Source organism: Haloactinomyces albus, assembly GCF_031458135.1.
Classification (GTDB): domain Bacteria; phylum Actinomycetota; class Actinomycetes; order Mycobacteriales; family Pseudonocardiaceae; genus Haloactinomyces; species Haloactinomyces albus.
Genome location: NZ_JAVDXW010000001.1, coordinates 3,890,551 through 3,948,221 on the forward strand (window position 1 = coordinate 3,890,551; position 57,671 = coordinate 3,948,221).

The 57,671-nt window shown below is 65.6% G+C and carries 46 protein-coding genes and 6 pseudogenes (2 of these 52 only partly in view); 37 read left to right on the top strand and 15 right to left on the bottom strand.

All coding sequences use genetic code 11. From position 1 onward, the window contains the following. The 6 genes in view from JOF55_RS18570 to JOF55_RS18595 are tightly spaced (at most 2 nt apart) and all read left to right on the top strand, a layout consistent with a single transcriptional unit that may run on beyond the window. A protein-coding gene (locus JOF55_RS18570; protein ID WP_310275933.1) for an extracellular solute-binding protein crosses the window boundary here: on the top strand, positions 1-625 show its end. 635 nt of this gene lie to the left of the window's left edge; 625 of the gene's 1,260 nt are visible here — the last part of the coding sequence; its start codon lies beyond the left edge, outside the window; it ends in the stop codon at positions 623-625. Next, positions 622-1,611: a carbohydrate ABC transporter permease gene (locus JOF55_RS18575; protein ID WP_310275934.1), complete on the top strand. Its 990-nt coding sequence runs from the start codon at positions 622-624 to the stop codon at positions 1,609-1,611. The genes JOF55_RS18570 and JOF55_RS18575 overlap by 4 nt, the downstream gene beginning before the upstream one ends. Before the next feature lies 1 nt (position 1,612). Continuing rightward, a complete protein-coding gene (locus JOF55_RS18580; protein ID WP_310275936.1) occupies positions 1,613-2,455 on the top strand; it encodes a carbohydrate ABC transporter permease in 843 nt (280 codons plus the stop codon). A gap of 2 nt (positions 2,456-2,457) precedes the next feature. Beyond that, entirely contained in the window at positions 2,458-3,387 is a 930-nt protein-coding gene (locus JOF55_RS18585) for a dihydrodipicolinate synthase family protein (RefSeq protein WP_310275938.1), read from the top strand. Next, the gene (locus JOF55_RS18590) at positions 3,384-4,286 is read left to right on the top strand and encodes an ROK family protein (RefSeq protein ID WP_310275940.1); all 903 of its coding nucleotides are present in this window, start codon (positions 3,384-3,386) and stop codon (positions 4,284-4,286) included. The genes JOF55_RS18585 and JOF55_RS18590 overlap by 4 nt, the downstream gene beginning before the upstream one ends. Then, positions 4,283-4,972 carry an N-acetylmannosamine-6-phosphate 2-epimerase gene (locus JOF55_RS18595; RefSeq protein WP_310275942.1) on the top strand — a complete coding sequence of 230 codons (690 nt, stop codon included), beginning with the start codon at positions 4,283-4,285 and terminating at the stop codon, positions 4,970-4,972. The genes JOF55_RS18590 and JOF55_RS18595 overlap by 4 nt, the downstream gene beginning before the upstream one ends. A gap of 52 nt (positions 4,973-5,024) precedes the next feature. On the opposite strand, the pseudogene JOF55_RS18600 reads toward JOF55_RS18595, so the two are convergent. Next, a pseudogene (locus JOF55_RS18600) lies at positions 5,025-5,156 on the bottom strand (transposase); the annotation flags it as partial. Positions 5,157-5,570: 414 nt separating this feature from the next. Between JOF55_RS18600 and JOF55_RS24520 the strand changes: the two are divergent. Then, positions 5,571-5,702 (top strand): zinc-binding dehydrogenase, encoded by a 132-nt coding sequence (locus JOF55_RS24520; protein ID WP_374727315.1) that lies wholly within the window; start codon positions 5,571-5,573, stop codon positions 5,700-5,702. Between the two features lie 468 nt (positions 5,703-6,170). Here JOF55_RS24520 and JOF55_RS18605 read toward each other — a convergent pair whose 3' ends face one another. Next, positions 6,171-7,673 carry a PucR family transcriptional regulator gene (locus tag JOF55_RS18605; protein ID WP_310275944.1) on the bottom strand — a complete coding sequence of 501 codons (1,503 nt, stop codon included), beginning with the start codon at positions 7,671-7,673 and terminating at the stop codon, positions 6,171-6,173. A gap of 181 nt (positions 7,674-7,854) precedes the next feature. On the opposite strand from JOF55_RS18605, the gene JOF55_RS18610 reads away from it, so the two are divergent. From JOF55_RS18610 to JOF55_RS18640, 8 genes and pseudogenes are all read left to right on the top strand, one after another. Then, the gene (locus JOF55_RS18610) at positions 7,855-9,237 is read left to right on the top strand and encodes an MFS transporter (protein ID WP_310275946.1); all 1,383 of its coding nucleotides are present in this window, start codon (positions 7,855-7,857) and stop codon (positions 9,235-9,237) included. A gap of 32 nt (positions 9,238-9,269) precedes the next feature. Further along, positions 9,270-10,271: an agmatinase gene (gene speB, locus JOF55_RS18615; RefSeq protein ID WP_310275949.1), complete on the top strand. Its 1,002-nt coding sequence runs from the start codon at positions 9,270-9,272 to the stop codon at positions 10,269-10,271. A gap of 546 nt (positions 10,272-10,817) precedes the next feature. After that, positions 10,818-10,952, top strand: a pseudogene (locus JOF55_RS24525) (Txe/YoeB family addiction module toxin); the annotation flags it as partial. Positions 10,953-11,179: 227 nt separating this feature from the next. Next, positions 11,180-11,470 carry an acetyl-coenzyme A synthetase N-terminal domain-containing protein gene (locus JOF55_RS18620; RefSeq protein ID WP_310275951.1) on the top strand — a complete coding sequence of 97 codons (291 nt, stop codon included), beginning with the start codon at positions 11,180-11,182 and terminating at the stop codon, positions 11,468-11,470. A gap of 155 nt (positions 11,471-11,625) precedes the next feature. Beyond that, positions 11,626-12,762 carry an acyl-CoA dehydrogenase family protein gene (locus JOF55_RS18625; RefSeq protein ID WP_310275953.1) on the top strand — a complete coding sequence of 379 codons (1,137 nt, stop codon included), beginning with the start codon at positions 11,626-11,628 and terminating at the stop codon, positions 12,760-12,762. 18 nt (positions 12,763-12,780) lie between these two features. Further along, a complete protein-coding gene (locus JOF55_RS18630; RefSeq protein WP_310275954.1) occupies positions 12,781-13,614 on the top strand; it encodes an enoyl-CoA hydratase family protein in 834 nt (277 codons plus the stop codon). After that, positions 13,611-14,387 carry an SDR family NAD(P)-dependent oxidoreductase gene (locus JOF55_RS18635; RefSeq protein ID WP_310275956.1) on the top strand — a complete coding sequence of 259 codons (777 nt, stop codon included), beginning with the start codon at positions 13,611-13,613 and terminating at the stop codon, positions 14,385-14,387. The genes JOF55_RS18630 and JOF55_RS18635 overlap by 4 nt, the downstream gene beginning before the upstream one ends. Then, complete coding sequence (locus tag JOF55_RS18640) at positions 14,384-14,815, top strand: RidA family protein (RefSeq protein WP_310275958.1); 432 nt, start codon at positions 14,384-14,386, stop codon at positions 14,813-14,815. The genes JOF55_RS18635 and JOF55_RS18640 overlap by 4 nt, the downstream gene beginning before the upstream one ends. A 3-nt stretch (positions 14,816-14,818) precedes the next feature. On the opposite strand, the gene JOF55_RS18645 is transcribed toward JOF55_RS18640, so the two are convergent. Then, the gene (locus JOF55_RS18645; RefSeq protein ID WP_310275960.1) at positions 14,819-15,664 is read right to left on the bottom strand and encodes a PaaX family transcriptional regulator; all 846 of its coding nucleotides are present in this window, start codon (positions 15,662-15,664) and stop codon (positions 14,819-14,821) included. Between the two features lie 150 nt (positions 15,665-15,814). Between JOF55_RS18645 and JOF55_RS18650 the strand changes: the two genes are divergently transcribed. From JOF55_RS18650 to JOF55_RS18665, 4 genes are all read left to right on the top strand, one after another. After that, on the top strand, positions 15,815-17,446 hold the full coding sequence (locus JOF55_RS18650) for an AMP-binding protein (protein WP_310275961.1): 1,632 nt from the start codon (positions 15,815-15,817) through the stop codon (positions 17,444-17,446). Then, entirely contained in the window at positions 17,443-17,913 is a 471-nt protein-coding gene (locus JOF55_RS18655) for an acyl-CoA thioesterase (protein ID WP_310275963.1), read from the top strand. The genes JOF55_RS18650 and JOF55_RS18655 overlap by 4 nt, the downstream gene beginning before the upstream one ends. An 89-nt stretch (positions 17,914-18,002) precedes the next feature. Next, positions 18,003-18,938 (top strand): MBL fold metallo-hydrolase, encoded by a 936-nt coding sequence (locus JOF55_RS18660; RefSeq protein ID WP_310275965.1) that lies wholly within the window; start codon positions 18,003-18,005, stop codon positions 18,936-18,938. A gap of 6 nt (positions 18,939-18,944) precedes the next feature. Then, complete coding sequence (locus JOF55_RS18665; RefSeq protein ID WP_310275967.1) at positions 18,945-20,294, top strand: MFS transporter; 1,350 nt, start codon at positions 18,945-18,947, stop codon at positions 20,292-20,294. Positions 20,295-20,350: 56 nt separating this feature from the next. Here the strand turns inward: JOF55_RS18665 and JOF55_RS18670 are convergent, their stop codons facing one another. Continuing rightward, a complete protein-coding gene (locus tag JOF55_RS18670; protein WP_374727555.1) occupies positions 20,351-20,764 on the bottom strand; it encodes a cupin domain-containing protein in 414 nt (137 codons plus the stop codon). A 290-nt stretch (positions 20,765-21,054) separates the two neighbouring features. Between JOF55_RS18670 and JOF55_RS18675 the strand changes: the two genes are divergently transcribed. After that, complete coding sequence (locus tag JOF55_RS18675) at positions 21,055-23,424, top strand: bifunctional salicylyl-CoA 5-hydroxylase/oxidoreductase (RefSeq protein WP_310275971.1); 2,370 nt, start codon at positions 21,055-21,057, stop codon at positions 23,422-23,424. After that, positions 23,421-24,224 carry an alpha/beta hydrolase family protein gene (locus tag JOF55_RS18680; protein ID WP_310275973.1) on the top strand — a complete coding sequence of 268 codons (804 nt, stop codon included), beginning with the start codon at positions 23,421-23,423 and terminating at the stop codon, positions 24,222-24,224. The genes JOF55_RS18675 and JOF55_RS18680 overlap by 4 nt, the downstream gene beginning before the upstream one ends. Positions 24,225-24,289: 65 nt before the next feature. On the opposite strand, the gene JOF55_RS18685 is transcribed toward JOF55_RS18680, so the two are convergent. Both JOF55_RS18685 and JOF55_RS18690 read right to left on the bottom strand, forming a co-directional pair. Continuing rightward, a complete protein-coding gene (locus tag JOF55_RS18685; RefSeq protein ID WP_310275975.1) occupies positions 24,290-24,640 on the bottom strand; it encodes a hypothetical protein in 351 nt (116 codons plus the stop codon). Between the two features lie 180 nt (positions 24,641-24,820). After that, the gene (locus tag JOF55_RS18690; RefSeq protein ID WP_310275976.1) at positions 24,821-26,386 is read right to left on the bottom strand and encodes a PucR family transcriptional regulator; all 1,566 of its coding nucleotides are present in this window, start codon (positions 26,384-26,386) and stop codon (positions 24,821-24,823) included. 229 nt (positions 26,387-26,615) lie between these two features. Here JOF55_RS18690 and JOF55_RS18695 point away from each other — a divergent pair, with 229 nt between their 5' ends. The 3 genes and pseudogenes from JOF55_RS18695 (at position 26,616) to JOF55_RS24705 (ending at position 32,780) form a co-directional block, all read left to right on the top strand. Next, complete coding sequence (locus JOF55_RS18695; protein WP_310275978.1) at positions 26,616-29,459, top strand: FAD-binding and (Fe-S)-binding domain-containing protein; 2,844 nt, start codon at positions 26,616-26,618, stop codon at positions 29,457-29,459. Positions 29,460-29,504: 45 nt separating this feature from the next. Continuing rightward, the gene (locus tag JOF55_RS18700; RefSeq protein ID WP_310275980.1) at positions 29,505-30,827 is read left to right on the top strand and encodes an MFS transporter; all 1,323 of its coding nucleotides are present in this window, start codon (positions 29,505-29,507) and stop codon (positions 30,825-30,827) included. Between the two features lie 596 nt (positions 30,828-31,423). Continuing rightward, positions 31,424-32,780, top strand: a pseudogene (locus JOF55_RS24705) (IS701 family transposase). A gap of 290 nt (positions 32,781-33,070) precedes the next feature. On the opposite strand, the gene JOF55_RS18715 reads toward JOF55_RS24705, so the two are convergent. After that, positions 33,071-34,192 (bottom strand): dihydrofolate reductase family protein, encoded by a 1,122-nt coding sequence (locus tag JOF55_RS18715; RefSeq protein ID WP_310275984.1) that lies wholly within the window; start codon positions 34,190-34,192, stop codon positions 33,071-33,073. Between the two features lie 63 nt (positions 34,193-34,255). Between JOF55_RS18715 and JOF55_RS18720 the strand changes: the two genes are divergently transcribed. Both JOF55_RS18720 and JOF55_RS18725 read left to right on the top strand, forming a co-directional pair. Next, positions 34,256-35,872: an MFS transporter gene (locus tag JOF55_RS18720; protein ID WP_310275985.1), complete on the top strand. Its 1,617-nt coding sequence runs from the start codon at positions 34,256-34,258 to the stop codon at positions 35,870-35,872. Next, complete coding sequence (locus JOF55_RS18725) at positions 35,793-36,899, top strand: helix-turn-helix domain-containing protein (RefSeq protein ID WP_310278454.1); 1,107 nt, start codon at positions 35,793-35,795, stop codon at positions 36,897-36,899. Before JOF55_RS18720 ends, JOF55_RS18725 begins: the two co-directional genes overlap by 80 nt. On the opposite strand, the gene mmuM is transcribed toward JOF55_RS18725, so the two are convergent. Then, positions 36,893-37,798, bottom strand: a complete 906-nt coding sequence (gene mmuM, locus JOF55_RS18730) for a homocysteine S-methyltransferase (protein ID WP_310275987.1) — start codon at positions 37,796-37,798, stop codon at positions 36,893-36,895. The two genes, JOF55_RS18725 and mmuM, sit on opposite strands and share 7 nt — an antisense overlap. A gap of 64 nt (positions 37,799-37,862) precedes the next feature. Here mmuM and JOF55_RS18735 point away from each other — a divergent pair. After that, a pseudogene (locus tag JOF55_RS18735) lies at positions 37,863-38,467 on the top strand (IS3 family transposase); the annotation flags it as partial. A 254-nt stretch (positions 38,468-38,721) separates the two neighbouring features. Here JOF55_RS18735 and JOF55_RS18740 read toward each other — a convergent pair. The 7 genes and pseudogenes from JOF55_RS18740 to JOF55_RS18770 form a co-directional block, all read right to left on the bottom strand. Next, positions 38,722-39,034, bottom strand: a pseudogene (locus JOF55_RS18740) (3-oxoacyl-[acyl-carrier-protein] synthase III C-terminal domain-containing protein); the annotation flags it as partial. Positions 39,035-39,109: 75 nt separating this feature from the next. Continuing rightward, positions 39,110-39,211 (bottom strand): annotated as a pseudogene (locus tag JOF55_RS18745) (transposase); the annotation flags it as partial. Positions 39,212-39,345: 134 nt separating this feature from the next. Continuing rightward, entirely contained in the window at positions 39,346-40,461 is a 1,116-nt protein-coding gene (ald, locus tag JOF55_RS18750; protein WP_310275991.1) for an alanine dehydrogenase, read from the bottom strand. Between the two features lie 62 nt (positions 40,462-40,523). After that, the gene (locus JOF55_RS18755; RefSeq protein WP_310275993.1) at positions 40,524-41,120 is read right to left on the bottom strand and encodes a DUF3156 family protein; all 597 of its coding nucleotides are present in this window, start codon (positions 41,118-41,120) and stop codon (positions 40,524-40,526) included. Continuing rightward, on the bottom strand, positions 41,117-42,517 hold the full coding sequence (locus JOF55_RS18760; RefSeq protein ID WP_310275995.1) for an APC family permease: 1,401 nt from the start codon (positions 42,515-42,517) through the stop codon (positions 41,117-41,119). The genes JOF55_RS18755 and JOF55_RS18760 overlap by 4 nt, the downstream gene beginning before the upstream one ends. Positions 42,518-42,625: 108 nt before the next feature. Continuing rightward, entirely contained in the window at positions 42,626-43,993 is a 1,368-nt protein-coding gene (locus tag JOF55_RS18765) for an aminotransferase family protein (RefSeq protein ID WP_310275997.1), read from the bottom strand. A 26-nt stretch (positions 43,994-44,019) separates the two neighbouring features. Continuing rightward, positions 44,020-45,504 carry an aldehyde dehydrogenase gene (locus JOF55_RS18770; protein WP_310275999.1) on the bottom strand — a complete coding sequence of 495 codons (1,485 nt, stop codon included), beginning with the start codon at positions 45,502-45,504 and terminating at the stop codon, positions 44,020-44,022. Positions 45,505-45,658: 154 nt separating this feature from the next. Here JOF55_RS18770 and JOF55_RS18775 point away from each other — a divergent pair, with 154 nt between their 5' ends. From JOF55_RS18775 to JOF55_RS18820, 10 genes are all read left to right on the top strand, one after another. Beyond that, the gene (locus JOF55_RS18775; RefSeq protein WP_310276001.1) at positions 45,659-46,264 is read left to right on the top strand and encodes a TetR/AcrR family transcriptional regulator; all 606 of its coding nucleotides are present in this window, start codon (positions 45,659-45,661) and stop codon (positions 46,262-46,264) included. A gap of 56 nt (positions 46,265-46,320) precedes the next feature. Continuing rightward, positions 46,321-47,247, top strand: a complete 927-nt coding sequence (locus tag JOF55_RS18780) for a LysR family transcriptional regulator (protein WP_310276003.1) — start codon at positions 46,321-46,323, stop codon at positions 47,245-47,247. A gap of 89 nt (positions 47,248-47,336) precedes the next feature. After that, positions 47,337-48,635, top strand: a complete 1,299-nt coding sequence (locus tag JOF55_RS18785; protein WP_310276004.1) for a flavin-containing monooxygenase — start codon at positions 47,337-47,339, stop codon at positions 48,633-48,635. Between the two features lie 42 nt (positions 48,636-48,677). Next, the gene (locus tag JOF55_RS18790) at positions 48,678-49,154 is read left to right on the top strand and encodes a RidA family protein (protein WP_310276006.1); all 477 of its coding nucleotides are present in this window, start codon (positions 48,678-48,680) and stop codon (positions 49,152-49,154) included. Next, on the top strand, positions 49,151-49,828 hold the full coding sequence (locus tag JOF55_RS18795) for a DUF1028 domain-containing protein (RefSeq protein WP_310276008.1): 678 nt from the start codon (positions 49,151-49,153) through the stop codon (positions 49,826-49,828). Before JOF55_RS18790 ends, JOF55_RS18795 begins: the two co-directional genes overlap by 4 nt. Positions 49,829-49,856: 28 nt before the next feature. Next, entirely contained in the window at positions 49,857-51,008 is a 1,152-nt protein-coding gene (locus JOF55_RS18800; protein ID WP_310276011.1) for a M20 family metallopeptidase, read from the top strand. A 227-nt stretch (positions 51,009-51,235) separates the two neighbouring features. Then, positions 51,236-52,672, top strand: a complete 1,437-nt coding sequence (locus JOF55_RS18805; RefSeq protein ID WP_310276012.1) for an aspartate ammonia-lyase — start codon at positions 51,236-51,238, stop codon at positions 52,670-52,672. A 156-nt stretch (positions 52,673-52,828) separates the two neighbouring features. Beyond that, complete coding sequence (locus tag JOF55_RS18810; protein WP_310276014.1) at positions 52,829-55,144, top strand: FdhF/YdeP family oxidoreductase; 2,316 nt, start codon at positions 52,829-52,831, stop codon at positions 55,142-55,144. Between the two features lie 274 nt (positions 55,145-55,418). Beyond that, on the top strand, positions 55,419-56,777 hold the full coding sequence (locus JOF55_RS18815; RefSeq protein WP_310276016.1) for an MFS transporter: 1,359 nt from the start codon (positions 55,419-55,421) through the stop codon (positions 56,775-56,777). Positions 56,778-57,332: 555 nt separating this feature from the next. Continuing rightward, positions 57,333-57,671, top strand: the 5' portion of a protein-coding gene (locus JOF55_RS18820) for a lipase family protein (RefSeq protein ID WP_310276018.1). It continues 501 nt past the right edge of the window; 339 of the gene's 840 nt are visible here — the first part of the coding sequence; it begins with the start codon at positions 57,333-57,335; its stop codon lies off the right edge, out of view.

Consider the following 57,671-nt stretch of genomic DNA (forward strand, 5'->3'; position numbering starts at 1 on the left):
GTTTCTGGCAGCCGGCGGCGACATCACGAAGGTCGCGTCCCCCGCGGGTGAGGCCGCGCTGCAGCAGTGGGTGGACCTGGTGAAGTCGGGGGCCACTTCGGCCAGTGTTCTCGAATGGATCGAGGAGGACACCTACAATCGGTTCAAGGCGGGCAAGGCGTCCATGATGCTGCAGTCGGCGTCCTACGTGAACGTGCTCAAGGAGGAGGCACCCAACCTCAACTGGACCGTGGCGCTGCTGCCGGAGGACACGCAGCGGGCCAGCTTCCTGAGCGCGGAGAACCTCGTCATCACCAACGGCACCCAGAACGCCGACGCCGCATGGGACCTGGTCACGTATATGCAGCAGCCGGACGTGCTGAAGAAGTACCTGCCCGAGCGCAACAAGCTCCCAGCCCGCAAGGACCTGGCCCAGGATCCGCTCTGGACCGAGGATCCCGTCTGGAGCGTGTTCGTCGAGCAGCTACCCACCGCGTGGGCGCCGGAGAACGAAGTCGCGGTGAACTCATCCGAGATCTTCACCTACGTCCAGGAGGCCATCCAGGTGGCGCTCAGCGGCTCGGCTTCCGTGCGTCAGGCACTCGGCCAGGCCCAGCGCAATATCGACGAGGTCATGGCGGCGTGACGGCATCCGAGGGCACGACCATGGCGACGACCGACGTCGATGCGGAGGCGAGCCGGACCCGGCTCACCTCGGGCCCCACGCAGCGCGGGCGTGGCAGGCGTCGGCTGAGCGAGTCCCGGCTGGGCGACTACCTGTTCGTGCTGCCCGCGGTGGCGTTCATCGCGCTGCTGATGCTCTACCCGCTGTTCTACAACGTGAAGCTGAGCCTCTACGACGTGAACCTCGGGAACTTCCTCAGCGGTGAGCGTCCGTTCGTGGGGCTGCAGAACTACGTGGAGGCCTTCGGCAGCAGTGCCTTCTGGCATTCGCTCGGGACCTCGTTGGTCTACACCGGCAGCTCGATCCTGCTGTCCTTCGTGCTCGGGTACGCGCTCGCGTTGTTCTTCAACCGCGCGTTCCCGGGCAACGGCGTGATGCGCGCGATCCTGCTCGTCACCTACGTCCTGCCGTCCGTGGTGAGCGGCACCGTGTGGCGATGGATGCTGCAGGGGGACAGCGGGATCGTCAACGCCGTCCTGCTCAATCTCGGGATCATCGACGAGCCGATCTTCTGGCTCGTCCACGGCGACACCGCGATGATCAGCGTGGTCACCTCCACGGTATGGGTGACCAGTCCGTTCGTCATGATCCTGCTGCTCGCCGGGTTGCAGTCGATCCCGGAGGGGCTCTACGAGGCCGCCAAGATCGACGGTGCGAGCGCAGTGAAGCGGTTCTGGTACGTGACCATGCCTGCGATGCGTCCCGTGGCGCTGACCGTGCTCCTGCTCAGCTTCATCTTCACGTTCAAGACCTTCGACAACATCTTCGTGATGACCAAGGGCGGGCCGGGCGACGCGACCACGATCACGCCCATCTACGCCTACGAGAAGGCGTTCGGGTTCTTCGAGTTCAGTGACGGTGCCGTCGCCTCGACCGTGCTCATCGCGATCTCGGTCCTGATGGCTCTCGTGTACTTCAAGCTGAGTCAGCGTGAGGAGGCTGCCTGAAATGGCGCGCAGCAGATCCAGAACCCGCGGGCAGTACCTCACGATGCTGTTGGGCATACTCGTCCTGCTCCTGTACCTGTTCCCGGTCTTCTGGATGCTTTCGACGTCGTTGAAGACGAGGTCGGACGTCTTCTCGATCCCGCCGCAGCTGTTTCCCTCGCCCGTGGTCCTCGGCTCCTACATCGAGTCGGTGCTGCAGAGCCCACCGGTCCTGCGGGCGCTGCTGAACAGTCTCGTCATCGCCTCCGGCACGCTGCTGCTCACCCTGCTGCTCGGTGCTCCGGCGGCCTACGGCCTCGCGCGACTCCGCCTGCGCTTCACCGTCGTGATCACGTTGGTACTGCTGCTGGCGCAGATGCTGCCCACCATCAACCTCGCCCTGCCGCTGTTCGTGATCTTCACCGAGGCGGGACTCGTCGACACCTACCTCGGGCTGATCCTCGCGAACACCGCGTTGGCGATGCCCTTTGCCGTCATCATCCTGCGACCGTTCTTCCTGTCGGTACCGGGCGAGCTGATCGACGCGGCGCGTGTCGACGGGTGCACGCCGTTCGGGGCCTTCCGACGTATCGCGCTCCCCCTGGTGATGCCCGGGCTCGTGACCGTGGGGGCGCTGGCGTTCGTCACGGCGTGGGGGGAATTCGTGTTCGGGCTGACCCTGGCCACCAGCGAGCAGATGCAACCGGTCTCGGTCGCGCTCAACCGGTTCATCGGCCAGTACGGCACCCGCTGGGCCGACCTGATGGCGGTGGCCACGACCGCCGCCCTGCCCGTGATTGCCATCTTCGCCGGACTACAACGCTTCATCGTCGGTGGACTCACCGCCGGAGCAACGAAGGAGTGAACGTGAACCCACGGCAGCCTGCTTTCCACGGCGTGATCCCGCCGCTGGTCACACCCCTGAGGCCGGACGGTGCTGTCGACGCGGATTCCCTCGGGCGGCTGGTTGCCTTCCTGCTCGACGCCGGTGTCTCCGGGCTGTTCGCACTCGGCAGCTCCGGTGAAACCGCCTACCTCACCGACACCCAACGGGACCAGGTGCTGGACACGGTCGTCGGTGCCGCGGACGGCCGGGTACCGGTGTTCTCGGGATGCATCGAACCCACGACGAACCGCGTGATCGAACGCGCCGCACTGGCCCGCAAGTCCGGGGCCGATGCCGTCGTCGCGACCGCGCCGTTCTACACGCGCACGCACCTCGTGGAGGTGGAGCGGCACTTCCGCGCGGTGCGCTCGGCCGTCGACCTGCCGCTGGTCGCGTACGACATTCCGGTGTCAGTGCAGGTGAAGTTGTCCGAGCAGATGGTGCTCGAACTCGCCGCCAACGGCGTGATCGACGGGCTGAAGGACTCCAGCGGGGACGACGTGGCATTCCGCCGGCTCCTCCTCGCGGCGCAGACCCTGCCGGACTTCTCGGTGCTCACCGGTCACGAGGTGGTCGTCGACGCGATGATGCTGGCAGGTGCCGACGGTGCCGTACCGGGTCTGGCCAACGTCGACCCGCACGGCTACGTGCGCCTGCTCGACGCGTGCGGGCGGGGGGACTGGGCTGCCGCGAAGACCGAGCAGGATCGGCTGGTCAGGCTGTTCGACATCGTGCGCGCCGCCGACCCGGCCACCGCCGGCGGGTCCACGGCGGGCTTGGGAGCGTTCAAGGCCGCGCTCGCCGCACGCGGCATCATCACAGGGGCCACAGTGGCTCCGCCGATGCGCAGCCTGGCAGGCGACGAGATCGGCGCCGTCCGGGCGCTGCTGTCCGAGGCGGGGCTGCTGTGAACTCCCACGTTGCCGGAATCGACATCGGGGGCACCAAGACGGCGGCGGCGCTCGTGTCCATCGACGGCGAGATCGTCAAACGCGTCGAGACCCCCACTCCGGCCGCACAGGGATCTGCTTCGGTTCTGCGCACAGCCGCTGATCTGGTCGCAGACCTCGGTCCTTTCGGTGCGGTCGGGGTCGGTAGCGCAGGGGTCGTCGATCACGCGACCGGCACGGTCCGATCCGCCACCGATGCACTGCCCGGCTGGACCGGGACCGACATACGCGGCGAGCTGCGGCGCTTGCTCCGGGTGCCCGTGACCGCCGACAACGACGTCCACGCGCACGCGCTCGGTGAACACTGGCAAGGTGCGGCCCGAGGCTTCGACACGGTGCTTGCCGTGACGGTCGGCACCGGTGTGGGTGGCTCGTTGATAGTGGGCGGAGGCGCGCACCACGGGGCGCACAGCGCCGCAGGACACCTCGGCCACCTCCCGACGCCTGCGGCAGCAGGGCGCCGCTGTCCGTGTGGCGCGGGCGGGCACCTGGAAGCTGTCGCGTCCGGCCCTGCGCTGCTGTCCGAGTACGTGGCTCGCACGGGCACTTCGGTCTCGGAGCTGGCGGAGGTGGCTGCCCGTGCCCGCGCAGGCGATCCGATCGCGACCGAGGTGCTGGCCGGAGGAGCGGCAGCGGTCGGCGCGGTGATCGGGGGAGTGGTCAACCTGCTCGACCCCGACGTGGTCGTGGTCGGTGGCGGGGTCGCGGGCAGCGGCGCCGTGTGGTGGAGCCGACTGCGGCCGGCCGTCGAGGCGGAGCTGCTTCCGGCGTTGTCCGGCGTCTCCGTCGTGCCGGCCGAGCTGGGAGCAGACTCCGCGCTTGTCGGTGCGGCTCGGCTGGCGTGGGAGCAACTGCGATGACGGGGGTGATGGAATCTCTCCGCGGTGGTGTGATCGTGTCCTGCCAGGCTTATCCGGGTGAGCCGATGCGCACACCGGACACGATGGCGCGGGTGGCGCAGGCAGCCGCGGCAGGTGGGGCAGTGGGAATCAGGGCGCAAGGTCTTGACGACCTCCGCAGCGTCCGGACCGCGTTGGACCTGCCGTTGATCGGGTTGTGGAAGGACGGCGACGCGGGAGTCGTGATCACCCCGACGTTGCGGCACGCGTTGGAGGTGGCTCGTGCCGGGGCCGACATCGTCGCACTGGACGCGACGAACCGGCCACGAACTGACGGGTCCACTGTGGAAGAGGTGGTGCGTGCGGTGCACGAGGAAACCCAGGCGTTGGTGATGGCCGACGTGGCTACCTACGACGAGGGAGTCGCCGCCGAGAACGCCGGTGCCGACCTGGTCGGCACCACCCTGGCGGGATACACCTCGGGATCCGAGCCACCAACCGGCCCTGACTTGGGACTTGTCCGGCGCCTGGCGTCGACGCTGCGGGTGCCCGTCGTCGCCGAAGGCCGTATCCATCGCCCGGAGCAGGTCGCCACGGCGTTTCGCGAGGGGGCGTACGCCGTGGTGGTCGGAACGGCGATCACACACCCGACGACGCTCACCCGCTGGTTCGTGGACGCGACCGTACCGAGTGACGAGGACTCCTGACATGGCGCACTCCCGGATGGCGGCCGAGATCGCCGAGCAGCCGGCGGCCGCCGACGCCGTGCAGTCGGCGCTGCCGCTTGCGCACGGTCTTCGGCTCGAACCAGCCGTCGCGGTCCCGGGGCACCTCGAGCTCGACGCGGCCGACCTCGGTGATCAGCGTCTTCGACCGGGTGCCGTTGCGGGATTAAAGCTCAAGGCCAGCAACTTTGCCGCCTTCCGCACCCTCGCCGCCGCACTCACCTGCTACAAAAACTCCCCACATGAGACACGCTCTTATGCCTTGCATCCGAAGACATCGACCCGCTCGACCTGGTCGCTGCTGCGCACCCGGCCGCCTCCGCCTGGCTGGCGCTCTTCCGGCACGGCCGACTGCACGCTCGCGCCCCGGCGGCTTCGACGTGTGCCTGGACACCTCCGGACACGACGATCTGGCCGCCGAGGTTGGACTGTTCACCCATGACGGTCGACTGATCACCATGGTCGGCCCGAACAACACTCCTCTCGACCGCTGGGCCGGCTCTGCGCCCGGGATGCCAGCATCATCGGCTTCGCCATCAGCAACGCCACCACCGCCGACCTCGCCCAGGCTGCCGACGGCGTGACCCGCCTACTGCGCACCACTATCTGGTGGCCCCGCATCGCCGATCGCCTCCCGTTGTCTCAAGCGGCAAACGCACACCGTCTGCTGGAGGACGGACAGGTGCGCGGACGCCTCGTCCTCGAGCCGTAAGGGCCGCGTCCCGCGACGTTCCCGGCACTCACCGCTCAGGAAACGTGTCGACATGTTCCTGAGCTGTTGCCTTGCGGCACAGCGTTGGTCCCGGCTTGTTGGGTCGGGTTCTTCGGAGTGGCGGGACCCGGTGCTCACCGCGACGTCCTCCGGCACCGACTCGCCGAAAAAGTGCCCGTGACCCACATCCTGGCCGAGAGCGCCCCAGCACGACTACACCGGCGCGCACACTCTGCTGGTCGCCCCGTCAACCAGGGCCGCGCCGATCCCGAACGCGCCACACGTCCGGAAAAGGTAACTCTGCCTTGCTACCCAGGAGAATCCTGCTCATGAACCGACCGTCCGGTGCTTTACCCACGTACCCTTGATCGTGCCACTTTGGACGGACCCGATCATCGGACAGCCTCTCGGCACGTACAGTGCCTGGCCGCTCGTTGACTTCAGCGAATTCTTGCAGTGGCGGTGTTATCACGGCGAGACGAGCTCGAGTGCGCGCAGTGCCAGCCACAGCTCGGAGATGTCGCCGGTCTCGCTCAGGTTGCGGCTGGTGATTTCTTCGATCTTGCGTATCCGGTAGAGGACGGTCTGTCGATGGACGTGGAGCGCGGCTGCTGTGCGTTGCCACGAGCGCTGATTGGACAAGAACGAATCCAGCGTCTCGACGAGCCCGATTGTGTGCTCGGCTTCGTGGTCCAGCAGTGGCCGGAGGACTCGATCAATCAAGGATTGGGCGTCCGCAATGTTCGACAGGCCGACCCAGGGGGCTGCATCCCCATATCTGACGACGGACGTATCCGTACGGTCGGCGATCCCCAATGACCAGGTCGACTCGCGGGAGGCTTCCGGTAGTCGCGACACGAGGCTGATCGGGCGACTGATGCCGATGCGAGCCTCGCGTCCCAGGGCACTGGTCAAGACCTGGTCAATCTCGGCAGTGTCAGGCACGAGTGCCTGAACACGGCCCGAACGATGTCGGCACACATGAGGGACGTCGCGCCGCCACAATGCTATGTGCAATTCCCGCATCCTCCCCTCCTCGCTGCTGTGAGCGGCGACGAGCACAAGATGCGATGGGTCAAGACCGAGGTCTGTGAGCTGGCGCTGCCCGACCGTTGGATCCATTCGCCCATCGAGGAGTTGGTTGAGCAGTTCTGCTCCAAAGCGACGTCGTTGTTCCAGGACCAGTTGCGTTTGGGACAGTTCGAGCGCTGCCACTGTCGCGGCGTGTTGGAGCAGGATGGCGTCCAGCGTCACAGTGTGGTTCCGGATGACCATGAGCGCGGCCTGCTCGTGTGTGGGTACGTCGACAAGCAGAACTTCGCGCCCGTCGGCGAGCGGGGCACTGAATGCGCCACCTGTGAGGCGGCGTGGTGTGGTCTCGCGAGTGCCAACGGCGCTCGCTGCTGCCGGATCGAGTGCCCCGGCATCGGGGTACCAGGGTTTGCCCGACTCCCGGTGGAGAAGGTGCACGTCGCAGCCGAGCTCGCGCCTGAGTGCTTCGAGGAAGTCGGCGTGGTCCGATCCTTGCGATGTAGTGCGCCGAATCGCGTCATAGATCCGTTGTGTCTTGATGAGTCGCTGAGACTGCTCCAGCAGTGTCGCTTCGGCGACGGAGCGGGAAATCGCTACGAAGGGCAAAGGATAGCGGATCCACAGGATGGGGAAGCGTAACTGGTCGCTGATTTGCGCTATGCGCCGCCGAAGTGGGGGACAATACATGCGTTCCCCGATGGCGAGTGCACTGGCACCCGCCTCCACCAGGTGGTGAATCAAGGCTTCTTGGTCCTCGGCTCGCTGGGGGAAGGACATGCCGTTGGTCATCAGCATCTCGCCGCCGGTCAACCACTCCCACGGTGCGGGCAAATCGGAAGTGTGGGTCCAGGAGACTTCGCTGCTCAAGCCGGACGCACCCGAGTGCAATCGGAGACGGAGGTGCGGGATCTCGAGTAGTTCGCCAACCGTGATGCCCACGTGCGCCAGCGTACCGACGTTTCATCAATATTCGAAGGCTGTTGTGCGATCGCTCAACATAGGCCCAGGATTTTGAGCACATGTTGTCTGTTCGCGCTGGTGTGGCGCCGCGTACACATGGTCTCCACGGACTTGCCCACGCCCCTGTGTCCGCTGCTTGTGCGGCGGGGAGGAGATCCTCGTGACTACCTCCGATCATTCGATCGACGATGCACCTTTAACGGCCTTCCACAAACGGCTCACGGCCTACTCGTCCGGTGGGCCGTTCATCGACGGCTACGCCCTCACGATCATTGGGATCGCCCTGATCACGCTCGAGCCCGCTATGGGATTGAGCGTGACGGAGATCGGGCTGGTCGGCACCGCCAGCCTTGTCGGCGTCTTCGCCGGTGGTGGAATCTTCGGCTACGTCACCGACAAGGTGGGCCGGCAAGTCATGTACATCGCCGACTTGCTGGTGCTCGCTGCGACTTCGGTTCTCACGGCATTTGCCACCGACGTGTGGCAGATCGTCGTTCTGCGGTTCTTGCTCGGTGTCGCGGTCGGCGCCGATTATCCGATTGCGACATCGTTGCTGGCCGAGTTCTTGCCCCGGCGACAGCGAGGCAAGATGATCGGTGCCACGTTCGTGGTGTGGGCCGTGGGCGCCGCGGTCGCCTATCTCGTGGGCTTCCTGCTTCGAGATTTCGGTCCGGATGCTTGGCGTTTGATGCTCGCAAGCCCTGCGATCTTCGCGGTGATCACCTTGCTGCTGCGACTCGGGACACCGGAATCGCCGCGCTGGCTGCTGAGCAAAGGCAGGGTCGAGGAGGCGCGCGCCGCGATCAAGAAGGTCTACGGGGACGCTTACGACATCACCGACCTACCAGACGAGCAACCGGCGGAGACCTCCTACTGGAGCGTCTTCCGAGGTCCTTACCTTAAGCGCACGGTTTTCGTAGCGGTGTTCTGGACCGCTCAGGTCATCCCGATGTTCGCGGTGTACACCTTCGCCCCGGGGCTCCTCGAGTCGTTCGGCCTGACCGGTGACGCGAATACTTATGGCGGTTCGGCCCTGATCGCCCTCCTGTTCGTCGTGGGTGGCTTGCCCGGCCTGTATCTGGTCGAAGCGATCGGCCGAAAGCGGCTGCTGCTGTGGTCTTTCGCGTTCGTGGGGATCGCGCTCACACTGCCCGCAGTCATCCCCGGTGTCCCGGCATGGTTCTTTTTCGCTGCTCTGGCTGCCTTCGCTGTGGGGTCGGGTGCATCGAACTTCCTTCAAGTGGTCTATCCCAACGAGATCTTTCCGACGGAGGTACGAGCCACCGCGGTTGGCGTCGGTACTGCCTTGAGTCGCATCGGGGCAGCGATCGGTACGTTCCTGATGCCGTTTGCCCTTCAATTCGGAGTCTCGATCGCATTGTTGGTGGGAGCGGCGATCACGGCCATCGGATTTGTGATAACCCTGGTATGGGGAATCGAGACAAAGGGACGCTCACTGAGCGATACAGCGTCATCGCACGGAAACGATGAGCCGCAGAAATCGACAACCGAACCGCAACAGCCAATCGAGACACGGCTGTGAATACGGAAGCTTCAGGTGAGGAGCACAGCGCGATGACATACGAATCAGCACCAATTGGCGCGCTCGATTCGACGAAGGTGCCGCGCTTCGCAGGCCCCGGGACGTTTGCGCGTATCCCGGATCTGTCCCAGGTGAGCGACTACGATATCGCGATTCTCGGTGTCCCGTTTGACGGCGGCACCTCGTACCGCCCCGGCGCCCGCTTCGGTCCAATGGCCGTGCGTCAGGCCGCTCGGAATTTGAGGGCGGGATTCCACGTCGAACTCGATGTCGCGCCGCTCAAACAGCTCCAGGTCGTTGACGCCGGCGACGTGCCGTGCAGTCCCTATGGCATCTCCGATGCCGTGGGGGAGATCGAGGACCACACTCGGGAACTCCTGGGGGGGAGCAACCGACGAATCGTGGCGATAGGTGGAGATCATACGATCGCGTTGCCAATGTTGCGTGCCGTCGCCCGCGAGCACGGGCCGGTTGCGTTGGTGCATTTCGACGCGCACCTCGACACATGGGACACCTACTTCAACGCACCGGTCACACACGGCACGATCTTCCGTCGCGCGTTCGAAGAAGGGCTGCTGGTCGAAGACCACTCGATCCACCTGGGAATCCGCGGCCCCATCTACGACCAGATCGACATGGAGCAAGACCGATCATTCGGCTTCCGGACCATTCGCGCCAACGACCTCGACGTGATCGGGATCGATGGTGCGGTCGACGCGGTCAAGCAACGCGTCGGTGATGTTCCGGTGTACGTATCGGTCGACATAGACGTCCTTGACCCGGCGTTTGCCCCGGGCACCGGAACACCGGAAGCAGGCGGATTCAGCTCCCGAGAGCTGCTGCGGCTTCTGCGGCAACTGAGCGGACTCAACTTGGTCGGTGCCGACGTCGTTGAAGTCTCGCCTGCCTACGACCATGCCGAGGTCACCTCGGTCGCCGCTGCGACAGTAGCCTTCGACCTGGTGACCATGATGGTCACCGGGGGAAGGACAGCTCGAGAGCATGCCCCTGAGACCGACTCGGCGGTGCGCTGAGAGAGATCTCCGGGCGGAGACTCGCGCCCTCGTCTCCGCCCGGCAGTGGCATGCTCCTCGGCATTCGTAGTTGCCTCCGTTGGTGCTCGGACTGTGCCGAGAATGCTGTGCTGGAATCGACAGGCGGGAACGATTCCTCCGTCTCACTTGCCGATCGGTTTCGGATGGGTTCGGTGGCCCGGCCGGGGCATCGAGCAGGAGATACAACCGCGAGACGGACTCGTCGGCGGTTCCGAGTGTGTCGCTGTCGATGAGTGCCTCCGAGCGTTCGTCGCGGACGGCGACTCCGAAGGGGCTGCCGCGACGCAGCCGGGCGGTGCCGTCGAACGGCATGGCCAGGTCGTTCCAGTACGTGCCGGGGCGGTGCCAGTCGTTGGTGAGCAGGAACTCGCTCGTACGGTCGGGCTTCGCTGGCACCACTGCCAGATGTGCGTCAGAGCGGGAATGAGCACGGTGGGCTCGCCGTCCATACGCACGCGGCGAGTCTGAAACCGATGCAGGACGACGGTGTCGTCACCGTCGGTGTGGGGATGAACCGCCCGACGCGGCAAACCCGAGTCCCTCAAGCACGGCTTCCACGGCTACTGGTCACGCCGGATCACCGACGAGCATCGCCTCGTCTGCAAGGTCGACGAGGATGAGATCCGCATCGCCGCATGTCGCTATCACCACGGACATTGAGCCGCAGCGGTCAATGTCCTCTGGGTGAGCAGCGCGGCGCTTGCACGGGTCAGGGATCGTGGAAGACGGCGTGTGTGCCGATGCGGCGAAAGATTACGCATGTGGTCCCGGGTGGATCTTCCAACTCGTATTTCCAGATGGCATGGTCATCCGGTGCCCGGGGAATCTCAAAGACGCCCCGATGCCCTGTACTCCCTTGATGCGTAGCGAGGGAGGAAAGTCCGCCGTTGGTTTTACAGTCCCGGCAGCCCTCACCCGAGCAGGCGAGCAACAGCCGGATGGGTCGGTTCCGTGCCTGGGTGAGTTCGGCGCGCGGGCTCGGCCTGCCCGACTACCGGGCGCTGTGGCGGTGGTCGGTGTCGGACCTGGAGGGGTTCTGGGAAGCGATCGCGGAGTTCTTCGACGTGGCTCTTCCACCAGCGCCCGAACGGGTGCCGGCCGAGGAGGTCGTGCCCGGCACCGAATGGTTCCCCGGTGCGGCGCTGAACTACCCCGAGCACGCCCTGCGCGACGGCTGATGGCAATGCTGCGGTCGGACGCTCGGGTGGTCGGTGCTGATCCCTGCCCGGCATCCATCGAAGCAATGTAGTGATTATTTGACGGCCGTATATTTAACGACATACTGTGGCGGAAGCCGATCCATCGTTGCGTCGCCATCCGGAAAGGTAGCGGGATGTCAGCGTTTGCCTTGAGCGTGCAGCAGCAGGAGTTCGTCCGCCTGGTCCGTGAGATTGCGGAGTCTGAGCTGCTTGGACTCGTTGGGACGGGAACGCCGGGCCGCGTCAACAGGGATCTCGTCCGGGCCATGGGTAAGCAGAGCTTGCTGGCGCGGTTGTACAGCGGTGCGGACGACTCCCGCAGTGCTGCGGCGATGGACCTGTGCTTGCTGCGCGAGACGCTCGCGACGGTGAGCACCGAGGCGGAAACGGCCCTGGCATTGCAGGGACTGGGCAGTTATCCGATCCTGCTTTCCGGCACGCGGGAGGCGGCGAAACGATGGCGACCGCACGTCCTCTCGGGAGAGGCTGTCGCGGCGTTCGCGCTTTCCGAATCCGAAGCCGGTTCCGATGCGGGAGCATTGTCGCTACGGGCTGAACCGGACGGTGACGGCTGGCGGCTGCACGGCGAGAAGCTGTGGATTTCGAACGCCCCCGACGCGGATGTGTACAGCGTCTTCGCCCGCACCACTCCGAACGCACGCGCTCGTGGGGTGACCGCGTTCGTGGTATCCGGTAGCAGCTCCGGACTGAGCGGCGAGCACCTCGACATGATCTCACCGCATCCGATCGGGCGACTGCACTTCGACGGCGTCCGGGTCGGACCCGAGGATGTGCTCGGCGAGGTCGATGCCGGGTTCGAGGTCGCCATGCGCACGCTCGACCTTTTTCGCCCCAGCGTCGGCGCCTTCGCTCTCGGCATGGCCCAGTCCGCCCTGGACACGGCGATCGCGCACACCACTTCCCGGCAGGCGTTCGGTGGTGTGCTCAGCGATCAGCAGGCGGTGTCGCACAAACTGGCCGACATGGCCACCCGGCTCGAAGCCGCCCGCTTGCTCGTCTACTCTGCTGCCTCCGCTTATGACGCGGAGGCCGAACCGACCGAGATCACCAGACGGTCTGCCATGGCCAAGCTCGAAGCCACCGAGGCCGCGCAGTTCGTGGTCGACACCGCCGTACAGCTGGTCGGGGCACGGGCCCTGCAGCACGGCCATCCGCTCGAACATCTCTACCGCGATGTCCGCGCACCGCGCATCTACGAAGGAGCCTCGGAGATTCAGCGCACGATCATCGGCCGCTCGCTCACTCGCTGAGCTGCTCAGGAGGAATTCATGTCCGCCAGCCCGTTTCGTGCCTCCGCTCGGCTCACCGACGAGTGGAAGCACTTCGATTTCACCGTCGCCGACGGCGTCGCCACGGTAACGTTCAATCGTCCGGAGAAATTCAATCCACTGACCTTCGAAAGCTACGCGGACCTGCGGGACCTCCTGCACGAGTTGCCGTCGCGGGAAGACACCAGGGTGCTGGTGATCCGTGGCGAGGGCGAGGCTTTCTGCGCCGGCGGCGACGTCAACGAAATCATCGGTGAGCTGATCAAGATGGATGCTCGCGATCTCATGGCGTTCACCAAGATGACCGGCGAGGTGATCCGGGCGATGCGCGAGTGTCCCATCCCGATCATCTCCGGTATTCAGGGCGTCGCCGCCGGCGCGGGCTCGGTCATCGCGCTGGCCTCCGACTTCCGGGTCGTGGCCGAGTCCGGCCGGTTCGCCTTCCTGTTCACCAAGGTCGGCCTCTCCGGTGGCGACATGGGCGCGGCGTATTTGCTGCCGCGGGTGGTCGGTGCCGGTCGTGCAACGCAACTTCTGATGCTCGGCGACACCATTGATGCGGCGACCGCGGACAACTACGGGCTCGTCAGCGAACTCGTGCCCGACGAGAATTTGAATGAGGCGGTCGAGCGGCTGGCCCGACGGCTCGCGGACGGGCCGACTCTGGCATATGCGCAGACGAAGTCGCTGATCACGCGTGAGCTGGACATGTCGCTCGGCAGTGCGACGGAGCTCGATGCGATGACTCAGGCACTGCTGATGACCACCGATGACCACGCCGAGTTCCACGCTTCCTTCAACGAGAAGCGCAAGCCGCATTGGACGGGACGATGAGCACTCCGGGACGCGTGTGTCTCGTCACCGGCGCCAGTCGAGGGATCGGCCGCGCGGTGGCCGAACGTCTGGTTGCCGAGGGTTGTCGGGTCGCCCTGGTGGCACGGACACAGGAGTCGGTGGACGAGGTCAAAAGCGCCATCGGCAAGCAGAACCCCGATGGCGAGACGATGGCCATCGCCGCGGACGTCACCGACACCGACGAGATCGAGCGGATGTTTGGCGAAGTCGAGACCCGTTGGGGGCCGGTGGAGGTAGTGGTCTCCAACGCCGGGTCCGGTGCGGCGTCACCTCTGGTCGAAACAACCGACGAGGAGTGGCAGCACATGATGGACCTGAATCTGACTGCCCCGTTCCGCTGTGTGCGGCGGGCATTGCCGACGATGCTCGAGGCAGGGTGGGGACGGATCGTGGTCATCGCCTCGGTGGTCGCCAAACGGGGAGAGGCGACGGTAAGCGCGTACACCGCCAGCAAGCACGGCGTGCTGGGATTGGTGCGCTCCGCTGCCGCGGAGGTCGCCGGCCACGGGGTCACCGTCAACGCGGTGTGCCCCGGCTATGTGGACACTCCCATGACCGACCGGACGGTGCTTGCCATCAGCCGGCGCTCCGACCGCACTGTTGACGAGGCGAGACAGGCACTGGTGCGCAGGCAACCCGTGGGGCGTCTCATCGATACGGCCGAGGTTGCCGAGGCCGTGCATTTCTGTGTGGTCAACGGCGCGGTCACCGGGCAAGGCATCAACGTCGACGGAGGAGCAGTGCAATCATGAATACCGAAACCGAAAACCCGCGAACGCGATGCATCAATCCGCTGGAACTCGGCAGGCCGTCCGGCTTCTCCCATGCCGTGCGGACCACGGGCGGCGCGACTGTCCACCTGGCCGGGCAGACGGCACTGGATACAGATGGCGTGATCGTCGGCGATACCGTGGTGGAGCAGTTCGATCAGGCGTTGAGCAATTTGCTGACGGCGCTGCGGTCGGCAGGGGGAACCCCGCAGGATCTGGTCAGCCTGACCATCTACATCGTCGACATGGACGATTACCAAGCCCGTGCGCGCGAGATCGGCGCGGTGTGGAAGCGTCTCATCGGTAAGTCCTACCCGGCGATGGCGGGGGTCGGCGTCGCACGGCTCTGGGATGCCGAGGCCCTGGTCGAGGTCCAGGGCATCGCCTGTGTTCCGGCCGATGGGCTGTGAGTCTCACGGATGGATGATCGCTCGCGCGTGCTCGCGGGCAGGCCCGCTGAGAGCGGTGTTGAGCTGGTCGAACAGTTCGCCTGCCGTGACACCGTTCCAGCCCGGCGGAAGTAGCTGCAGCGGCAGTCCCGGGTCCAGATACGGCAGCCGTCGCCATTCGGTGAGCATCGGCACGTATTCGTTGAACGCCTCCCGTGGTGTCAGCGTGGACGACGCGGCGTGCTCCAGCACCGGTCGATATCGGTGCAGGAAATCGGAGTACAGTTCGGTCAACTCGTCGAGGTCCCACCACGATCGCACTTTCGATCGTAGGTCGCCGAAAGCCAGGTGCTCGGCGTGGAACATATCGACGTAGCCGGTCATTCCGCGGCGAGTCAACGTTTCCCGTGCCTCGCGAGCGAGGTTGCCGGGAGCCACCCAGACGCCGGGGGCTGCGGTGCCGAACCCGAGTCGGGTCAAGGTGGTGCGGAGCGCATGGCGCTTGTCGCGTTCGGACTCGGGAATGGAGAACACGACGAGCAGCCAGCCGTCATCGATGTCGGCACGTCTACGGTCGAAAATGCGGACATCGCCCTCGGCGAGCATTTCCAGGGTGGATTCGGACAGCGAATACCCGGCCGTGCCGGCGCGCCGATCGGCCACCAGGGTGCCCTTGCGTTTGAGCCTGGAAATGGACGAGCGAACAGCCGGGCTTTCCACGCCGAGATCGGCCATCAACTGGACCACCGAGGCCACCGACAACCAGTTGTGCTCTCCCCGGGCGTAGAGAGCGAAGATCGTCACGATCAGTTGCCGAGGCTGGGGTTCGCGAGCGCTCTCCCTCTCGGCAGCATATTTCTCTGTCGTCATAACAACACCATAGAACTTCCATGGTTTCATGCCATCTCTGGCTCGACCGGGTGCTCACATAGCAACGTAGAAGTATTCCTATATATTGACGAGCGTAACAGAGTAGACATATAGTGGCGGACATCACATTCGCTCGTGGGAAGGCCAGCCATGTCGCTGTCACCGTCCGCGCATCTCGACACGTTCTGTCGAGACAATCTGCCGCCCTCGACCATGTGGCCGGAGTTCGAGTTCACCCTGCCAGAGCTGCACTATCCGGAGCGGCTGAACTGCGCCGCGGCACTGCTGGACGATGTGGTCCGGTCGTCGGATCCTGATCGACCGTGTCTGGTATCGGGCAATGAGCGGTGGAGCTATGGAAAGCTGTTGCAGCACGCCAACCAAGTGGCGCACGTGCTCACCGAGGATCTCGGTCTGATTCCCGGTCAGCGAGTTCTGCTGCGCGGCCCGAACAATCCCTGGCTGGTCGCCTGCTGGTTCGGTGTACTCAAGGCAGGCGGTGTCGTGGTCACGACGATGCCGTTGCTGCGCAGCGGGGAACTGCGCGAGCTGATCGAGCTCACCAAGGCGAGGTTCGCGCTGTGCGATCACCGAATCGCCGACGAACTTGTCGAGGCGACCGGATCCGTCGCCGACGACGTCACCACTCTTCTTTACGGGGGAGGCGGAACAGCTGACCTGGTGGCCCGCGCCGTGGAAAAGCCCGGCGAGTTCGCCAACGTGGACACCGCTGCCGACGACGTGGCAATGCTGGCGCCGACTTCGGGGACGACGGGCTCACCCAAGGCGACCATGCAGTTCCATCGCGATGTGCTGGCTGTGGCCGACACCTTCGCCAAACACGTACTGCAGCCGACGCCCGACGACGTCTTCGCCGGGACACCACCGCTGGCATTCACATTTGGCCTCGGCGGACTGGTGATCTTTCCCCTGCGGGCGGGCGCTTCCACGCTGTTGATGGAGCAGTCGACGACGGACGAGTTGGCAACAGCCGTGCACGAACACGGAGTTACCGTCCTGTTCACCGCCCCCACTGCTTACCGCGCGTTGCTGCGCACAGGACAGGCCGACCTGCTCAAGGGACTGCGTCACTGCGTGTCCGCGGGCGAGCATCTCCCCGAGTCCGTATGGCACGAGATGGACGAGAAGACGGGGATCCGGATCATCGACGGCATCGGCGCGACGGAGATGATGCACGTGTTCCTCTCGGCCGCCGGCGAGGACATCCGACCGGGCGCAACCGGTCGCGCTGTGCCCGGTTACCGAGTCGCGGTCCTGGACGAGGACGGGCATCCGGCCCCGGACGGAACCCCGGGTCGCCTTGCGGTGATCGGGCCGACCGGATGCCGGTACCTGGCCGACGAACGTCAGGCTCAGTACGTGCAGCACGGATGGAACATCACCGGCGACACCTACATTCGTGACGCCGACGGCTATTTCTGGTACCAGGCACGAAGCGACGACATGATCGTCTCCGCCGGGTACAACATCGCGGGCCCCGAGGTGGAACAAGCGCTCGAACAACACCCGGATGTCGTCGAGTGCGCGGTCGTCGGCCTCCCGGACCCGGTGCGAGGTGCGGTCGTACACGCTGTGGTAGTGCTGCGCCCCGGTATCGTCGACGACGGAACAAAGGTGGGCGAGCTCCAGGATCACGTCAAACGGACTCTCGCCCCGTACAAGTATCCCCGCAGTGTCGAATTCCGGGACGCCCTGCCGCGCACGGCGACCGGGAAGCTGCAGCGGCACAAGTTGCGCGATCACCAGGCAGCAGCGCGATGAGCGGACACGGACATCGCCCCACCGCGGCGACGATCACGCGCCGTGTGCAGTGGCCCGACACCGACGCATCCGGACACCAGCACCATTCGGTCGTCATGCGCTGGGCCGAGGAGGCCGAAGCGGCACTGCTGGACGGGTTGGGACTGGCGGACCAGTTCGGGCATACCCCGCGTGTGCGCTACCAGGTGGACTACCGCTCACGGCTGTGGTTCGGCGACCGCGTCGAGGTGGAACTCGCGGTGGCGCAAGTCGGCCGATCATCGCTTACCTACCATTTCCGGGTTCACGGACCCCTGGGCTGCGCCGCCGAGGGAGAGATGACGATCGTGCACACGGGAACGAATTCGAGCGGATCGGTGCCCTGGCCGGAGGCGACTCGAGCTGCGCTCATGGGAAAGGGTCGGCAGCCGGACGAGGGGCTCTCCCGGGAAGGCTTTCAATATTCCGTCGGCACAGAGGAGAACTGACGATGGGCTGTCGTAGGGGCCTCGATGTCGTTGCACTCGGTACGGGGGGTGGCCCGGTGGTCGCTCGCGGTCGGGCTGGCATCGGCACATTGATCCGCGTCGACGGAGCAACCTACGTCGTCGACTGTGGAATGGGATCGATCCGCAACTATCGCAGCGCCGCCGCGTGGGAGCAGCTGCAAGCGGTGTTCCTCACGCATCTGCATTCCGACCACATCTACGATCTCGGTGCCTACCTCGTCACAGGATGGCAGGTTCCGGGTGAATCCTTTGCGCAGCCAATCAACGTGATCGGGCCGGGTGCTCCCGAGAAGATCCCGGCTGAGGATCACTCGCATGCCGAGCAATTGCACAAGGCCTGCGCCAACCGGCCGCTCTGCGGCACCGAGGACGTCGTCGGATCGCTGCTGCAAAGCGTCTACGGACCGGATGTCATCGTGCGTATCGGCGACGAAGGGCGTGCGGCACCTGAAGACTGGATCCACGCCCATGACATCCGGTTGCCCGAAGCGATTCCCGCCGATCCGGTCGAGAATCGGCATCCTCCGATGGATCCGTTCGAAATCTACACCGATAACCGGGTAAGGGTCCGGGCCACGCTCGTCAACCACAGGCTGTGCTATCCGTCGTACGGATTCCGGTTCGACACCGAGTACGGGTCGGTGATGATCAGCGGTGATACGGCGGTTTCGGAAAATCTCGTTCGTCTCGCCAGTGGAGCAGAACTGCTCGTGCACGAGGTCATCGACATCGATGCCATGCTGGCCACGCTTCCCCCGGGACCGACGCGCGATGGCATCGAGGTACACCTGCGCGAATCGCACACGACCCACACGGAAGTCGGTGGCATCGCGGCGAAGGCCGACGTCGGTGAACTCGTCCTCAGTCACATCGTGCCGAGCCACGTCGACGCTGTTGACGCCGACCGCCTCGTGGGCGCCGCGCGCGAGCTCTTCGACGGCGACGTGCGTGTGGCCACCGATCTCGATGCGTTCTCGGTACACCCACGGACCAGGACGAAATGAGCGACCATGAACCTGCCTACCGCACGCACATCGGTCTCTGTGCAACAGGAGTATTCGCCCCCCACACGACGTAAGGCGTGGCTCGTCACCGCCCTGCTCGGGGCTTTCATGATCATCAACTTCGGGGAAAAGGCCGTACTCGGACTGGTCGCGAAGCCTGCGATGGCGGAACTGGGCATCTCGCCTGTCCAATTCGGATTTATCGGCAGCAGCTTCTTCTTCCTGTTCAGTCTGAGCGCCATCGTCGTCGGTGTGCTCTCGAGCCGGGTGTCCTCCCGCAAGCTGATCGCGGTGATGGCCCTGGTGTGGGCGCTCGTGCAGTTCCCGATCTTCTTCGGTGGCGGAGCAGCCGTTCTACTCGTGTGCCGGATCATCCTCGGCGCCGGTGAAGGGCCGGCACTGCCGATCGCGTTGCACGCCACGCAGAATTGGTTTCCCGCCGAGGACCGGTCGCTGCCGAGCAATGTCATCGCGATTGGTGCCACACTCGGAGCAGTGGTCGCCGCACCACTGCTGTCCCTGGTGATCGACTCGCCCGCGCTCGGGTGGCGCTGGGCGTTCGGGCTGCTCGGAATCGCCAGTCTCCTGTGGGCCATCGCGTGGCTCGCTGTGGGGCGGGACGGTCCGTATCAGTCCGGCGAACGAACCGAGGACGGCGCATCAGTGTCGCCCTCCAGCACCGAAAAGCTCGAACTCGTGTCAGTACGGAAGGTACTTACCTCCACGATGTGGATTGCCGCCGTGGCAGCAGGTTTTGCGTGCTTCTGGAGCCAGGCGGTGCTCACGACGTGGGGGCCACGCTACATCGGCGGAGTGCTCGAGATCGGTGAATCGAAGGTCGGGCTGATCTTCGCACTTCCCTGGCTGTTCGGCACGGTACTGTTGATAGTCCTTGGAGGCCTCGGACAGCGGTTCATGCGATCCGGCGGAAGCGCACGATGGGGCGTGGCAGGCCTGTTCGGGCTGGCCCTGGTCCTCTCCGGTACCTGCATGCTGCTTATGGTGCACACCTCGGGTGCGCTCGCGATTGTGCTGTTCACGGTGGGCTGGGGGGCGTTTCTCGTCTTTCCGATGGCGCCGACAGCGGTCGGCTATGCGGTCAATCCAAGCCAGCGTGCGGTTGTCGTGTCGACACTTGTGGGATTGGCTTCGATCGGTGGGGTGGTATCCCCCACTGTCGTGGGCTACTTTGTTGAGCGTGCAGGTGACGCTGCGCGCGCAGGCCTGGCCTCCGGCCTTACCGATGCGTTCACCCTGACCGGCGTGTTGCTCCTCATCACCGGCGTGGCGTCAGTGGCGCTTATCAATCCCGAACGCACAGCAGCCCGTCTGCAACGGCATCGACAAAGGGTCTGATACCGGGAACGGCCCGGCGCGGTCGCCGTATCACACCGGGCCGTTGTCCACAGGAGTCAGGCTCCCGCTACCGAACCCGCAGGCAGGAAGTCGACGTCTCGCAGTGCCGATCGGCGAACAACTTCCTCCGGGTCTTCGAGATTGTGCAGCTGGTCGAACAGTTCCGCCAACCGTCCTGCTGGACTGACCCAGAACAAAGCGCGGCAGAAGTCCTCACTTCGGTTGTAGTAGGCGTGCGGCAGCCCCATCGGCATCCGTACCGTATCGCCCGGGCCTGCGGTCTCCCACTGGCCGTCGAGGTAGAGCGTGAACACTCCCTCCAGCACGTAGATGTGCTCGTCCTGAGTGGTGTGCACATGAGGCGGAACACCGGTTCCCGGCGGGTCGACCGTCTCGAAAGCGAAGCTGCTTTCGCTGCTCGATTTCATGTAGTAGGTGTGCCCGAGGACGTTCCACACCTTGCTGTTCATACCCTCACCGGCAAGGGTGATGCCCTCGGGGAGAGGGCCGAGGGTGATTTGGTCGGCGTCCACGCTGCCTCCTTTGTCGGATGCTTTGGAGCTTCGGAGCATCGAGAGCCCGTCCACTATATCTAGCACCCGTAACTTCGACAAACAATCCAACATATTAGTCGTGCCCACGTAGCCGTGTCGCTCTCATTTGGATCGGCCTACTGGTATACAGTGTTATATATCGTATTATTGACGTCCGTCATGTAACAGGAATATTCTGTGTTGAGCAGGACCACGTGGAGGGCAAGATGCGGATAGCAGTAGTCGGCGGCGGGCCCGGTGGGCTGTACTTCTCGGCGCTGGTCAAGCAACTCGACCCGCGACACGAGGTGACCGCCTGGGAGCGCAACGCCGCCGAGGACACGTTCGGGTTCGGCGTGGTGTTCAGCGACGAGACGCTCGGAGGCATCGAACACGCCGATGCCGAAATCCACTCGAGAATGCAGGAGATTTTCGCGAAGTGGGATGACATCGACATTCATTTCCGCGGGGCCACACACACCTCCGGCGGACAGGGGTTCGCCGCCATCAGCCGCAAGAAACTGCTGCTGATCCTGCAAGAACGTTGCCGTGAGCTCGATGTGCGGCTGCAATTCGGTACGGAAGCTCCGGATGTCGAAGAGCTGAGCGCGGAGTACGATCTGGTTCTCGCGGCGGATGGGGCCAACTCGGGAGTCCGCAGCAGGTTCACGGATGTGTTCGGGGCTTCCCTGGAGCGTCGGCACAGCAAGTACATGTGGCTCGGCACGGACAAGGTCTTCGAAGCCTTCGAGTTCCACATCCGGGAGACTCCGTACGGTGTCATGCAGGTACACGGCTATCCATACGGCGACGAGGGCAGTACCTTCCTCGTGGAGATGCACGATGATGTGTGGGAGCGTGCCGGCTTCGGGGAGCTCGCTCCGGCGAGTCTCGCGCCCGGGCAGAACGACGTCCGTTCCGTCGAGCGGATTCAGGAGTTGCTCGGTGACGTCGTGGGTGGCCACCGGATCTTCGTGAACAATTCGAAGTGGGCGAATTTCATCACCGTCCGCAACGAGACCTGGCGAAACGGGAACATCGTGCTGTTGGGAGATGCCGCGCACACGGCACACTTCTCGATCGGCTCGGGAACCAAACTGGCGATGGAGGATGCGCTGGCGCTGGCAGCCTGCCTGCACGAACACGCGGAGCCGGAGACGGCGCTCGAAGCGTACGAGTCCGAACGCAGGCCCGTGGTGCTCTCCACCCAGCGTGCGGCGCAGGCAAGCCTGGAGTGGTTCGAAAACATCGCCCAGTACGTGCACCAGGAGCCCGCCAAGTTCGCCTTCAACATCCTCACCCGAAGCCGCCGGATCACCCATGACAACTTACGGCTACGCGACCCGGAATTCGTCGAATCGCTGGATGCCCGGTTCGCCGAGCAGGAGGCACGGCGCGGGAACGCTTCCACCGGGTCAGCGACGTGTCCCCCGATGTTTCAGCCGTACCGAATCGGGCAGTTGCACCTGAAGAACCGCGTGGTGGTCCCTCCCATGGACATGTACTCCGCGGTCGACGGCGTGCCCGGCGATTTTCACCTGGTACACCTCGGCAGCAAGGCCCTCGGCGGTGCCGGCATGGTCATGACCGAGATGGTCTGCGTGTCGCCGGAAGGACGCATCACCCCCGGTTGCACCGGTCTTTACACCCCCGAGCAGGAGGAATCCTGGAAGCGGGTCGTCGATTTCGTGCACGCACGGAGTACGGCCAAGATCGGGGTGCAGGTCGGTCACTCGGGGAGGAAGGGATCGACGAAACTCATGTGGGAGGGCATCGACCAGCCGCTCGAGGGCGACAACTGGGAGGTCGTGGCTCCTTCCCCGATCCCCTACACCGCGGACAACCAGACTCCGCGCGAGCTGACCGAGACCGACCTCGACGCGATCGTGGCGCAGTTCGTCGAAGCAGCGCGTGCCGCGGACCGAGCCGGATTCGACTTGTTCGAGCTGCACTGCGCACACGGCTACCTCCTCTCGTCCTTCCTCTCACCACTGTCCAACCGGCGCACCGACAAGTACGGAGGGACGCCGGAGAACCGGCTGCGCTTCCCGCTTCGGGTTTTCGATGCGATCCGCGAGGTGTGGCCGCCCCAGCGGCCGCTGTCGATACGTATCTCGGCCACCGACTGGGCTCCGGGGGGCAATGACCTCGACGACGCGGTGGAGATCTCGCGAGCGTTCGCCGAGCACGGTGTCGACGTCATCCACGTCTCCACCGGGCAAGTCGTCAAATCCGAGAAGCCGGATTTCGGTCGCAGCTACCAGACCCCCTTCGCGGACCGCATCCGCAACGAGATCGGGGAGAAGTACGGCACCACCGTGATCGCAGTCGGCGCGATCTCGTCGTACGACGATGTCAATTCGGTGCTGCTGGCAGGCCGCGCCGACCTCGTCGCCCTCGGACGGCCGCACCTGTACGATCCGCAGTGGACATTGCACGCGGCGGCTGAACAGGGGTACACGGGAGTGGAGTGGCCGAACCAGTTCGCCGCCGGAAGCCGGAAACCGCCAACCGGGCGCACCGATGGCCCCCGGCCGCGACTCCAATTGGCACGTGAGGGCGAGCAAGGAACCCGGCACCGCAGGTGGAGGCCATGAGTACCCCGCAAGAACTGCTCACTCACCGGGTGCCCGAACCTCGGCACACTCTGCGCTACGGCACGCACGAGCAACAGGTCGCCGATGTCTGGCTGCCCGATTCGGAGCCGTTCGCCGTGGTTCTGTTCCTGCATGGCGGGTTCTGGCGCGAGGCCCACGACCGGCACTACACCGACCCGTTCGTACACGCGTTGGCCCGGACGGGATACGTCGCTGTCAACGTGGAATACCGCAGGATCGGTGGGGCGGGCGGCAACCCGCAAACATTCGACGACATCGCGCTGGCCATCGACGAGTTGCCGGAGATCGCACGCTCTGCGTGTGGCCTGCCCGCCGACAAGCCCGTGATCCTGGCCGGTCACTCGGCCGGTGGCCATCTCGCGTTGTGGGCGTCGGCGCGCCACTTGCTGACCGCATCGTCGCCTTGGCACACCCCGAACCCGGTGCAGGCGGACGGCATACTCGCACTCGCAGCGGTGACCAGCATCGCCTCCGCACTGGCCGATGGCATCGGGGAAAACGCCGCAGCCGAACTGCTCGCCGAGGAGGACAACCTCGACCGGATCGACCCCGGCCGAATCGGAGCAGGTCCGGCAGCCACCGCACTCGTGCACGGCAAGCTCGACCATCGAGTGCCGTTCGGGTACAGCACCGTTCATCAGCGCATGCTCGAAGAGGCAGGAACCCCGGTGCGACTCGATGTGCTCTCGAACGCAGGCCACTTCGAGATCATCGACCCATTCAGCTCAGCCTGGTCGACTGTGCTGGCAGATCTCAACTGGCTCGTCTCTCGTTCCTGAACCGCAAGCGCCGGCCGCAGAGGACACGAAACCGTGGACGGAGCCGTTGGATCGATATTCCCGTCTTACTCCCGTGGGGTGATGATGGCGCACTGGAGGTCCGGATGCTTGGCCAGCACCTGGTCACTGGTTAGCAGTGGTACCTGGAGGTGTTCAGCGGCCGCGGCGTAGGCGGCATCGCCGACGTCCTGCTCGTCTCGCATCGCGCGGACCTCGGCGACGGAGTCGACAGGCGGCATGTCGGGTTCCTGCGCGGCGATCCGGGCGAAGAGCGCGCGGTGGTGTTCGCGCTGCGCCTGTTCGTGCAGGAGCGCGGTGACGTAGCGGTTCAGCGACGTGCCCTGGTTCCGTGCGGCTACTTTGAGAATGTCCAGGTCACTCTCGTCGACATCACGGATGGTGAGCTTGCCGGTCAAGCCTCAATAGTAGCAGGCATGAAATGCAGCCACATGGTGATGGCAGTGGATGCTGCCATTCTCCTGGCTTGATGCTTCTCCCGTTCGGGGTTGTGACTCGGTGTGGGGCGTCCTTCTGCTGCGTGGCAGCGATCCTGCGGGGAGAGGATTCGGCGGATCGAGTCGTCAATCACCGAGTGGTCACCCGTCCTCGTTCTCCTCGGCCTTCAGCTCCAGCTCCAGCACCAGGCGCTGCGCCGACGAACCGAGGTCGAGATCGAAGGTCCGGGTGGCCGTGCGGATCCGCTGCCGGACGGTGTTCTGGTGCACGACCAGCTCCTCGGCCACCGCTCGCACATCCCCGAAGTGCCGCAGGAAGGAGAGCAGGGTCCGGGCGTGGTCGGAACCGTTTTCGCGGTCGTGTCGAGCAATCCGAGCGCCCAGGCCGGACCGGAGCCGCGGCTCGGTACGCACAGTGTCGACGAGTCGTTGCCGGACGAGGTCGACCCGCAGGTCCGCCAGCGAGTACCTGCCCGGCGCAGCCCCACTTTCCCGCAGTCGGCGTACCGCTGCCTCCAGGTCGTCCCGATACTCGGGCAGGTCGTCCGGCCTGCGGACGGTATCGCCGACGACCACGACGAGCGGGGCGGCCGACACCCGGGTGGCCCGCGTTGTCAGGTGATCCAGCAGCGATGAGAGCCGCACCGCCCGAGCGAGGTGCGGTAGGTGCATGAACACCGCGTCACCGACAAGCGCCATCGACGGCTCGTGGCCGAGGGCGCGGGCGACCGGACCGAGTGCGTCCAGCACGCCCAGCAGGTTGGCCCGGACCTCGTGCGGGCCGACATCGCGGCCGGACTCGGCCAGGCAGACCAGCGTCCCGGGACACGGCAGCGGGTGCGTTGCGCCGCCGGTCCGGTCCAGTGCGGCGCGCAGCACGCCGTTGCGGCCCTCCTGATCGGCGTCGGACTGGCGTCGGGCGGTGAGCATGTGCAGTGCCGCCGAGCGTGCGGCCGGGACAAGAACGGATTCGGTCCCGGCTATCGCCTCCTCGTCGGCAAACAGTGCCCACAGCGACCCGAGCACCAGGTCCCCGGCCCGGATCACGATCGCCGCCCGGGGCAGGTGGCCCGGTCGACGGACGACTTGCACCGTGTCGCTGTGCCACAGCCCCTCGGCCAGGTGATCCGGCACTTGATCGTCGGGCACCTGACGGGCGAGGATGCCCAACCGCCGCAGCTCGTCGATCGGCTGTTCGGGGTGGCTGGAGTACGCGACGATGGTGCGGTCCGTGTCGAAGATCGCGACCGCTCCGCCGATCATCGCGGCCACCGAGTTCGCCAGTGCGAACAGGTCACCGCCTGCCGTCACCCCCTCCGCTGCGCGCTCCGCGTCGACCCCGGTGGCCACCAGCGTCGACACGAGCCCGAACAGCCGGGTCCACGGCATCGCCGGGTCGACGGTCAGCACGGCCGCGCCCGACGCGACCGCCGCGGATCGCAAGAACGCGGCATGACCGCCGGTGTCGGCTCGGACGGTGAGAACACCCGCGCTCTCCGCGGCCATGGCCAGAGCTCGGTCCACGCGGGCCGGGGACCGCACGTCGAGCCCGACCGCGAGCAGCAGGGCGCACGGGGGAGCCGAAACCTGCTCGTCGATGTCGAACAGTTCAACGGAGTGCACCGCCGTCTGTGGTGATCCCGCGACATGTTGCACGACATCCGGGCGCAACGCCGTGACCAGCTCGGTCAGTGTGATCGACGACATCCGGTCTCCTGCGTCCGCAGCTCAATGTCGAGTTCGACATTATCCGATGGCTCCTGATGGCGGCAGCGACATTGTTCGGCGATCCGGTCGGCCAGCACAGTAATGGTGTTCCAGCGCACTCGTGATCTTTGCCGCCTACCTTCTCGGCTCTTACCCGCGGAGTGCGCCACCGATATCCGGATACGCCCAGGCGTACCGGCCACACAAGCAATTTGAGCCAGGGAGCCCGATGTTGATACATCCGGCTCCGCCCCCCACACGCCGGGCGGAGCCCCTCACCCATGTGCTCGGTGACGGACAGGTCCTGACCTCGCAGACCGATCTGGCCCGCTACGCCTCCGACGCGAGTCCGTACCGCCTGATGCCGCGTGCCGTGGCGATGCCCCGGGACAGCGACGACGTGGCCGCAGTGTTCCGCTTTGCTTCCGAGCACGGCAGGCGGGTGGTTCTCCGCGCGGCAGGCACCAGTCTCAACGGCCAGGCTCAGGGCGAGGACATCCTGCTCGACGTCCGCCGCAACTTCGAGCACGTCTCGGTCGAGGACGAGGCCCGCATCGTCCGCGCAGGCCCCGGCGTGGTGCTCGCCCGGGCCAATGTGCGGCTGTTCCGGCACGACCGGATCCTCGGGCCCGACCCGTCCAGCGCGGTGGCCGCGTGCATCGGCGGTGTCGTCGCCAACAACGCCAGTGGGGCGGCGTGTGGGATCACCGACAACTCCTACCGGACCGTCGAGTCGGTACGGGCGGTCCTGCCCACCGGCACCGTCGTCGACACCGCCGCGCCCGACGCCGACGACCGGCTGGCGGCCGCCGAGCCGGAGCTCGTCGCCGAGCTGTGCACGATTCGGGACGAACTGCGTGCCGACACGGAGCTTGCCGATCGTGTCCGCAGCAAGTTCGCGATCAAGAACACCAACGGCTACCGGCTCGACGCCTTCCTCGACGAGGACCGGCCGTCCCGGATCCTGCGCGGACTGCTCGTCGGATCCCAGGGCACGCTCGGATTCCTCGACGAGATCGTGATGCGAACCGTGCCGAGGGGACGGATGCAGGCGACGGCGTTCCTGCGATTCCCGGACCTCGCTTCGGCCGCGGGCGCGGTGCCCGCGCTGGTCGATCTCGGTGCACGAGCGGTCGAACTGATGGACAACCTGTCGATCCGGTGCACCCGCACGATCGAGGGTGCACCGGCATGGATGGAGGAGATCGGCGAGGACGACGCCGCGCTGCTGGTGGAGTGCCGCGCCTCGGACGAAACCGATCTGGAGGTGTTCGAGAAAGCGGCCAACGAGCTGCTGAGCGGGGTCCCCGGTTGCCGGGGAACGTTCACCCGCGACCCCGAGGTCGCCCACGGGTACTGGGCCGTCCGAAAAGGCCTGCTCACCGCCCTGGGCGCGAATCGCCCGTCAGGAACGATCCTGCTCGGCGAGGATGTGTGCGTCGCCCCCCGCAGGGTCGCAGAGGCGATCGTCGCGATCAGCGAAGCACTGCAGCGTCACGGCTTCGACAGCTCCGTCGCAGGCCACGCTGCCGCAGGCAATCTTCACTTCTCCATGGTGTTCGATCCGGCCGCTGCGGAGGACGTGGAACGCTACCGGCGGTGTCTCGACGAGATCGTCGACCTGGTTCTCGACCGCTTCGACGGGTCACTCAAGGGCGAGCACGGCACCGGCCGCAACATGGCGCCCTACGTGCGGCGCGAGTGGGGCACCCGTCTTCTGGAGTACATGCGCCGGATCAAAGACGCGGTCGATCCGGCAGGCATCCTCGGCGACGGCGTCATCTTCACCGACGACCCGCTGGCCCACGTCCGTGACCTCAAGACCATCCCGAGCATCGATCCGGTCGTCGACGACTGCATCGAGTGCGGGTTCTGCGAGCCGGTCTGCCCGAGCGGGGACGTCACCACCACTCCTCGACAGCGCATCGTTCTCGGCCGGGAGATCGCCCGGCGCGGGACGGACGACGGCGGGCTGCGCCAGGAGCACGACTACGCCGCCGTCGACACCTGTGCCGGTGACAGCTCCTGCGCGGTGGCGTGTCCAGTGGGCATCGACACCGGGAAGGCGATGAAGAAGTACCGGGCGGCGCGCAACACTCCCACCGCCGAGCGAGTCGCGCTGGCACTCGCCCGCCGCTGGACCGCCGTCGAGGCCTGCACACGGATTTTGTTGGGAGCGGCCCGGCTGGTATCGCGCACCGTCGGTGACCGGCCGCTCCAACTGATCACCCGGTTCGCCCGCCGACTGGGCGGGAACGACCTGGTGCCGGAGTGGCTACCCGAGACGCCGGGCCCGGCCAAGCCGGTCCGCGGTAGCGGACCCCGGCCCGACGATGCCGCGGCGGTCTACTTCACCGCCTGCGTGAACCGCATCTTCGGCACGCCGCGGGACCGGGACGACACCACCGTGACTCGAGCCGTGCTGTCACTGGCGGAGCGCGCGGGCCTGCAGCTATGGCTACCACCTGACGTCGCGGGCTCGTGCTGCTCGACCGTGTGGCACAGCAAAGGGTTCACCGACGCCCACAGGCATGCGGCCAACGATCTGCTCGAGCGGATATGGGAGTGGTCGGACGGCGGGCGGCTGCCGGTCGTCGTGGACGCCGCATCCTGCACGCTGGGTGTCCTGAACGACATTCCGCCGGTCCTTACCGGCGTCAACCGGGAACGGCACGCGGCTCTCACCGTTGTCGACGCGCTGAGCTGGGCCCGCTCGGAGTTGCTGCCCCGGCTGAGCGTGCGACGCCGAGTCGAGCGGGCGGTGCTGCACCCCACCTGTGCCATGCAGCAGCTCGGGCTCAGCGCCGATTTGAGCACACTGACCGCCGCCATCTCCGACGAGGTCGTCGAACCCCTGGAAGCGACCTGCTGCGGCTTCGCCGGCGACCGCGGGTTCTTGCACCGCGAGGTCACCGAGGGAGCCACCCGGCGGGAGTCCGCGGAGGTTCGGGAGGCGGATGCGGATCTGCACCTGAGCGGGAACCGGCCGTGCGAGCTCGGCTTGGAGCACGCCACCGGTATGCCCTACGAATCAGCCCTCGTGGCTCTCGATCGCGCGACCCGTTCCGACTAGTCGCACGTACCACCCACCCAAGGACGACCGAACAGCGAGGTTCACATGTCGGACTCCGTAGAGCAGCGTGTTCACAGCACGGGTGCCACCCGGACCCGCGGGGAAAAGCGGTTACTGGCCAGCACGCTGGCCGGTACCACCATCGAGTGGTACGACTTCTTCATCTACGCCCAGGCCGCGAGTCTGGTGTTCGCGCCCCACTTCTTCGCGCCCCTGAGCGCGGAGGCCCCCGGCGTCGCCGAATTGGTGTCGCTGGCGACGATCGGTATCAGCTTCCTGTTCCGGCCCCTGGGCGCCGTGATCGCCGGTCGCTTCGGCGACCGTCTCGGGCGGAAAGCGATGCTCGTGATCACGCTGGTGATGATGGGTGTGGCCACCGCCTTGACCGGGTTGTTGCCCACCTACGCCCAGATCGGGGCCGCGGCGCCGATCCTCCTGGTCGTCCTGCGCATCGTGCAGGGTTTCTCGGCAGGCGGTGAGTGGGGCGGTGCGGCACTGATGGCCGTCGAGCACGCGCCGCTTCGCAAACGCGGGTACTTCGGTTCCTTCCCGCAAACCGGCGTCCCGCTCGGCTTGATCATGGCGACCGGGGTCCTGTGGCTGATCAGCTCCTTCACCACCGAGGAGCAATTCCTCACGTGGGGCTGGCGAATTCCGTTCCTGTTCTCCGTGGTGCTCATCATCGGCGGCTACATCGTCCGGCGCATTGTTGAGGAGAGCCCGGTCTTCAAGGAGATGCTCCAGCGCAAGGCTCACTCGGCTGCTCCGCTGCGCGAGCTGTTCCGCAGCAACAGCCGCAATGTCGTGCTGACCGCACTGATCTTCGTCGCCAACAACGCCGCGGGCTACCTGCTGATCGCCTACTTCATCGGCTACGGCAAGACCCTCGGGATGGCCCAGTCGACCGTCCTGCTGGCGACAATCGCCGGTGCTGTCGGTTGGCTGTTCTTCACCGTCTACGGCGGTGCGATTTCCGACCGGATCGGGCGCGTCCGCACCTTCCAGATCGGCTACGCCGCGCTTTTCGCGTGGATGATTCCGATGTTCCTGCTGATGGGGACGGCCAACGGCATCCTGTTCGCGCTCGCCGTGATCGCGCTCTCGTTCGGAATCGGGCTCTCCTACGGGCCGATGTCGGCGATGTACGCCGAGATATTTCCGGCCAAGGTGCGCTACTCCGGTGTTTCGATCGGTTACGCGTTGGGCGCCATCCTCGGGGGAGCCTTCGCACCCACGATCGCGGAGGCTCTCGTTCAGGCCACAGGCAGCGCCCTTTCCGTGGGCATGTACGTGATGGGTCTCTGCGTCATCTCGATCACCGCCGTGACGATGGTCAAGGAACCTCGCGAGACCGATCTGAACGCGTAACCGTCCGCCCCCGACGGAGCAGTTCCGCAGCGCCCCGCTGACTCCGACCGGCTGTTGTTGAGCCCGCCGGGTTTTCTCGTCGTGACCATCGGAGTACTTCGGTGCCGCTGTGATCGGGTATATGGCTTGCATTCCGATCGCCGTGCGAGGTGTGGTCGGTTTTCGGTTCGCAGGCAAATGCGGCCAGAGCGTTGCTCGGCATGTGATGCGATGTGGCCTTTGTGGCCGCATCACAGCACCTCGATCGGCCGGTGTGCGGGCCTGGCAGAACGTCCACAGTCCAGCCTGGTCGGGAGTGTCGATACCGCGTCGACTCTCCCGGCCGGGCGAGGCTTGCAACACGCGAGATCGTGCTCGCCCACCCGCACCAGGATCAAACCAGCGTGGGCGGAATTCCCGCATTGATCCGAAAAGCCCGCACCCGCTATCGCTGGGAGACCCGACCGGCCGACCGGACGTGATCAGCAAGCCAATCCGCGCTAAGCGAGGCGGATCATCTTCTTGTTCACGAATTCCTTGATATCGGTAGTTTGTTGGATCAAGGTTGTTGCTGGGTAGGCCCTTGGTGTTCGGGTTTCTGGGTGGAGGGGGCCGGGATGACCAAGAGGGTGGCGTGTCCGGTGGCGCCGGGGCCGTTGGAGGCGTATGCGGCGCGGTTCGATGATGTGTTTTCGGCGTTGGCCCAGCGGCGTGGGTTTCGCGAGTATCTGGCCGGGTTGTTGGCTCCGCGAGATCGCAACAAGACCATGACCTGCCTGGCTGGGGCCGGGCCGGTGGTGGGGGCCGTTCAGGCGGGTGTGTAGCGGCTGCGGTTCTTTCTGAGTGAGTCGGTGTGGGATCCCGGGGCGGTCAACGCCCGGCGGTTGGAGCTGCTGCTGGCCGGGGAGGCCACCGCACCGCATGCGGGTGGGGTGTTGGTCGTCGATGACAGCGGCGATCGCAAGGAGGGCACGGCAACGGCGCGTGTCGGACGTCAGTGGCTGGGTCGGGTGGGCAAGACCGGTAACGGGGTGGTCACCGTGACCACGTTGTGGGCCGATCGGCGCATGTCCTATCCGTTGCACGCCGGTGCCCTACACCCCGGCGCGTCGGCTTGTCGGTGGCAAGAATGATGCCCACTTTCGGACGAAACCACGCATCGCTGCGGAGCTGGTCAGCCGGGCCAGCCGGGCCGGGGTGGGATTCCGGGCGGCCGTGGCCGAGGAGCGCCTACGGTGATCTGGACGATTTCCGCGCCGAGCTGCGCTGCGCTGGCCTCCCGTGGGTGCTGGCTGTGCGCCCCAGCCGCGTGTCTGGGTCCCCGAGCCCGAGGCGCACACTCCCGTCGAGGCCGCCCTGAAACGGCCCGGATCGCCCCGGGGGATTGGAAGTCAGTACCGCGCACGTTCCAGGATGGACATGCCGAAACCTGGTGGGCTGCCGATGCCTCGTTGGGTGGGTGGGGTCCGAATGCGCCCACGCGGCTGGTGGTGGCTACCCGTGATCCGGCCACCCTGCCGGACAAGGCCACCTGGTATCTGGCCACCAACCTGGCCCGGCCCGGCTCAGCCCGTGCGGCCGACAGCCCGCATCCGGCGGCGGAGCCGGCCGAGATCGTCGAGCTGTACGGCATTCGCCACTGGGTCGAACAAGGCTACAAACAAACCAAGGACGAGCTGGGCTGGGCTGACTTCCAGGCCCGCTTGCGACATCGCGATCCGCCGCCACCAGTGCCTGGTCCGCTGTGCTTTCTCCTTCTGCTGGCAGACCTGGTTCGACGAACACACCCCGCGCAGTCAGCCGGAATCAGCACCGGCCGACGAGTCCGGAGAGAGAGGGGGGCAGCATCCGGCCGCCGAAAGCCCCAACAGATCAGCTGGCCCCGCACAATCCGCGCCGTACGCAGCTGGCTGACCCCGCGATCGCACTACAACGCTGGTGGCACGCCTGGTCGACACAGCCCCCACCCCATGAGCTCCAAGCCCTCATCGACACGGTCAGCGCAGGCCACGGCCTCCATCTCTACCAACCACCTTGATCCAACAAACTACCGCTATGGGATGTCCACGAGCTGGGTCTGAAATTCCGTATACGGGGTACTGCTACCGGAAACCGAAACCGACAGCGGGAGTTCCGGTGGTGGCCCCGGGCCGGCAGCGCGGTCAATCGGACCCTGCAGGCGTCCCTGCCGGAGATCATCGACCCGCGTCAGCGCATCAGCGACCGCTCGCTGCGTCTGCTTCCCGACCTGACCAGCCGGGACATCAGCGCTGCCCTGAGTGAGGTGACCGTGCGCAATCCGGCGGTGAATGCGAGTGCAGTCTGAGTTGCCCCGGTGTTTTTGGAGATCCTGGTATGTCTTGTTGCCGTTTCGGGCCACCACTTGAGCTACCGGAGCGGGAGCCGCAGAAGCGAAGGTGGGCGTTGTCGGCTTTTGCTTCTTCGGCGTGGACCTTGGGGTCCGTTTCGCGGGAGTATCCGCGGGAGAGTTCTGCTCCGTGCTGATCGACGAGGACGGCTCCCACGGAGTAGGCGCTGTCGCTGGGCGGGCACTGTCGGGACAGTGCGATGGCGCGCTTCATCCACGCGTGGTCCTGCGGGGTGGCTGCTGTGGTGCTCATGCTGTGCTGTCCTCCTTTGGGCAGGTAGCGCAGGAGCGCGACATCACCGATGGTGCGGGTCTCGACCAGGGTCATGCGCCGGGTGGGGGAGCCGGGGTAGGGGGCGGGATGCAGGAACTTCGGTGCCTGGGTGGCGCCGACGAGGGTGGGGGCGATGGCCAGCTGGATCTCGTCGGCGAGCCCGTGGGACAGCAGCGCGGTGTGGATGTGTCCGCCGCCTTCGACCATCAGGCGCGCTACGCCTCGCTCGCCGAGGTCATCGAGCAGGCGGCCGAAGTCGATGTCGGTGCCCAGAGCCACGATGTCGGCCAGCTCGCCCAGTTGCTCGCGGAGTTTGATGGCCCCGGCATCGGTGGTGTAGACGAGTTTGCGGTCTCCGTGGTGCCAGAACTTCGCCTCTGGGTCGAGGTTGCCGCTGGCGGTCAGGGTCACTTTGAGCGGGTACTCGGGCAGACCACGCGAGACCCGGTGTGCGCGTCGTTCGGCGCTGTTGACCAGCAGACGGGGGTTGTCGGCGCGCAGTGTTGCGGCGCCGATGAGGATGGCGTCGGACTCGGCGCGGACCGCGTCCACGCGGTCGAAGTCCGCGGCGTTGGACAGCAGGAGACGGTCGGGGCCGGTGTCGTCGAGCTGGGCCAGTTCGGTGAGGATGCGTGCTGATCCGGTTTCCGTGTCGATGGTGAGCGCTTGTTGCCCGGGTGTGGCGGCATGGTCGGTGTCGAGCCATGACCGAATGCCTGCGGATTGACCTCGAGCGCACTCCAAGGTGAACAATCCCGTTCGTGCGCGCCGAGAGCGGGGCGGGTGCCGGGCAGAGGAGAGGAACGTATGGATCCGTCGGTTGTCGATCGGAGGCAGGTCGATCGCAGCGCATCGAGTCCGCCGCCCTGGTTGGTGATGGCGATCGCCTGCCTGGGCCAGTTCTTGGTGGTTCTCGATGTGTCGGTGGTCAACGTGGCGCTGCCTGCCATGCGTTCCGGTCTCGGTTTGAGTCAGGCGGGGATGCAGTGGGTGGTCAATGCGTATGTGATCGCCTTCGCCGGTTTCATGTTGCTGGGCGGTCGGGCCGCCGATGTGTTCGGCCGTAAACGCACCTTCGTCGCCGGGATCGGTGTGTTCACCGTGGCCAGCCTGGCCGGTGGGGTGGCGATGGCGCCGTGGCAGCTCATCACCGCTCGCGCGATCCAAGGGGTCGGTGCGGCCGTGCTGGCCCCGGCCACCCTCACTCTCATCACCGGCTCGTTTGCCGACGAGTCGACTCGCACCCGCGCGATCGCCGTGTGGACTGCGGTCGGCGCCGGTGGTGGCGCGGCGGGCAGCCTCGTCGGTGGTGTGCTCACCGAATTCCTGTCCTGGCGCTGGGTGCTGCTGATCAACGTTCCGGTCGGGGCGTTGACCATGGCCGGTGCGGTGCTGTGGTTGGCCGAGCGTCGTGACCAGGTACGCAAGCGGCTGGATCTGCCCGGCGCGATGCTGGTCAGTGCGGGCTTGGCGCTACTGGCCTACGGCATCGTGCAGACCGAGTCCGCAGGGTGGACGGCCTTCGGCGCGCTGTTTCCGCTGGGCGTCGGGCTGGTGGTGCTGGCCGTCTTCGTCGTCGTCGAAGCCCGCTTGCGGGAGCCGTTGATGCCGTTGCACGTGTTTCGACTGCGCTCGGTGGCCGCGGCCAACGCTGCGATGTTGGCCTCGGGCGGGGTCATGTTCTGCATGTGGTTCTTCCTCACGCTCTACATGCAGCACGTGCTCGGCTACACACCACTGCGGACCGGGCTGTCCTTCCTGCCGCACTCGATGGGCATCATCCTCGGCGCGCAGGTCGCACCCCGCTTGATGCGCCTGCTGGGCGCCAAGACCCTGGCCATCACAGGGGCACTGATCGGCGCGGTCGGCATGGTCTGGCAAAGCACCATGACCGCGGACGGGACCTATCTCGGCACGATCCTCGGGCCCGGCATCCTCATGGCACTCGGCGCCGGGCTGACCGCCACACCCGTGGCCACGGTCGCCACCTCGGGCGCCGCACCAGGAGAAACAGGGTTGGTTTCCGGGCTGGTCAACACCTCCCGCCAGATCGGCGGCGCGCTGTCGCTGTCGGTGCTGTCGGCGGTGGCCGCCGCCCACATTCACGGCAGCACCCACCCGGACGTGTTGACCGCCGGCTATGCGGCGGCCTTTGCGACCGGGGCCGCCATCCTGGTCGGCGCCGCCGTGCTGATGCTGGTTATCTTTCCGGGCGCGCGGGCACACCAGCCGAGCGCGGCCAGCACGGCCACTCGCCGAGACCGCAGCGGATCGGCCGAGCACACCGACTCGGGCTCGGCGCCGCTGTCCGGCCTGCACAGGGACACTCGGAAGAGTGATCGACATGGTTCGCGAACCGGAGACCATCGCGGAGACTCGTCGCACTTTGGGAGCACAGCTCGCAGCCTTCCGCCAGGCCGCTGATCTCACCCAAGGCCAGTTGGCCAAGGCCGCGTTCTGCGACCGCACGACGGTTACCCATATCGAGAAGGGCCGCGCCCGCGCCGACGAGCGATTCTGGCGAGCCTGCGACGAGGCAGTTGGAGCAGGCGGTGCGCTGCTGGCCGCCTTCCACGACCTCGTGGCGTCCAAACATGCCTATGAGCAGCGGGAGCAACAAACTCGGCTCGCGGTGGCCCGAGCACGCGCTGAGCGGCTGACCACGAACGGACATCCCGCACCTTCGACGTCGGCGACCGACGATGTCGGTTTGGTCGGCCCTCCCGCACCCCCTGTCCGACTGGACAGCGTCTACGTCGAAACCCTGCACAGTCGCATCCGCGAGTTGATCGACCTCGATACCCGGGTCGGTGGTGACCATTCCTCGGGGCTCGCCCTGCAACTGTTGATCCTGCAGAACATGTCCATGCACGCCGGGCACCTCGGTCGTCCGGTCGAAGCCCTGCGCATTGCCCGCATGATGCTGGAGACGAACAAGCTTTCACCTCGGCTGGAAACGCTCTTTCGTACCCGCGAAGCCCGCGCTTTGGCGCTGGCCGGCGACGAGACCGCAGCCGAGCGCATGTTCCGTCGGGCCCGGTTGCTGTATCTGGATGGAGTGTGCGGCGACGATCTGGCATGGGCGTGGTGGATCAATGAGCAGGAGCTGGCTTGGCATGAGGCCATGATTCGTGTGGATTCGGCAGACTGGGGCTCGGCGGTTGATGCTTTTCAGGCCTCCATCGAGGTGACGCTCGATCATGAAGTGCGGCGCCGCTACCACCATCTTGCCGCGCTGCTCGATGTGCAGGTCCGCGTGGCGGCCTGGCGTGGCGCCGACCGAACAGTCCAGCGTGTCCTGCCCTACGTCGATGAGATCGGTTCCACCCGCACCGTGACCACGCTGTTGGGCGTGATCGACCGGCTTGGCACCACGCGGGCAACACCATCGGTCGGTGAGGCGGCCGGGCAACTCGGTGGCATCTTGACCAGCGCGGGATACGGTCACTGATCCGCGCCGTGCGCGGCTTGCGCGATCTCGGCGATGTCGGTGGGGCTCACTCGGCAGCATCCGCCGATGATGTGTGCGCCCTCGGTGATCCATTGCCGTGCTTGTTCGCCGGAGTAGCGCGACGGTCCCACCCATGTCCGTTGCTGTGCATTCCAGCCTTCGCCGCTGTTCGGGTAGGCGATCACGGGTTTCCCGGTGGTCTCACCGGCCACGGTGATCGCCGCGGGTACGTCGTCCGGGGAGCAGCAGTTCACGCCTACCGCTACGATCTCCGGGGTCTCGGCGGCGATCGCGAACGCCTCGGCCATGGATTGTCCGGCGCGTGTGTGGTTCCCGTCGAGGTTGTAGGTCAGCCAGGCCGGGATGCCGCACCCGGCGATCGCGGTCCTCAGTGCTTCGGCCTCGTCGGTGTCCGGCACCGTTTCCAGGGCCAGCACATCCGGGCCGGCTTCGGCCAGCACGTCCAGACGGGGACGGTGCCACGCTGCCAGTTCGGCCACGCTCACTCCGTAACGGCCCCGGTACTCCGACCCGTCGGCCAGGGCCGCGCCGTATGGGCCGATTGAGGCGGCCACCCATCGCTTGCGCCCGTCGTCGGCCATCTCGGCGCGGGCGGTCTGTGCCAGTTCGACACTGCGCCGCAGCAAGCGGGCAGCTTCCTGCCGCCCGATCCCACGCGCCGCGAACCCGTCGAACGAGGCTTGATAACTCGCCGTCGTCGCGATGTCGGCCCCGGCGCGGAAGAACGCCCGATGAGCAGCTGTGATCTCGGACGGGTCTTCTACCAGCAACCGTGCCGACCACAAAGGGTCCGAGAGGTCATGTCCCCGTGCCTCGAGCTCAGTCGCCAGACCACCGTCTGTGATCAAGGCCGAACAGTTCGGTACAACGAAACCCACCAGGCCATTCTATGAACCATCCCGGGTTTTCGTACCCCTTTTCGATCTTGGGAAGGATGGCACGATGCCGAACAGGTACGATCATGAAACCCGGGTCAGGGCGGTCCGTCTGGTCAAGGACCATGTCGATGACTACGAGACCGAGTGGGCCGCGATGCGGGCGGTCTCGACCCGGCTGGGGGATGAGCATCGAGACGCTCCACAAATGGGTGCGTCAGTCCGACATCGATTCGGGTGAATCCGTTGGTGTGTCAACGGAATCGGCCCGCGAGAATCGTGAGCTCAAGCGCAAGGTCCGCGAACTGGAACGGACCATCGAAGTACTCAAGGCGGCCATGAACTTCTTCGTGGCCGAGTGCGCCCCGCAACACCGCTGATCTGCGCGTTCATCACCGCGCACCGCCAGGTGTTCTCCGGTCGCACCGGGCCGCCGCCGGCCCGAGTCGCTGTAGCCGAGCCTGGAAATGTGGGCGCACCTGCAGCGCCAAGGTGTGGCCGGTGGCCCGCTCCACCGTCGAACGGCTGATGCGCGAGAACGGCTGGCGCGGGACCACCCGCACGAAGAAGGTCCGCACCACGGTTTTCGACCCGACGGCCGAGCAAGCACCTGACCTGGTTAAACGCCGCTTCGCCGCGGACTGCCCGGACGAGCTCCGGGTCGCTGACTTCGTGCGCCGCGAGGCGCGGTTTGACCGTGTGGTGATGAAAGGACACCACCGCTGGGGCGTTGCAGAGTCCTGGCCGAAGCTGAGGGCAGCCGAGATCCCCGGGACAGGGGTGAGGGTGGACAGCGGCCCTGACAACGACGAGTCGTACCAGAACTGCCAGATGGTGCGGGCTCGGCTAGCAAGACGGAGAGGCATCCGTGAGGAACCAGTGTCTGAACGCCCCTCAAGCGCAACCACCAGCCCAAAACCTGGCTGCTACGGGCAGCGGACCACTTGACCCGCATACGACAGTCCACCGCCGAAGCCGAACAGCAGTACAGGGACGCCCTTTTCGACTTCTCCACGATCGATCAACTTGGAGAAGGCGAGCGGGATACTCGCGGCGGAGGTGTTGCCGGACTCCGCTACGTCACGGGCAACTACCGCATTGACAGCACCGGTCTTCTGTGCGACCGGCTCGATGATCCGCAGGTCGGCCTGATGGAGCACGACGCCCCCAGCTCTTCCGGTGTGACTCCAGCCTTTCGCAGACCCGCCGCGTGATATCCGGGAGGGCTGTCGTGGCCCATATCCGGTACGGATCCCCAAGGTGACGGCTGTGTCCGCATTCGGTGCGGTGTAGATCGGTTTCGGGTCGACCAGTACTCATCCAGTACTCGGTGCCCTCGCCGCCGCTGCCCATCCACAGGACCAGCACGTCCTTGCGGCCGTCCACGGTGACGCCGATGGCGGCGTAGATGGGCCGTTCCGGCGACAACGCTCGCCCTGACGTCCCGACCTGCTCCTGTGCACTCACAGCTTCAGAGGTCATCACTCACAACCCATCCCGCCGGACAACATCCGGCGTGTCGGGCCGGAAACACGTTCAGGCGACAGTCCTCACTGTAGAAGGCTGTCGAGGCTGCCGCTCTCGCGCCCGTGGGCACGGGCGACGGGGGCGTTGACGAGGGTGCCGTGGTGGGTGTTGAGCCCCTTGGCCAGCGCGGAATCCTCGCGGCAGGCCTGCTGCCAGCCCTGATCGGCGATACGCAGGGCGTAGGGCAGGGTGACGTTGGTCAGGGCGTGGGTGGAGGTGTTGGGCACCGCGCCGGGCATGTTGGCCACGCAGTAGAACACCGAGTCGTGCACCCGGTAGGTGGGGGCGTCGTGGGTGGTGGGCCGCGAGTCGGCGAAGCAGCCTCCCTGGTCGATGGCGATGTCGACGAGCACGCTGCCTGGCTTCATCCGCGACACCAGCTCGTTGGACACCAGCTTCGGGGCCTTGGCGCCCGGTATGAGCACGGCACCGATGACCAGGTCCGCGGAGGTGACGGCCTGCTCAACGGTGTAGCGATTGGAAGCCACGGTGCGGATCTGGCCACGGTAGTCGCGGTCGATGTCGCGGAGCTTGTCGACGTTGGTGTCGAGCAGCTCGACGTCGGCGCCCATGCCCAGGGCGATGGTGGCGGCGTTGAGCCCTGCCACACCGCCGCCGATGACCACCACGCGAGCCGGGTGCACCCCGGGCACGCCGCCGGGCAGCACGCCGCGCCCGCCGCTGGGACGCATCAGCGCGTAGGCACCCATCTGGGGAGCTATGCGACCGGCGACCTCGCTCATGGGGGCCAGCAGGGGCAGGCCGCCGATGTCGTTCTGGACGGTCTCGTAGGCGATGCCGGTGATGCCGGAGTCCAGCAGCGCGTCGGTGAGCTCGGCGGAGGCGGCCAGGTGCAGGTAGGTGAACAGGACCTGGTCCCGGCGCAGCCTGGGGTACTCCTCGGCGATGGGTTCCTTGACCTTGAGCACGAGCCGGCCCTCGCTCCAGACCTCGTCGGCGGTGGGCAGGACCTTGGCGCCCGCGGCGAGGTAGTCCTCATCCGGGATCGAGGAGCCGGCACCGGCACCGGCCTCGACGAAGACCTCGTGGCCCCGGCCGACGAATTCGTGCACTCCTGCGGGGGTCATGGCCACCCGGTATTCGCTGTTCTTGATCTCGCGGGGTACGGCGATCTTCATGGCGCTTCCTTTCTGACGATGTCGTTCGGTATCGGATTGCCCTGCGCGGGAGACAGGTTGGTTCAGTCCGCAACAGCGGTGGTGATCTCGTGCAGTGCTGCAGTGATCACCGCGGCCTCGGTGCGGGTCAACGTGTTGGTGTAGGTCATCGGGGGAAGCAGAAGACGCAGGTGGTGCCCGGCGTAGGGCTCGACGCAGACGTGCCAGCAGCCGGTGTGGGCGGTCCAGGACACAGTGCAGGACGTGAGGTCGACTGCGTGGATCAGCTCGGTGAGGGCGGGACCGGTCAGCTTGGTAGCCACCTCGTCCGCTTCGGATTTTCCCGGTCCGGACGGATTCCACCAATGCCTTGTCCGGTGTGTGCCTCGGATACGAAGTTCGAGGGTGCAATCCGCGATGGGCCCGAAGGCGCTGGGTACGGAGGTGGTGACCTGCAGGTGGTGGATCCGGGCCAGCAGCTGCTTCTGCGTCCTGTACCCGAGCCGGATGTGCCGATCCGGGGTTGTCATGCTCACGCCCGTGCTCTGACGATCACCGATGTTGAGCCCGGCTTGCCGGAACGGGAACGCCTGCTGGTGCAGGGAGTGCACAGCGGCAGCGTCGAGCGGGGAGGGTGGGAGGAACACTCCTGCTGGTGCCCGGCCGAATGCGGCGGTCATGACTGCACTCCTCGTGCCGGTTCGCGAATGTCCTGGTCCGCACTGTCGGGGTCCGCCAGCGGGGTGGGGGTGAAGAACGGAACCTTTTTGACGAGTTTGAGCCAGACGAAGGCGTAGCCGAGAATCACGGCGGTGCAGCCGGCGGCGCCGAGCCAGACGGTGGTTCGCATGTCGGCATCGGGATGGATGCTGATAATCATGCCGATACACGCTGCGATGCCGATGATCTGGGGCAGGGGATACAGCGGTGCGCGGAAGGCTCGGTGAGCGTCGGGGTAGCGGCGGCGCAGGACGATGACATCGATCTGGGCGAGGATGTAGGAAGCCAGCCACATGACGGTGGCCACCAGCACGAGGGTGAGGACGGCGTCGCTGTCGGCGACGGTCACCAGCGAGCCGATGATCAGGCCGGTCACGGCCAGCACGGAGATCCACGGTGTGCGAAATCGCGGATGTACCCAGGCGAATGCACGCGGCAGCATTTCCTTGCGGGCGAGGCCGTAGAGCATTCTGGGGACTGCGGCGAGAATCGCCGAGACCGAACTTGCCGAGGCCAGGATGGTCGCGGCGGTGAGTACGAACAGGCCGGTGGGTCCGGCGATGGCTTCGGCGACCAGCAGGTGCGGAGTCGCCGAGGTCGCCAGTTCCTCCAGTCCGACGTAACGCAGCGCTGCGAAACCGAACAGCATGTCCACGAGATAGACGAGCACCAGCCCGCTGATCATGGCACGGGGAATGATCCGACCGGGGTTGCGGATCTCCTCGCTCATGGGGCAGACGAACTCGATGCCGATGAACAGGTAGGCCCCGATCGCGACGAGGTGAACGATACCGGTCCAACCGGCGGGGTTGAGGGGGATCGATTCGACGCTGGGTACGTTGCCGAGCTCGAGAAGACCGGCGACTCCGAAACCGACGAGGGTGAACAGCATGACGCCGGTGACCACGAGCTGGGTACGCCCGAACGATTTCACCCCGACGAGGTTGATCACGCAGAACAGGACGGTGAGTCCGATCGCGAACAGGCTCGGGGGGATGGCGGGTACGAGCTGGTGCGCCGCGAGGCCGGAGACCATGAGCTCGGCCGGTTCGACCGTGGCCACGAGCACGATGTAGCCGGCGAGCACACCGAAGATCGCGGGCCCGCGCCCCAGCGCTGGTGCGGTGTAGTCGCCGATCATCCCGGCCCCCGGGATGAGATTGGCCAGCTCCGAGTAGGAGAAGGAGATCAGTATCGTAATGACCAGCGCGGCCAGTCCTGCTATGGCGAACGCCGATCCGCCGAGTCCGAACCCGTTGCCCAGTGTGGTCAGCGTTGTTGAGGCAATGACGAGTCCGATGCCGGTGACCAGAGCACTCCAGAACCCGAGAGTGCGCTGCAGAGTTGGGGCAGTCATGGTGAGGCAGGCCTCTTTCGCGCGGAGATTGCCAGGCCGGGATGGCGGGGTGACTCCGAGGCCGTCGGCGAGGTCGCGAACGCGCGGCCTCGCCGACGGCGAGATCGGTCAGTCCCGCACCGTTCCGGAGGCGTCGGTGCGTTCGAGTACACGGCGCAGTGCCGCGGCTATGCGGTCGGCCTCGTTGTGACCGAGGGTCAGCGCCGGTGACAGGACGAGCCCTTGGGCGGAGTCGCGGACGATCACACCGTGCTCGCGACGGACCGCGTCGGCGACCGCTCCGGGGTTCGGCAGCGGGGTACGGGTGGCGGTATCCGAGACCAGTTCGATGCCCAGCATCATGCCGACGCCGCGGACCTCGCCGACCACGGGGATCCCCTTGAGTTCGGTGGCGATCTTCTCGGTCAGGTAGGTGCCGATCTCGGTGGCCCGCGAGAGGAGGTGCTCGCGGTCGATGATGTCGAGATTGGCCTGGGCGACCGCGCACGAGGTGGGATGGCCGTTGTAGGTGTAGCCCATGGGAAAGCCCTGCTGTCCGAGCGTCTCGGCGATGTGATCGTCCACCAGGACCGCACCGAGCGGCAGGTAGCCGGATGTAATCCCCTTGGCGGTGACGATGATGTCGGGTCGCACGCCGAAGTGGTCGGCGGCGAACCACTGACCGACTCGGCCGTAGGCGGTGACGACCTCGTCGAGGATCAGCAGGATTCCGTGCCGGTGGAGCACTTCCTGCACGCGGGGCCAGTAGTCGTCCGGGGGCACGACCATACCGGCGACACCCATGATCGGCTCACCGATCATGGCCGCGATGTTGTCGGCGCCGATCTCGGCGATGGTGTTCTCGAGCTCGCGGATACAGACGTCGGTGCAGTCCTCGTCGCCGAACAGGTCGGTGCGGTAGGGCCACGGCGGGGTCAGGTGGGCCACGTCCGGCAGCATCGGTCCGAAACCGTCGTGATAGAGCGGAAAGCCGGTCGCGGTGCCGCCGCCGTAGGCGACGCCGTGGTAGGCGCGGTGCCGGGCCAGGATCCACGTGCGGTCGGTGTCGCCGCGGCGGTAGTGGTGGTGACGGGCCATTTTCAGGGCCGCTTCGATGCCTTCGGAACCGCCGCTGGTGAAGTACACGTGGTTGAGGTTGTCCGGGGCGAGTCCGGCGAGTCGGTCGGCAAGTTCGATGGCGCGGTTGTTGGAGAACTCCCAGAAGCTGGTGAAGTACTCCAGTTGCCGCATCTGAGTGGCGGCGGCTTCAGCGAGTTCTGCACGCCCATGGCCGACCTGGGCCAGCCAGAGCCCACCGGTGGCATCGAGGTACTCGCGCCCGTCGACATCCCACAGCGTCGAGCCCTGGCCCTTGGCCATGACAACGCGTTCGGTCGTGGTGGCCGACAGGTAGGGGTGGATGATGTGGGCTCGGTCCACGTCGGCGAGCTCACTGGCGCTGATGCGAGCTTTCGCAGCATTGTCGGTGGTGGTCACGGCGCTGTCCTTTCATCGTGGGTGGGTCAGTGCTTGATCCAGGTGGTCTTGAGCCCGGTGAACTTGTCCAGGGCGTGCAGGGAGAGGTCCCGGCCGTAGCCGGACTGGCCGAATCCGCCGAAGGGGGTTTGTGCGCTGAGTGCGTCGACGGTGTTGACGGAGACGGTCCCGGCACGCAAAGCCTCCGAGACGCGTAGTGAGCGCGACAGGTCGGCGGTCCATACGGAGGCGGCCAGGCCGTAGCGGCTGTCGTTGGCCATCTCGATGGCGTGCTCCTCGTTATCGAAGCTGGTGACGCACAGCACGGGTCCGAAGATCTCTTCGCGTTCGATGCGGCTGCCGGGCTCGACATCGGTGAACACGGTCGGTTCCACGAAACAGCCGTGGCCTGCGAGGCGGTCGCCGCCGGTGACCAGCCGCGCGGTGCGTTTGCCCTCTTCGACAAAGTCGACGACACGGGAGGTGTGGGTCTCGTCGACGAGCGCGCCCATTCGGCTTGCCGGATCGAGTGGGTCACCCGGTACGTACTCCTGCGCCCGGTCGGCGATCTTGGCGAGAAGGTCGTCTTCGATCTCGCGGGCGACGAGCAGGCGTGAGTTCGCCGAGCACACCTCGCCCTGGTTGGCAAAGATCCCGGCGCAGGCCGCGTCGGCGGCCGCGTCGAGATCGGCGCAGTCGGCGAAGACGAGGTTCGGGCTCTTGCCGCCGCATTCCGGCCAGACCTGCTTGAGGTTCGACTCGGCGGCGTAGCGCAGAAACCGTTTGCCCACGTCCGTTGACCCGGTGAAGGCGATGCAATCGACGTCCGGGTGCAGGCCGAGGGCCTTGCCGGTGGTCTCGCCCGTGCCCGGGACCACGTTGAGGACACCGTCGGGGAGTCCGGCTTCGGCGGCGAGTTCGGCCAGGCGCAGCGCGGACAACGGGGACTGTTCGGCCGGTTTGAGCACCACCGAGTTTCCCGCCGCCAGGGCCGGGGCCAGTTTCCAGGTGGCCATGTCCAGGGGGAAGTTCCAGGGTACGACCGCCCCCACGACACCGAGCGGGACGCGGTTGATCAGTGCCAGGTCACTGGAAGCGGTCGGGGCGATCTCGCCGTAGGTCTTGTCCAGTGCTTCGCCGTACCACTGAAACAATCCGGCGGCGAAGGGAACGTCGATCTTGTGGGCGTCTGTGACGAGTTTGCCCATGTCCAACGAATCCAGCAGCGCCAGTTCCTCGCCGTGTTCGGTGATGAGTTCGGCCAGCCGCAGCAGGATGCGCTTGCGCTCGGTGGGGGCGCTCCGAGACCACGCGCCGGAGTGGAAGCTGTGGCGTGCCGAGGACACTGCGGCATCGACGTCTTCACTCGTACACGCGGCGACGTCGGCGAGCTTGTCACCGGTGGCCGGGTTGATCGACGGGAACGTGTCACCGCCGGGGGACGGCACCGGCTTACCACCGATGAAGGCCTCGGTGCGAGGGCGTACCCGGGCGGCCGAATCCGTCCAGTGGGCATGGGTCGGGACTGACATCGGTCTCCTCGCGATGATCGTCTGGCAGTGGCTCGCGTGTGTTCCGCGTCACCAGTATTTCTTTGAACGCGAATTCAACTCTTACACATCAGAGCATGTCAACGGGTTGAACCGAGATTGGAAAAATTGAACACAGTCATAAATAATGATGAGCATGGCACGCTCGAGGAAGCATGACGCGCGCCGCGAGCAGCTCATCGACGCTGCGTCGCGAGCCATCACCGAACGAGGGCGGGACAACCTGCGCATCCGGGACATCGCGGCCCAGGCGGGAGTCTCGCCGGGCTCGGTGCTCTACCACTACCCGGAGCTGGACGAGCTCATGTTCGACGTCCATCGCAACGTGGTCGAACGCTTCTACCAACGACGACTGGCCACGGTGGAGTCGATCGAGACACCGGTGGGCAAGCTCGCTGCGGCCCTCGGCTCGGGGTTGCCCTCCGGGCGCGATGACGACGTGGCCCGCGTGCTGTACGAAATGCACGGGTTGGCCGACCGCAGCTCCACCCACGCGTCCCTGATGACCAGCCTCTACGACCGGGAAGTGGCCCTGTACTCCACGGTCCTGGAGGCGGGGAGAGCCAGTGGTGCGTTCACGCTGACCCAGCCGTTGGGCGAGGTCGTGCACACTCTGGTCGTCCTGGAGGACGGATTCGGGCTGCACCTGCTGAGTAACAACACATCCGTCGACCTGGCGCGCGCCAGAAGCTTGCTGACTGCCTACGCCGGGCAGGCCACCGGCTGTGCATTGCCCGTGTGAGCAGCCGGTGCCCACGAGATTCACCATGTCGAAAACCAGAGAACCGAGGTGATCGCATGTCGGCAGAGCCACAGTTCACGATGGTCCAGTTGCGGTACTTCGCCGCCGCGGCGCAGCTGGGAAGCATGACTGCGGCGGCCAAGCACATGGTGGTCTCGCAGTCGGCCATCTCGACCGCGGTCGCGCAGTTGGAGCGCGAGCTCGGCGTCCAGTTGCTCATTCGACGGCACGCACAGGGTCTTGCCCTGACCAAGGCAGGGGAGCGGTTCCTGCAGGAGTTGCGCGGCTTCCTCTCCCATGCCGGGGAGTTGGCCGACGTCGCTCGCGGCCTCGGAGCCTCCCTGGTCGGCGAAGTCACCGTCGGCTGTTTTCAGACGCTGGCGCCGTTCTACCTGCCGACCCTGCTCACCGCCTTCGCCAACGAGCACCCGGCGGTGCGCGTGTCGGTCCTGGAGGGCCAGACCGAGGAACTGCAGCAGGCGCTGTTGTCGGGTGCCTGTGAGATCGCGCTGCTCTACGACCTCGATCTCGACGACGCCCTCGAGCGCGAGGTGCTGACCGTGGCACCGCCGTACGTCATCGTGCCCGCGGATCATCCGCTTCGAGAGGCCTCCGGAGTGCGACTCGCGGATCTCGCGGGAGAGCCCATGGTGATGCTCGACCTCCCCCACAGCCGGGAGTACTTCCGGTCGCTGGCGCTGCGCACGAATGTCGAGCCGGTGGTGCGGTATCGGACGTCGAGCTACGAAACGGTGCGCTCCCTGGTGGCCGCCGGGCACGGTTACGCGATCCTCAACCAGCAACCCCACCACGACGTCACCTACGACGGTGGCCGGATCGTTCGCCTGGCGCTGCTGGACGATGTTCCCCCGCTGCCGGTGGTGCTCGCTCGCGTCACGGGAATTCGATCCACCGTCCGCGCCCAGGCATTCGCCGCACTCTGCCGTGCCCAGCTGGGGTCATCTGAAAAAACGATGGATTAATCCAAAAACATTTGTTTTACAGATGACTCGGATGTCTCCAAACTCGGAGCCGACCGACAAACCAAACCACGGGAGCGGAAAGGTTTGACATGTCGCATCACGAGACCGAGGTCCTCGTCGTCGGCGCAGGACAGGCCGGCGTGGCCATGAGCGAACACCTGGGCTCACGCGGAATCCCGCACCTGGTGCTGGAGCGGGATCGAATCGCCGAGCGCTGGCGCACGGGACGCTGGGATTCCCTCGTGGCGAACGGGCCGGCGTGGCACGATCGCTTCCCGGGACTCCTGTTCGCCGACGTCGATCCCGATGGTTTCGCGTCGAAGGATCAGGTTGCGGACTACTTCGTCGCTTACGCGGAGAAGATCGACGCGCCGATTCGGTGCGGCGTGGACGTGCAGCGCGTGCAGAAGAACGTCGGACGCCCCGGCTTCCACGTGGAGACGTCGGACGGGACCATCGACGCACGCCACGTCGTGGCGGCGACCGGGCCGTTCCAGAAGCCGGTCATCCCCCCGGTCGTTCCCGAGGACGCGAACGTGGTCCAGATCCACTCCAGCTCCTACCGCAACCCGGAGCAGCTGCCCGAGGGCGCCGTCCTCGTGGTCGGGGCGGGATCGTCGGGCGTTCAGATCGCGGACGAGCTGCAGAAGTCCGGCCGGAAGGTCTACCTGTCGGTCGGTCCGCACGACCGACCCCCGCGGCGGTACAGGGGGCGCGACTTCTGCTGGTGGCTCGGAGTGCTCAACAAGTGGGAAGCGGTGGCGCCTCCCCGTGGAGCGGAGCACGTCACGATTGCGGTCAGCGGAGCACACGGTGGTCAGACCGTCGACTTCCGGGCTCTCGCGGACAACGGCATCACCCTCGTCGGCATGACCCATGCGTTCGAGAACGGCCGGATGCAGTTCGCATCGGACCTGCGCGACAACATCGCCAACGGTGATGCCAACTACCTGACGCTGCTCGACGAAGCCGACGACTACGTCGCCCGCAACGGACTCGACCTACCCCAGGAACCGGAGGCCCGCATCTTCGGGCCGGACCCGGAATGCCTGGTCGACCCGCTCTCCGAGCTCGACCTCGCGAGCGCCGGAGTCACCTCGATCGTCTGGGCGACGGGCTTCGTCTCCGACTACAGCTGGTTGCAGGTCGATGCCTTCGACGACAACGGTAAGCCGCAGCACACACGCGGCGTGTCCTCCGAGCCCGGGATCTACTTCCTCGGGCTGCCCTGGCAGTCGCGACGCGGATCGAGCTTCATCTGGGGGGTCTGGCACGACGCCGCGTACGTGGCCGAGCACATCACGATCCAGCGCAGCTATCTCGCCCACCACAACGTCGGCAGCTCGCTCGGCCCACGCCGGCTGACCACCGCTACCTCCCCATCTTGACCAGGACGCCGAGCCCACCGTCACCACGACCGGAGCAACCTGATGCCGACCCACACCCGCATCCGTCCGTTCAACACCCGCGATACCTACCCTGAGCAGAGTCTCGACAACGACCTGGCACAAGCCGTCGTGGCCGGTGACACCGTGTACCTGCGCGGCCAGATCGGTCAGGACCTCGACACGCGGGACAGCGTCGGCATCGGCGACGTCACCGCTCAGACCGAACAAGCCATGGGCAACATCGCGATGCTGCTGTCCGAATGCGGCAGCAAACTCGACGAGATCGTCAAGATTACCGTGTATCTCACCGACATCCGCTACCGCGAGGACGTCTACCGCGTCATGGGCCGCTGGTTGTCGGGCGTGCACTACGTATCCACCGGCCTCGTCGTCGACGCCCTGGCCCGTCCGGAATGGCTCGTGGAGCTCGACGCCGTGGCCGTGATCCCGGCCGAACGAACCACCGAGGCCGCCGAACAGCGGCAGCGCAAAGCCGCCGAGCGAGGGGAGCAACTGTGACCTTTTCGATTACCGCACGGTGCCGCCGTACCGGAGCCTTGGGAGTGGCGATCAGCTCGTCGAGTCCGGCGGTGGCCTCGCGATGCGCCTACGTCTCGCCCACGGTCGGAGCCGTGTGCTCGCAGAACGTGACCGATCCTCGACTGGGGCCGCGCCTGCTGGGACTGCTGGAGCTGGGAGTGTCGGCGCAGCAGGCCGTCGATCAGGTGACCCGCTCGGAAACCGACATTGCTTATCGGCAACTCGCGGCTGTCGGCGCGTCAGGAATCCCGGCCGTGTACTCGGGAGACCATGCGCTCGGCACCTTCGGGTCGGCAACCGGAAACGACAGTGTCGCCGCAGGCAACATGCTGACCTCCACGAAAGTGCTGGACTCCATGGTCGAGGACTTCGAAACCGATGAGCATCCCACCATGGCTCGTCGTTTGCTGGCAGCTCTGAGTGCGGGACTGGCTGCCGGGGGCGAGGAGGGACCGGTGCATTCGGCCGGTCTGCTGGTGGCGCACACCGCACCGTGGCCGGTCGTCGATCTGCGGATCGACTGGACCGAAGGCGATCCGATCACGGAACTCGAGAGGTTGCTCGACGTGTGGGAGCCGCAGCAGGACGACTACGTCCAGCGCGGTCTGCATCCTTCGGCGGCGCCCGGCTACGGCGTACCCGGTGACCTGTGAAGCTTTCGGTTTCCCACTCAGGAGAACGATGAACATCCACGATGCCATTGACAGCGCGGTGAGCAGCGCCGAATCAGAGGTCGTCGGTCTCAGTCACCGCGTCCATGCCCATCCGGAACTCGCATGGGAGGAAGAGCGCAGCTCGCAGTGGGTTGCTGCTGCGTTGGACGACCTCGGATACGACGTGCAGCACGGGATCTGCGGGTTGCCCACGGCTCTGCGGGGTCGAATCGGTTCGGGACCGTTGCACATCGGGATTTGTGCCGAGTACGACGCGTTGCCCGAACTCGGCCATGCGTGCGGCCACAACATGATCGCCGCCTCGGCTGTCGGGGCGGCTGCCGGCCTGGCTCGGGTCGCCGATGACGCCGGGCTGACCGTCTCCATCGTGGGAACACCGGCCGAGGAGGGCGGTGGCGGAAAGATCACCCTGCTGGAGCGCGGGGCGTTCAATGGCCTGCACGCGGCGATGATGGTGCATCCCGGACCGGTCGATGTTGCCGAGGCCGCACCGTTCGCGGTATCACACTCGGCGATCCGATATCGGGGCAAGGCGGCTCATGCCGCGGCCTATCCCGAACACGGGGTCAACGCCGCGGATGCCTTCACGGTGGCCCAGGTCGCCATTGGTCTGCTGCGTCAACACCTTCCGAACACCACCCGAGTGCACGGCGTACAGACCCGAGGCGGTGAAGCACCGAACGCCATTCCCGAGACGACCGAAGGACGCTGGTATGTGCGCGCGAACAATCTCGACGAACTGGCCGAAGTAGAGCCACGCGTACTGCGGTGTTTCGAAGCAGGCGCCCATGCCACCGGGTGCGAACTCGAGATCGAGGCCGAAAGCGCCCCGTACTCGGAATTCCACAACGACCTCGACGTGCTGGCCGCCTACCGGCGCAATGCCGAAGCCCGCGGCCGTCGATTCTCCGATGAGGACGCCTCCTCCCGAATGAATACGGCGTCGACGGACATGGGCAACGTGTCCCGCGTCCTACCGGCGATCCATCCCTACATCGGTATCGACTCGCTGCCCGCGGTCAATCATCAAAAGGAGTTCGCCGCACACTGCATCACCCCGGCGGCCGACCGGGCTGTTCTCGACGCCGCCACGGCCATGGCTCAGACCGCCGTCGACGTCGCGGCGGACCCTGCGTTGGTGGAGAGGTTGACGCTGTGAACGCCGAGGAGACAGTGAATTTGTGTGCCGAAGACACGGAAATATTCGCCCACGCATTCGGAGCATCCCAGGTCACGAGGAAGACTGAAGCATCATACGTCGTGTATGAGCATCCGATCCTGCCGGATGCCCATCCATCCGGCGATTTTCTCGCACGTGGTGCATGCGGAACCACTCAACCGGAAAACGATTGTGTGGCCTGAGTGTGGGAAGCGGAGAGAAGTGTGATGAGTGGACGTAACGAGCACGACCTTCTCGGGGACTTCGAGGTTCCCGACGATGTGTACTACGGTGTCCACACGGCGCGAGCACTGGAGAACTTTCCGATCAGTGGGATGCCCATCGCGTCGTGGCCCGATCTCGTTGCCGCGCTGGCGTGCGTCAAGCAAGCGGCGGCACTGGCAAACCGTGACTTGGGGCTCCTGCCGGAGAGCAAAGCCGATGCCATCGTGAAGGCATGTGACGACATCCGTACCGGGTGGGGACATGACCAGTTCGTCGTCGACGTGATCCAGGGCGGTGCCGGCACGTCGACCAATATGAATGCCAACGAGGTCATCGCCAATCGTGCGTTGGAGTTGTTGGGGCACGATCTCGGCGACTACCGGTATCTGCACCCACTGGAGGAGGTCAACCTCGGGCAGTCGACCAACGACGTGTACCCCACTGCGGCGCGAGTCGCGCTGCAGTGGTCGATCCGGCGATTGCTCTCCGCAGTGCAGATGGTGAGGGAGGCATTCGCGGCGAAAGGTGTCGAGTTCGCCGCCGTGACGAAGATCGGTCGAACCCAGCTGCAGGACGCTGTGCCGATGACGCTCGGACAGGAGTTCGATGCGTTCGCTTCCCTGATCGAGAAGGATCGCCGGCGTCTGCTGGAATCTCGAGCATCACTGGCCGAAGTCAATCTGGGCGGTACTGCCATCGGGACCGGGCTCAACGCTCACCCCGACTACGCGACGTTGGCTTGCGGGCACCTGGCGAAGATCACCGGGCTCGACGTGCAATCGGATGCCAATCCCGTCGCGGCGACCCAGGACACCAGCTGCTTCGTGCAGATTTCCACAGCCTTGAAGCGGTTTGTCGTGAATCTGTCCAAGATGTGCAATGATCTCCGACTACTGTCCTCAGGACCGCGCGCAGGTCTCGGAGAGATCGCGCTGCCTGCTGTGCAGGCGGGATCAAGCATTATGCCGGGCAAGGTCAACCCGGTCATCCCCGAGGTCGTCAACCAGGTCGCGTTCGAGGTGATCGGCCAGGACACGACCATCACAATGGCTGCCGAGGCCGGACAGCTGCAGCTCAACGCCTTTGAACCGATCATCGTGCACAGCCTGTTCACGGGTATGGCGCGCCTGACCGCCGCGTGTAACGTACTCGCCAAGCGTTCTATTGCCGGTATCACCGCTGAGGCGGACTCGCTGCGAGCCTCCGTGGAGCATTCCATCAGTCTGATCACCGCAGTCAACCAACAGATCGGATACACCGAAGCGACTGCGATCGCCCAGGAAGCTCTCGCCACCAACCGTGGTGTTGTGGAAATCATCGCCGAACGCGGTCTGCTCAGTCCGGACGAGCTCACCGAATTGCTCGACCCCAACCGGATTACCGGTGTCGCTGTCGGCACAGCCCGTGCAGCGGGCGCGGAAGGATCGAGAGCGCGCTGAGCTCGGTCCGGCCGCGATACACGGCACGGTGCCGGTCCTGCAACAGCGGCCGCGATTGCCTCGGACTTTGTCCGTCAGTCGGTTTGATCAGGGCAGAGCCGGATTCGGCACTTGTCGTGCTCAATTTTTCGCACGCCCCCAGATAAGGAGCGTCCGGTGGTACGAAAGAAACCCGGGGAAGACATCGACGAGCGTTCCCTGACGGTCACAGACCCGAAACGGGCCGCGGCCGGTATCCAGGGTGTGCTGACTTCGTTGCAGCGTAGCGTGCAACAGATGGGCGTGGCCCGGTCGGCGAAAGCACTGCCGCTGCTCAACCAGAGCGCAGGTTTCGACTGCCCCGGTTGTGCTTGGCCGGATCCTCGTGCGGCCGACGGGGACAAGCGTAAGATGGCCGAGTTCTGTGAGAACGGTGCCAAAGCCGTCGCCGAGGAAGCCACCACGCGCACGATTGGTCCGGAGTTCTTCGCAGAGCACCCGGTTTCCGAGCTTGCGCAGCGGACCGACTATTGGTTGGGCCAACAGGGCAGAATCACGCATCCGATGATCCTGCGGGAAGGCGAAGACCACTATCAGGCGATCAGTTGGGACGAGGCGTTCGAAGTCGTCGCCGATGAGCTGAACCGGCTGGACAGTCCGGAAGAGGCGGCTTTCTACACCTCGGGACGCACCAGCAACGAGGCCGCGTTCCTCTACCAGTTGATGGTTCGGTCCTTCGGTACGAACAATCTTCCGGACTGCTCGAACATGTGCCACGAATCCTCGGGCGCAGCGCTGAACGAAACGATCGGCATCGGTAAGGGATCGGTGTCGTTGACCGATATCGAGCACGCCGACCTGGTGCTGGTGGTGGGGCAAAATCCCGGTACCAACCATCCCCGCATGCTGTCGTCGCTGGAAAAGGTCAAACGACGAAGCGGCCGAGTTGTGGCGGTCAACCCGCTACCGGAAACCGGGCTGATGGAGTTCAAGAACCCCCAGAACCTGCGTGGTCTGGTCGGTGACGGCACCTCGTTGGCCGACGAGTTCGCCCAGATACGTGTCGGAGGCGACTTGGCACTGTTCAAAGCTCTGGCAGCGCTGATCCTGCAGGCCGAGGAGACAGCACCGGGCACAGTGCTCGATCACGACTTCCTCCGGCGATACACACACGGCTTCACCGAGTTCGCCCGGCAAGCCAGGCACATCGACTGGGATGATGTCGAGGACTCCACCGGGTTGCCCCGGGCACAGGTCGAGCGGATCGCGACGATGCTCGTGAACTCCGAACGCACTGTCGTGTGCTGGGCAATGGGACTGACTCAGCACAAACAGGCCGTTCCGACGATCCGCGAGGTCGTCAACGTCCTGCTGCTACGCGGCATGATCGGCAAGTCCGGAGCAGGCGTCTGCCCCGTGCGCGGGCACTCCAATGTCCAAGGGGATCGAACCATGGGCATCTGGGAAAAAATGCCCGAGACGTTCCTGGCCGCGTTGGAGGGCGAGTTCGGGATTTCCGCGCCCCGCAGGCACGGTTTCGACACCATCGAGACCCTCCGAGCCATGCATCGCGGCCAGTGTCGGGCTTTCGTTGCCATGGGCGGCAACTTCCTTGCCGCCACGCCGGATACCACCGCCACGGAGACAGCCCTGCGTGGCTGCGAACTCACCGTGCAGATCTCGACCAAACTCAACCGATCGCACCTCGTACCGGGACGAACCGCGCTGATCCTCCCCACGCTCGGCCGGACCGAACGGGACACGCAGGGTACGGGGGACCAGTTCGTGACCGTCGAGGACTCCATGTCCGTCGTGCACGCATCCAGTGGGCGCCTGCAGCCGGCCTCGCCACATTTGTTGTCCGAGGTGGCCATCGTTTCAAGGCTGGCCCGCGGACTCCTCGGCCCCGATCATCCCGTGAGTTGGGAAAGCTTCGAACGCGACTACGACCGCGTCCGAGAACACATCGCCCATGTCGTGCCCGGCTGCGAAAACTACAACCAACGGGTTCGACACGCAGACGGGTTTGTGCTCCCCCACCCACCTCGAGACACCCGCACCTTTCCCACGGACACGGGCAAGGCCAACTTCACGGTCAACATTCCGGATCCGATCCATGTCCCCGACGGTCGGCTGTTGCTGCAGACACTCCGCAGCCATGATCAGTACAACACGACCATCTACGGTCTCTCCGACCGATACCGGGGTATCGAGGGTGGGCGAAGGATCATCATGGTCAACACCGCCGACATTGCCGAGTTCGGTTTTCACGACGGTGACGTGGTCGACGTGGTCTCGGAGTGGCGCGACGGCGGGAGAGTCGTCGAGGAGCGCCGCGCCGAAGCTTTCCGCCTTGTTGCCTACTCCACGCCCCGAGGCTGTGCGGCGGCCTACTATCCCGAAACCAACCCGCTCGTGCCGCTCGACGCGGTAGCCGACACATCCAATACTCCCACCTCCAAAGCCATCATCGTGCGCCTGGAACGCGTGTAGCGGGTGGATGGGCGGCAGCGTCGGGACAGACACCTTTCCACGCGAGACCGAACGAACTCGTTGGCCGTAGAACCCGAGCCTGACGGGAGGCGAGGTCCCCGATGACGAACACTTCGTCCTCTCAAAGCACCTGTCCGCCCATGTGACTGTATCGGATTTTTTGATGCATTGCGCCAAAATAATCACTTTGTAAGAACCCCGGTGACGGGCTTAACTTGGCTTCCTATCGAGGCACCGCGGCCAGGGCAGATCGGGCCGACGTCAAGGAGCGCTCATGGACTCACAGCAGCAAGCAGCAGTAGGGGTGGACCCGCCCGTCGTGAAACGCAGCATCGTCGCAGGTGCGATCGGGGTGCTGGTGCACTGGTTCGACTGGGCCATCTACGCTTACATGTCGACGACCATTGCCACCATCTTCTTCCCGGCGCAGGACCCGACTGCCGGACTCCTGTCGGTATTCGCGGTCTTCGCCGTTTCCTTCGCCATCCGGCCAATCGGATCGCTGATCTTCGGACCGCTGGGCGACCGGATCGGCAGGCGTAAGACGCTCTCGATCGTCATCGTGACGATGACTGCTGCCACTTTACTGGTTGGATTACTGCCGGGTTACGAATCCATCGGCATCCTCGCCCCCATCCTGCTCATCGTCGCTCGGTTACTTCAAGGACTGGCCGCAGGCGGCGAGTTCGGAAGTGCTGCGACCTTCCTCGCCGAGTTCTCCCCACGCAAGCACCGAGGATTCGGAGTCAGTTGGCTGGAGGTCGGCAGCCTGCTCGGGTTCCTTGTCGCCTCGTTGACGGTGTTCGTGCTCAGCACTGTTCTCAACTCGGAGGCGATCGCCGCGTGGGGCTGGCGGATCCCCTTCCTCCTCGCCGCGCCGTTGGGCGTCATCGGGTTCTACATCCGGCAAAAGATCGAGGACACCCCCGACTTTCAGGCCCTGCAGGAAAACGACAATGTTGCCGAGACCCCGTTGCGAGACCTGTTCACCGGCAGTTGGCGGCAGTTTCTCCAGATGTGCGGGATCGAGGTGATGATGCATGTGACCTTCTACATCGTGCTGGTGTACCTGCTCACCTACCAAGCACAGCATCTGGAGCTGTCGTCGAGTAACGCTGCCATGGCCTCGACGGTCACGTCGCTGGTCGCACTCGTCCTCGTACCGCTGTTCGGTGCGCTGTCCGATCGGGTGGGCCGGAAACCGCTACTGATCGGCTCCGGGATCGCCCTGATGGCAGGCGGCTACCCGCTCTTCATGCTCATGGAGGGTGGCAGCTTGGTGAGCGTACTTATGTCGCAGATCGGACTGGGCGCCATTCTGGCACTCATCCTCGGGACCCATGCGGTGTCGATCGCCGAGATCTTCCCCACGCGAGTGCGCCAGGGCGGGCTTTCGATCGGGTACAACCTCACCGCAGCAGTCTTCGCAGGAACCGTCCCGTACCTGATGACATACTTGATCGATGAGACGGGCAACGTGTTTGTTCCGGCGTTCTACCTGATGCTCGTCGGCGCAGTCGGGCTCGTCGCAGCTCTCACGCTCCGGGAGACAGTGGGCAAGAACCTGCTCACTTCGCAGGATGTTCCGAAGAACACGACAGCGGAGGATCCGGCGTCGGCGCAGCGAACCTGACCTCCCGCGACAGCCTCCGTCGAGAATGTCCGGGGCACACCGCGGGCGGCGACTTCGCGCACCATGGGCGGAACCGGCGCGATGCCGATTCCGCCCGCGACGAGTAGATACCGTGCGGCCGATTCGAACTGGAAGTTGTTGCGTGGCCTGCGGACCGCGAGATCATCACCCGGATGGACTGCTTCGTGCATGAACCGCGAGCCCCTCGGCTCTCGGGTTCCCGGAGCACCGCGATGCGCCATCGATCCGACTGGCCCGGCTCACCGCACAGCGAGTATCGCCGGACCAATCCGTCGGCAAGTACCACGTCCACGTGCGCGCCTGGTGCCGCTACCGGTGGGACACCCGAGCCCGCAAATGACCATGAACAACGCCAATCCGCGCTTGGTTGCCGAGTTGATTTAGCCCTTCAGGATGAAGTATTTCGACCCCCGGCGGGTTGCCGGGTGCGCCGCACCTCGGTTATGGGATGTTCCATCCGCGGCCTGCGGAGCCGACCGCACGGCGGCAAGTCGAATAATGTTCGTGTTAATTCCGATCCGACGGAGGGCTATCGTGGCCGTTTCCCCGATCGATCACCTGACCACCGACTATCAAATCCAACACGCCTACTGGCTGTGCATGGCCTCGAAACTGGCTTATTCCGATGAGCCCGAGATTGCAGCCGAGATTCAAGAGTGGGGATTCGACCGGTTCCGGTTCTTCCGCTCCAAGCACGAGATGCCATTTCCGATCCAGGACACCCAAGCGTTCACGATCGCCAGCGACAACATGATCATCACGGCGTTCCGCGGGACGGAGCCGACCAACATCGCCGACTGGCTCAGTGATGCCAACACCCCCGCCGCTCCCGGACCGTCCGGCAGGGGAATGATCCACGTTGGTTTTGATCAC

Excerpts from the sequence above, each read along its gene's own strand:
- JOF55_RS18780 (WP_310276003.1), top strand. The coding sequence starts at position 46,321 with ATGTCGGCAGAGCCACAGTTCACGATGGTCCAGTTGCGGTACTTCGCC.
- JOF55_RS18785 (WP_310276004.1), top strand. The coding sequence starts at position 47,337 with ATGTCGCATCACGAGACCGAGGTCCTCGTCGTCGGCGCAGGACAGGCC.
- JOF55_RS18700 (WP_310275980.1), top strand. The coding sequence starts at position 29,505 with ATGTCGGACTCCGTAGAGCAGCGTGTTCACAGCACGGGTGCCACCCGG.
- JOF55_RS18680 (WP_310275973.1), top strand. The coding sequence starts at position 23,421 with ATGAGTACCCCGCAAGAACTGCTCACTCACCGGGTGCCCGAACCTCGG.
- JOF55_RS18640 (WP_310275958.1), top strand. The coding sequence starts at position 14,384 with ATGAATACCGAAACCGAAAACCCGCGAACGCGATGCATCAATCCGCTG.
- JOF55_RS18625 (WP_310275953.1), top strand. The coding sequence starts at position 11,626 with ATGTCAGCGTTTGCCTTGAGCGTGCAGCAGCAGGAGTTCGTCCGCCTG.
- JOF55_RS18770 (WP_310275999.1), bottom strand. The coding sequence starts at position 45,504 with ATGTCAGTCCCGACCCATGCCCACTGGACGGATTCGGCCGCCCGGGTA.
- JOF55_RS18655 (WP_310275963.1), top strand. The coding sequence starts at position 17,443 with ATGAGCGGACACGGACATCGCCCCACCGCGGCGACGATCACGCGCCGT.
- JOF55_RS18650 (WP_310275961.1), top strand. The coding sequence starts at position 15,815 with ATGTCGCTGTCACCGTCCGCGCATCTCGACACGTTCTGTCGAGACAAT.
- JOF55_RS18630 (WP_310275954.1), top strand. The coding sequence starts at position 12,781 with ATGTCCGCCAGCCCGTTTCGTGCCTCCGCTCGGCTCACCGACGAGTGG.
- JOF55_RS18635 (WP_310275956.1), top strand. The coding sequence starts at position 13,611 with ATGAGCACTCCGGGACGCGTGTGTCTCGTCACCGGCGCCAGTCGAGGG.
- JOF55_RS18695 (WP_310275978.1), top strand. The coding sequence starts at position 26,616 with ATGTTGATACATCCGGCTCCGCCCCCCACACGCCGGGCGGAGCCCCTC.
- JOF55_RS18815 (WP_310276016.1), top strand. The coding sequence starts at position 55,419 with ATGGACTCACAGCAGCAAGCAGCAGTAGGGGTGGACCCGCCCGTCGTG.
- JOF55_RS18645 (WP_310275960.1), bottom strand. The coding sequence starts at position 15,664 with ATGACGACAGAGAAATATGCTGCCGAGAGGGAGAGCGCTCGCGAACCC.
- JOF55_RS18580 (WP_310275936.1), top strand. The coding sequence starts at position 1,613 with ATGGCGCGCAGCAGATCCAGAACCCGCGGGCAGTACCTCACGATGCTG.
- JOF55_RS18725 (WP_310278454.1), top strand. The coding sequence starts at position 35,793 with ATGGTTCGCGAACCGGAGACCATCGCGGAGACTCGTCGCACTTTGGGA.
- JOF55_RS18790 (WP_310276006.1), top strand. The coding sequence starts at position 48,678 with ATGCCGACCCACACCCGCATCCGTCCGTTCAACACCCGCGATACCTAC.
- JOF55_RS18720 (WP_310275985.1), top strand. The coding sequence starts at position 34,256 with ATGGATCCGTCGGTTGTCGATCGGAGGCAGGTCGATCGCAGCGCATCG.
- JOF55_RS18665 (WP_310275967.1), top strand. The coding sequence starts at position 18,945 with ATGAACCTGCCTACCGCACGCACATCGGTCTCTGTGCAACAGGAGTAT.
- JOF55_RS18755 (WP_310275993.1), bottom strand. The coding sequence starts at position 41,120 with ATGACCGCCGCATTCGGCCGGGCACCAGCAGGAGTGTTCCTCCCACCC.
- speB (WP_310275949.1), top strand. The coding sequence starts at position 9,270 with ATGACATACGAATCAGCACCAATTGGCGCGCTCGATTCGACGAAGGTG.
- JOF55_RS18760 (WP_310275995.1), bottom strand. The coding sequence starts at position 42,517 with ATGACTGCCCCAACTCTGCAGCGCACTCTCGGGTTCTGGAGTGCTCTG.
- ald (WP_310275991.1), bottom strand. The coding sequence starts at position 40,461 with ATGAAGATCGCCGTACCCCGCGAGATCAAGAACAGCGAATACCGGGTG.
- JOF55_RS18670 (WP_374727555.1), bottom strand. The coding sequence starts at position 20,764 with ATGAACAGCAAGGTGTGGAACGTCCTCGGGCACACCTACTACATGAAA.
- JOF55_RS18690 (WP_310275976.1), bottom strand. The coding sequence starts at position 26,386 with ATGTCGTCGATCACACTGACCGAGCTGGTCACGGCGTTGCGCCCGGAT.
- JOF55_RS18595 (WP_310275942.1), top strand. The coding sequence starts at position 4,283 with ATGACGGGGGTGATGGAATCTCTCCGCGGTGGTGTGATCGTGTCCTGC.
- JOF55_RS18675 (WP_310275971.1), top strand. The coding sequence starts at position 21,055 with ATGCGGATAGCAGTAGTCGGCGGCGGGCCCGGTGGGCTGTACTTCTCG.
- JOF55_RS18805 (WP_310276012.1), top strand. The coding sequence starts at position 51,236 with ATGAGTGGACGTAACGAGCACGACCTTCTCGGGGACTTCGAGGTTCCC.
- JOF55_RS18775 (WP_310276001.1), top strand. The coding sequence starts at position 45,659 with ATGGCACGCTCGAGGAAGCATGACGCGCGCCGCGAGCAGCTCATCGAC.
- JOF55_RS18800 (WP_310276011.1), top strand. The coding sequence starts at position 49,857 with ATGAACATCCACGATGCCATTGACAGCGCGGTGAGCAGCGCCGAATCA.